Origin of the sequence: Streptomyces sp. NBC_01465 (assembly GCF_036227325.1) — a bacterium.
GTDB lineage: Bacteria > Actinomycetota > Actinomycetes > Streptomycetales > Streptomycetaceae > Streptomyces.
Genome location: NZ_CP109467.1, coordinates 8908963 through 8966633, shown reverse-complemented (window position 1 = coordinate 8966633; position 57671 = coordinate 8908963). Strand labels below are relative to the sequence as shown.

The following is a 57671-nucleotide window of genomic DNA, read 5'->3' as shown; positions in this document are numbered from 1 at the left end:
TCCCACGCCCCGCACGCGGCGAAGAAGCGCCGGCTGGAAGCGCTGGAGGCCTTGTTCAAGTCGCTGACCGGGGAGCCGATGCTGCTCTCCCTGTGCCCGCAGGTCGACCCGGTCACCGTGGTGCGCGCCATGGTCGCCGACGTCGACCTGGCCCGCAGCCCGCGCTACGAGCAGCTCGGCCACACGGTCTTGGACCAGCTGGAGACGATGGAGCTCACCGGGCGCACCGACTGGCTGGCGATCCCCCTGCCCAACCTTTCCTTCAAGGACGGGCTGCTGAGCGTGCTGGCCTCGGCTCGGGCCGAACTGGCGCTGCAGTTGGGGCTGTTGCCCGCCGCGGTGGGCACCCGCGAGGTGGAGCAGCGCACCGCGCAGGCGGCCCGGATGCAGGCGCAGTGGCCCAGCGGGGTGGTGATGCGGCCTGCGGGCGAGGCGGAAATCTTGTGGATCTACGGGCACAGTGCCCGGCGTGGTGTTGTCGAGCCGCTGCTCCCCGACGACGCCGCACACAAGGCGTCGCGGCGGGGCCGTACAGCGGCGGGGGTTGGCCAGACGCTGCTCGCCGAGGGCGGAGCCGACACCAGGCGCACCGCGCTGCCCGCGAATCCGTTCAACCGCCGCTACCTGCAGGTCACCACCGAAGCGGGGTCCTCCTTCCAGGCGCTGCTCGCGCTGTCGGAGATGCCCGCCGCATTCGCCCTGCCCGGGGCCGCGTATCTGCAGCAACTCGATGACCTCGACTACCCGGTGGACTGGTCGGTGCGCCTGCACATCACGCCGGGGGTGAAGGCCGAACCGAAGATCCGGCGGCGTACCCGAGTCCTGGAGGCGCAGGCAGCAGAGTACGAAGGCGACCCGGCAGGGCCCCCGGCGGCGATCGAGGAGAACAAGCAGGACAACCAGGAGCTCGGCGAGCGCCTCAGCACATCGCAGCGGGAGGTGGAGCTCCGCGCCATGGTCACCCTCGCCGTCTGGGGAACCAGCGCGGACGAAGCCCAGGAGCGGGCGCAGTCCCTCGCGGCGGACTTCGGGGCGACCGGCTACACCTTCAACCGGCCGGTGGGCGAGCAGTCGGCGCTGTGGCACGGGATGCTGCCGGGCTGCCGCACGCCGCGGGTACTGCTCGGCTACGCCCAGTACCTCCTCGCGAAGGACTTCGCGATGTCGATGCCCTGGTCCGGTCAGGTACTGGGAGACGAGCGGGGCGGGTTGTACGGGTGGCAGGTCGTCTCCGGTGGGATCCGCCCGGTCCTGCTGGACGCATCAAGGGGGCCACGCGAGGACGCCTCGGGGTCGATGGCGTTCATCGGCGAACTCGGCGCGGGCAAGTCGACGGGTGAGAAGGCGGCGGTCTACAACGTGCTGGCCCGCGGCCATCAGCCGGGCCGGCCCGCCTCGCGGGGGCGGGTGGTCATCGTCGACCGCACCAAGGACGAGGAGTGGGTGCGCTTCGCGCAGGCCTGCCCCGGCACCACCCAGATCATCCGCATAGACCAGAGCGCGGAGGTCTCCCTGGACCCGCTGCGCATGTACGCCCACTCCCCCAAGGTCGCCTCCCGCTACTGCGAATCGTTCCTGACCCTGTTCCTCGGGGTGCGGCCCATGGACCTGGAGGGCGTCGCCCTCTCCGAGGCCGTCGAAGCCGTCCTGGAGCGCCCGAACCCCTCCATGCAGGCGCTCATGGAGGAGCTGTCTGTCCGCGGCGCCAACGACAGTGCCTCGCACACCCTGGCCCGCAAGCTCAAGGCCGTCGCGCGCAAGGACCTCACCGCGGTCGTCTTCGATCCCACCCTGCCGGTCGTCGACACCCAGAGCGCCGCTTCGGTGGTGTTCGCTGTGAACGCGCTGGCGCTGCCGAAGAAGGCGGAGCTGGCCTCCGCGCACCGCATCGAGCGCCTGGAGTTCGAGAAGGTGCTGGGGCGGGCGGTGATGTACCTGATCGCCGCCGTCGCGAGGGAAACGGTCCTGGCCTCCAAGGACGAGTTCGCGGTCGCGGTCTTCGACGAGTGCTGGTGGCTGACGAGTTCGGACGAGGGCCTGGACCTGCTGCTGGAACTCCTGCGGGACGGTCGCAAGAGGAACGGGGCCGCGTACGTCGGCAGTCACGACCCGGACGACATCGGGCCGGCCGACAGCGAGAAGGGCGTCATCATCCGGGGGCTGATCCCGCACCGGCTGATGTTCCGCCAGACCACCCGCACCCTGGCGATGCGCGGGCTGGAGTTCCTCGGTGTGGACGCCGACGACCAGGACCTCCTCGAGCTGGTGACGACCGGGCTGTCGCCCATCAACGTCTCCGAGCAGGAGAAGTCCGCCCGCGCCGGCGAGTGCCTCTACCGCGACCTGTCGGGGCGGATCGGGTTGATGAAGGTCGTCATCCCCGACGACCCACAGATCACCCCCGCCATCCACACCACGCCCAGCGACTACCGGAGCGCGGCATGAGGGCCGGGCGCGGCCGAACCGGGCTGAACTTGCGGGTCTTGGGGGGTGCGCGGCTGCGCTGGGCGCTGGTCGTCGCCGCCCTGGTGGCCACCGCGTTCACCTGGCTGTCCGTACTGCCCGCCCAGGCCGCGCCCACCCCGACACCGTCACCGTCTTCCACCGCGCCGGCGACCACCCCGGCGGCAGGGGCGCAGCGTGCGCCGAGTGCCGAGGAGATGGCGCAGATCGAGGAAGTCCTGCGGGAACAGGGCGAGCGGTTCTCCAAGGCGGCGCAGGAGACGTTGTTGCAGCAGCGCACCGATGCGCTGCGTAAGCGGTTGCCCCAGGAGGGCGGGATCCTGTCGGTGTTCAATGTCGTCGACTCCGGCGGCATGCCGATTTCCGCGTACACCGTGAAGTCGGATACCGGGGGCGTGCTGGACTGGAGCAAGGGGGTTCAGAACTTCCTGACCGAGCTGTGCTTCCTGATCACCAAGTGGGTGATCGCGTTCTGCTGCTGGCTCATCACCTGGGCGCTGTCCTTCGGTCTGGCGAAGCTCTTGATGACCCCGGTGCTGTCCGTGACGGGGAGTCTGCACGCGCGGGTGATCCTGGAGATGGGCCTGCCGGGGCTGTTTCTTTCGGTGTGCGCCCTGGTGTGTGTGGCCCGGATTTTCTTCGGTGACCGGACCCGCGGCTGGGGTGACGCCGCACTGTCCCTGCTGATCGCCGCCCTGACCTCGACGATGCTGGTCTCTACCCCGCAGACGTTGATGGGTGATCAGGACGGGGCCCTGGCCATGGCCCGCGGCCTGGCCCTGGAGGTCGCCGACGTCATCCTGGACGCCCACCCCAACGACACGTCCACCTCCCGTAGTTCACCCACCCAGGTCGACCCGGCCGCTCTGGCCCGCCCGCTGACCAACGCGCTGACCGACGCGTTCGTCGTCAAGCCGGCCATGCTCCTGCAGTACGGACAAGTCTTCGACGGGGACTGCGCGAAGCTGTACTCCGACACCAAGCTCTCCCAGCTCAGCTACGACCGCCAGGTGTCGGGCCGCATGTCGGTGCTGAAGAAGCTGACTGGGCTGGCCGACTACATCACCCCCAGCGGAACCGTCTCCACGTGGTACGACACGCAGATCGACATGTCGGTGCAGTGGGCCGTCGACCACTTCGGGAATCCGCCAGACGATGCCTTCGAAGCCAAGTGCGTGCCCGACGCGGCCAGTGCGAAGGAGGCGTCCCTCGACAAGATCGGCGGGGCCCTGTTCCTGCTGCTCGCCGCCCTCATCGTCACCGTGCTGATCGTCGCCCTCACCGGCCGCTTCCTCATCGCCCAGGCACGCATCGCGTGGGACGCGGTCCGCGGCGAGGCCGCCCTCGTCGCCGGCACCCTGCCCGGCTTCGGGCGCGGCATCCTGTGGGACTGGTGCGCCTCCGTGCTGCGCTCCCTGACCGAGATGATCTGGTCCGTCGTCGCGCTCGCCGTGTTCATCGTGTTCATCCAGGCCGTCCTCGACCCCGTGCAGAACCAGGGCACCGAGCTGACCCTGCGGTTTTTGACCGTCGACTTCCTGTGCATCGGTGCCCTCATCAAACGCAAGAAGATCACGACCAGTTCGCAGCGGATCGCGGGCAACTTCCGCTCCAAGATGAGCAGCGGGCGGATCGGCGGCACGCACGGAAGCATCTTCGCCCCGCCCGCCTCCACGCCGATCGCCAAGAAACCTCACCCCGCGCGGACTGTCGCTCGCGGCATGGTCCGCGGCGCGCTGGTCGCCACCTCCCTCGCCCAGGGCAACCCGGTCGCGGCCGCCGCGTACGCGCTGCCCAGCTCGGTCGGCGCAACCATGCTGATGTCGCGCCTCGGCTACGGCGGCCGCCACCGGCCCCGCGGGCGGACCACCGGTCCCGGCCGCGGCCCCACGCAACGGCCCCGGCCTCTGCCGAATCCGGGGCAGACGCCCGTGCCGCAGCCGACTCCGGGCGGCCACGGCCCCGGCATGGTTGCTGGCCCCGGCCTCCAGCTCATCATGGCGGGGCCGCAGCAGCCCAGTGGCCCCAATGTTCCGCAGTCGAACGGGCCTCCCGCCCGCGCGCCCGGCGTGGTCGGCGCGCGGGCCGGGCAGCGGCACACCCCCAACCATCCAGTGCCGACGCAGCCCGCGGCTTCCCCGCGACAGCAGCAGCTGCGTCAGCGCCTCAACCGTCGCCCCGCCGGGGGCCGTCCATGACCAAGACGGTCAAGGCCTGGGCGGTGGCAGGCTCTGCAGTCGTCACCCTTGCTCTGGTCCTGCTGACCGCGATCGCCGCGAACGTGGCTGGCGTCGGCAACGACCAGGCCCAGGCCGCCGCCCGCAACCGATCCCAGTGCACCACCACCGGCGGCGCCGGCGGTGAGGAAGTTGATGCCGCGCAGGTCGCTGCACAAGTGCGCGCCGTCCTCGCCGGGAGTACCAGCACGGTCACGGTCTCCGGGCTCTCCGCTCCTGCCGAGCAGATCCCCAACGCGAGGGTGATCGTCGCGACCGGAGTCCAGCTGAAGGTCTCCGCCCGCGGGCAGGTGATCGCGCTCGCCACCGCCCTGCAGGAATCGGGGCTGCGCAACCTGTCGGGTGGGGATCGCGACAGCCTCGGCCTGTTCCAGCAGCGGCCCTCGCAGGGCTGGGGCACCCGGGCGCAGATCCTCGACCCCGTGTACGCGGCGACGAAGTTCTACCGGGCGCTGAAGTCCGTGAAGCATTGGGAGCAGTTGCGACTCACCGACGCCGCCCAGAAGGTCCAGAAGTCCGCATTCCCCGGCGCGTACGCCCGCCACGAAGCGCTCGCCACCGCGCTGCAACAGGCCATCGCCCCCACCCTCGGCTCCCCCATCGCCAGTACGTACACGACGAGCTCCGCAACGCGGCGTTGCGGGCATGAGGTCAGCATCGATCCGGGGACGTCTGGTCAACTTCCGGCCGGCTACCAGATCCCCGCCGCTCCCGTGGCGGTGCGCACCGCGATCCGGTGGGCTCTCGACCAACTCGGCACCCCCTACCAATGGGGCGGCACCTGCACCAACCCGCACGGCAGCGAGCCCCGCGACCGGTGCGACTGCTCCTCGCTGATGCAGCGCGCGTACGGTGTCGCCGGCATCGAGCTCCCCCGCGTCACCTACGACCAGGTGAAGGTGGGACGCCCCGTCGCTGTCTCCGCGATCCGCCCGGGCGACCTGATCTTCACCGTGGGCGCCGCGTCACGGCCCGAGCACGTGGCCATGGCGATCGGAAATGGACTGCTCGTGCAGGCGCCCCGGCCGGGGCGGTCGGTGGACGTGGTCAAGATCGACCTGGAGTCGGTGCTCGCCGTACGCAGAATCACCGGGTGAACCCGAAGAGCACCGAGCGCCGGGCGGGCCTCCTCGGCCAACAGACTCCGGCATCCCTCAGTCCTCTCCGGTCCCGCCAGCAACTCGCGCCCGGTATGACAAACAACTAGATAGAGGGAATGCCGGTTCAGCCGCCTACTCCACAAATCTGCACATGTCACATTCCATGACATGAAGAAGGTCTCCGCACTCGTGTCCCCTGTCGCCGCGGCGACCATGCTCCTCGTCTGCTTCGCCGCCCCGGCCCAGGCAGGTCCGTACTGAACAAGAGCGTCAAGTGCAGCACAACCGACTCTGATGGCCGCCACATCCCCACCCGCGTCGGCAACGGCGAACTGGGCTGGAACCACTTCTCCGGGAAGTACAACCTCAAGAAGTGCGCCATCGCCAACATCCCGATCCAGGGCCACGTAGACAAGGTGCGGGGCGCCAACATCCAGTACTGGGGCTGGCCACGAACCGGGTCTAAGGGCGCGTGAAGCTCATCGTCAAGGTGCGGTACGCGCGCAAGACGGACGACGGAAGGTACCGACGCCGGACGCGGCCATGTGGTCGGCGTAATCACCGCGTACTGCAATGGCATGCAGAAGTGTCCAAAATGGGTGAATGAGTAACTTCGTGAGCGAGGACGACCGAGAGATCGAAGAGCTTCAGGTGAAACAGCCGGCCTCCTGCTGAACTTCGTCTACGCACCAGTGCTGGAGGACCAGTACGTACGCGGAATTCTGCCCGCACCGTCACATGCGCCGGCGGTGCGGGCCGTCCTCGGAGACAGAGGTGAGTGCGCACCGGACCAACTGACCGCGTACGAGATCCCGCTCCGCGACGGTGAGGGACTGCGCACCGCGCACGACGTCGTCGCGCTGCTTCGCGCAGTGCACACCGGCACACACATCTACCCGGCACACAGGGTCACTTCCACCATGGGGATGGACCTGTATCTGGTCGATCCGGAACAGGTGAAAGAGGCCCCGTTCACCACGGACGACTGGTCCGCCACTCTGCTGCGGTGCCTGGCCCACCCGTCAGAAGAGTCGGCCGGTCCGCATCTGCGCGGGTTCCTCTTCCTCGAAGGAGGCCTGCTGCGCCTGTACATGGACAGCGACGAGTTCCCCGGCGTGGTCGCCGCAGACGTGCGGCCGGGTGGTGCGCTGACCGCGCTGCTGGCAGCACTGCCCTCGTTGCTCGGAGAGGAGTGGCGAACTTCCGAGGCTTCCGAGGACCCGCACTGCCGCCGCCTGGTGGATCTCACCGACTGGTAGGCGACCTCCACCAAACGCTGAGCTGCTCAGAAGATCGGAGGGCGGCCCAGCCGGGTCATACGCCACACCGTGCGCCACTTCATCGCCTTGCGCGGTGGACATGACGTCCGCAGACCCTCAACGAAGCCGCCGCACCACGCTCTCAGTCCGGCCACGGATCGGATACGCGCCACGGTGAGGAGGATCCACACTCCGAGGTAGACGGGAATCAGCGGCCACGGCAGCCTCCGGCGCGCCAGCCACACCCGGTTTCGCGCCGTGAAGCGGTAGTAGACCGCATGCCTAGCTGGGGACGTCGCCGGGTGCTGCAGGACAAGCTCGGGTTCGTAAAGGATCTTCCAGCCCTCGTCCAGCGCTCGCCACGCCAGGTCGGACTCCTCATGCCCGAAGAAGAACTCCCCCGCCCACAGCCCGGTTTCCTTGAGCATCCGCATGGAAAAGGCGTGGCCTCCACCGAGGAACGCGGTCACCGGGCCGCGGCGCATCGGATCGTCGGCGCGCAGGCGGGGCACCCAGCGTCGCTCGGTGTGTCCGTGTTCGTCAGCCACCCTGAATCCGACAATCCCGAGCCGCGGTTCGGACGCGAACAGCTGCTGGACCCTTGCGAATACGTCCGCGTCGATGAGCAGACCGTCGTCGTCCAACTCGATGACGACATCGACCTCGCCGGAGTCGCGCAGCAGCTTCAGGCCGACGTTGCGGCCTCCTGGACAGCCGAGGTTTTCCTCGAGCGGGACCTTGGTCACGTTCTCCGCCACGTTCACGTCCGTGAGGGGCGTTGAGTTGCCGATCAGCATCACTCGAGCCGCCGGCGCATCCTGCTTCTCCACCGAAGTGAGTAGAGCCTCCAGTTCCCGCGGGCGTGTGCCCATGGTCACGATGACAACTCCGATACGCGGCAACGACACAGCGGCAAACTCCCAAGGGCGGTGGAGTGCCGATGCTAGCGCCGCGCGAGGTGCCCGCCGCACCACCTCGTACCAAGCAGCAACAGCCTTAAAGCGGGATGCCCCGTCGAAGTCAGATGCTCCAGGACCGGAGCCGGTCGGCGATGTCGTAGACGTCGAGGCGCAGGGCTCGGATGTCGGTGATGAGGTCGCGCCACAGTTCGTAGGCGGCCTCGATGGGTTGGGCCGAGGCTTCGAGGTATGCGGTGGCGACACCGTAGGCGAAGTACTCGTTGCGGGCCGGCAGCGGCCGTAGCAGGACGAGTTCTTCCACGAGCACTGCGGCGCGCCAGGAGGCGTCGGGTTCCTCGCCCAGGCGCGGGGTGTTCACCCGGTGGCGTGCGCCCATCCCGACGAAGATCGAGTAGTCGTGCACGGTGAGGTCTTTGCCGAGCAGTACTTCCTGCTGAGCCAGAAGCCATCGGTGGTCGATGAGCAGTTCCACAACTCAGGCCGCCTGGCCCGTGGTGTGGTCGGCTGTGGGCAGTCCGCCGAAGTCGCGGTCGAAGTTCTCAGCGATGCCGGGGCGCTCGACGGCCCGCTTGAAGGCGGCCGTCGCGGAGTCGAGGAACCTCTCGTGTTCTTCGCGTTCGGCGAGTTCGGCGAGGTAGTCGCGCATCGTGAGGCCTCGCCCCTTGGCGAGGGCCTTGAAGCGGTCCCTTGTGCTCGTGTCGATCTTCACGCTGGTGTCTTTGTCGTCCACCCTTCAAGTATGCCCCTCAGTATGCTGCTGGGCATACCGATTGGTGAAGTTGTGACCGGGCATCACAGTTGGCGGATGAGCGCTTGAGTTAGCGGGGCTGTGCGTCGGAGGTGGCGACAGCAGGCCCGTCGCGCTCCTGAGCGGGGAAAACTACCTTAGGGCGCCCGGTGAGCGTGGCAGGCTTGGGCGGTGATCGTTGAATTGGCTCCTCACCTCCTGAACTGGGACGACGTGGACCCCGCCCGTCATGCCTTCGACGGCGCGTCCGTAGCGCAGACGGTGCGCTCGCTCGGCCCGGCCCAGTGTGTACCTATCCGCCCGGACGTCCCTTTCGGGGACCCCGCGATGAGCACCTGGAGCCATGGCGAGGCCGAGCGCTGGGCCGACGCCATGTCGTACGCCCTTGTCCAGTACTACGGCGGATGGACCGTCGGGTGGCGCTGGTCGCACGACGAGGGGGATTTCGACGGTGGACCGGTAGGAAGCTGGTGCTGTCCGCGGGACTCGATCACGACGTCGGAAGAGACACTGGTCCGGGTCGAGGCGGCCCTGCGTGAGTGGCGCGAGTGGCTGGAGTACCTCGCCGACTGGTTCGAGGCGTACCCCCTGGACCTGACCGACATCGAGGATCAGCGGATCTTGTGGGAGCGCGCGGCGAGGAACTTGATCCTGCAGGTCGTCGACCGCACCGGGTGCGGCAGTGGCTGGCACGGCCACTGCCGCCAAGTGCTCACCTGGTTCCTCCATCGCTGGGGAGTCGCGCCCGACGTGGCCCGAGGCCTGGTGGACGAGGCGATCGGTGGACGGTTCCACAGCTGGACCGGTCCTGACACGGTGGTGGTCGACGACGTCGCGGAGCAGCTTGCGCTGTCTCTGCAGCCAGCCGACGGCCGTACCCGCGCAGACGCGCCGACTCAAGACCACTTGCAGCGCTGGCTCGCGGTGCGTGAATCGGTGCCGTGGCACGAGATCTCGGACAGTGGTACGGACGGACCGGTAGTGCCCCTTCGCGACGGCGCGGCGGAGGACATTCGGGCCTTTGACGGCGCCATCGACCCTGCCCGAGCCCAAGGCCTGCTCAGCGCCCTGGAATTGCTACGAGCCGATGCGGCACGCGGAGCGCGGCTCGACTTCGCACTGCTCAGCAGCTGGCATCAGCACCTCCTGGGTACTCCGCAGCCGCCACGGTTCCGCAACTCGCCCGCGTTCGCCAAGGGAAGCCGGGAGCGCTACGGCATCGGACCGAACATACCTGCCCGCTTCGACACGTGCCTGGCCGAGAGTGCATCCGACGTCGAGCGGCCTCTCGGCCTGACCGCCCGCGCCGCCCGCGCCTATCTCGACGTCTGCTTCTTTCATCCCTTCGGCGACGGTAACGCCCGGTCCGCGTTCCTCACTCTCGTCTTCATCCTCGCCCGCGAGGGCGTCGCACTCGACGGAGTCAGCCTGCTGCGCCGCATCACCTTCGAGGCCCACACCCCCCAGGACCCACTGATCCTCGGCCGCTACATCAACACCCATCTTGCGGAGACCCGGCGCCGCACCGCCAACTCGACCGGCTTGGCATCGAGGTGAGCGCTTCAGTTGGCGAACGCGGCCAACTCTGGCGCCCAGTCACAGAAGTCCGATGCACCAGCACCTGCGCCCTGCCCCAAGGGAGTTAGTCCTCCGCGCGAGGCTGACCTGCATGGACTGGATGGGATCAAACAGAGGGTTGCTGCTGTTGGGCGCGCCTGCGCGTCCAACTCACCGTTGCACGGCCAGCGTCGTTAACCGCGCAAAGCGACTGCCGGTGCGTCGTCGGAGCCAGGAGGTCGGCTATCGGAGGGCCTGGATGATCGCTGCTACCAGGCTGGCAAGGGCGGCCGTGATGGCTCCGGCCAGCAGCCACCGAATCGATTGGGTGTGTAAACGGGTATCCCGCTCGGCCCTTGCGCGTTCGGTCACGTAGTCGAGGAGCGCGCGGAGCGTTTCAGCATCCAATTCCTCTCCCGCCCCATCCTGAGTGGGTTCGGGGTCGCTGAGGGATGCCGCGTTGGGTGCACCAACTGGTTGGTTGGGGGTGGAGTTCTCCTCCCGAGGTCGGCGCCGCGCATAGCGCGCATGCAGGGTGAAGGAGTGTTGGGGCCCAGCGTCAGTCGGATAGAAGTCCGCACTCTTGCGGAACAAACCAGGAAACCCGTTCAACGCGCGAGTGACAACGTCCTCAGCTAGTCCAAGATCCTTTGAGAGGCCGTTGGGGGAGCGACTACGCCATCTCGTAAGAGCCATGTAGGTAATGAGCGCAATCAGCGTGTCGAGTTGCGCCTCATAGCGTGCCCTGTCATCCACGGATGCAGTGTTGCACCGTGTAGCTGGCCTTGGGAGGTGGTCTCTGTCCGCTCCAGGATCCACCGCCGCCAGTACCGCCAGCCAGCACCCCAGCGCATGTCCCATCGGAAACTCCCCGACCCCGCAGCGGCAGCTGCGACACAATTGCCGGATGATCGGCAACAAGACAACTCACCGCACGGTGGACGGTGTTCGCATACCCGGCACCTGGCGCCACGCCTTCATCCGCAACGGCGGCACGCACTTCCTCACCGACCTGTTCATCTACGCCGACGGGCTCATCGACTGCTGGGAACTGGTCACCCTTGAGGAGTTCCAGAACAAGCTCGACAGCGGCTGGGTAGCCACCACCCTGCCCGACGGCGCCAAGGCATCCGCGTTCGAACTGGCCAGCTGGACCTTCAGCGAGCCCCACAGCCACCTCACCCCCGACCTGCTGGTCGCCGAGATACGCGACACCATCGACCAACTGAACGGGCGCCCGGATTCAACAGGTCGGTGCCTCGCCGCAGTCGACACCTTCCTCGCCGACCGGACCGAGGCAAACCGCGCCGCAGCCCGCAACGCCTTCCTGGCCATCCCGATCTCGCAGCGCCGCTACGCACTGGGCGACATGGACAGCAAAGACTGGCCGCTGCGGGTGCTGGTGGCGGGACCCGGCGGCGAAACGTACATCCCGGCCGAGGGGCCGATCATGCAGGAGGACTACGACAGGGCCGTCGCCTACTTCGAGGAACGGGCACGATGGGTTGCTGAACGGGCCACACACGTCCCGGCAGACGGACCAGTGACCTCCTTCGCCCCGGCGATCAAGCTGTACCACACGTATCCGAGCAAACCGGTCGATGCCCCGGGATTCCGGGGCCTGCGCAACGACTACCCGGCCCCGATCGTCGTCGGCGAGGTCAGCTACCCATCTGCCGCCCACGCCTACTGGGCGCTGTCAGTCGCTGACCCCGAGGTCCGGACCGCGATCGCCACGGCAGAGACCCATGCCGCCGCACGCAAGTCCGCGACCGCGGCAGCACAGCGTGAGGGCTGGCAGCAAGCCCGCGCCGCGGTGATGACGGACCTCTTGCGCGCGAAGTATCACCAGCACCCCGACCTGGCCGAGATCCTGCTGACCACGAACGACGCCACCGTGATCTACGACGACGCCGACTCGGGCTTCTGGGGGGGACAACGCCGGACGCGGCCGCAACTGGGCAGGCCGACTCCTCGAACTCGTCCGCTCGGAGCTACAGGCACAGCGGGCCGGCATCACAGGCCTGTAAAAGGCCGCCCGCCGCTCGAATCCGAGCAGCCCGAGTACCTCGCCGCCCGGACCGAGGACCAACAGGAGAGCAGACGATGACCGACTCGACCGGCCACAACGGTGAGCGCTCCGTCCAAGTAGTGCTCGATTACCTGGTCAGGCACTTGAACAGCGCCTTGCGTCGCCCGGGAATGTATGGCGGCGAGATGGGGATCAGGCTCTACCTCGACGCAGTGGCGTTCGCAGACAGCGCCGAGGAGGCATGTCAGGAGGAACTGGAGGGTCTCCGAACCCGGAAGGCGTTCTTCTCCACTGGCGTGAGCGGCGCCTTCAAGGATCTCTGGAGTGATACGCACGAAGGCTCCATGGCCTCGGTATACGCCGAGATCGCACATCGTCAGGGATGGCTGGCCCTCGATCGAACCCTCACCGCGGCTGAGTACGCCATGCTCCGCCACAGCGGCGAGACCTGGTGCCGCGAGGATCGTCACCTCAGCGACGTTGTCACGGCGTTCGGCGAGCCCTCGGTCCTCTTCGGGGGCACCAACCCCAGATACCCCAAGACGCTGGCCTATGCGACCGACCGGCGTGACGATGCCCTCGTCTGCTTCCACCTCTGGAATGGTCTCTCCCCGAGTCCAACTTCACCGACGGCCTGCCTCCGCACCGAACCCGTCCTCTGGGCGATCCGAGCCGGGGGCACTCTGTTCACAGACGGCTTCACCTTCACGCCCGAGGGAGCGGCCCGCCTCTCGCCAGGCCCAGACCCGACCGAACCCGAGATCAACCGAGGGAATACTGCACGGTCGGAATAACCCCTCCCGCCAGTAGCCGAGCGCTTGGTCAACCACCACTCGCAGTTTGATCAAGCCCGGAAGGACTTCCGGAGCCGACCGCTTAGCTGTGCGGGACCCGAGCTCTCTCCTGCTGCGGCGTAGTAACCATTCCCAGCAGACGGCTTCCCTTCCTATGCTGGGCTTCCAGTTGGAACGCTCATGGGACTCCGGGGGTTGTGTGCCAGGAACAGCGGGGCCGCGCATGGCCGATCACAGGCCCTATTTCTATCTGAGCTATGCGCACACACCCCGTGGCGGGGCTGGAGCGATGGACCCCGACATGTGGGTGGAGCGGCTCTACGGCGATCTCTGCGCCCACGTGCTGGCGATGACCAACCTGCCGGCAGGCGCGCCTGCCGGGTTCATGGACCGGCAGCTGCGCGCGGGTGAGGACTGGTCCGAACAGCTGGGTGAAGTTCTGGCCACCTGTCGGGTGTTCGTGCCGTTGTTCTCGCCGCGTTATTTCGACAGTGAGTTATGCGGCAAGGAATGGCATGCCTTTGAGCAGCGGGCCATCCGTCATCGCGCGACGACCGCCGGGCCCGCCGAGGCAATTGTCCCGGCCCTGTGGGTTCCGGTCCCCTCTCACCTACTCCCCACTCCTGCGGAGCGGTTGCAGTTCAATCACCGTGACTTCGGGGACCGCTACGTCTCCGACGGCTTGTACGGGCTGATCAAGCTCCGTGCCTTCGCGGAAGAGTACGAGCGCGCAGTCTACGAGCTGGCTAAGCGCATCGTGAGCGTCGCCGAGGACACCGAGATCGCGCCGGGTCGCGCCTTGGACTATCGCAAGGCGCCCAGCGCCTTCGGGAGGGGTATGAGTCCCCGGGCGATGCACGTCACCGTGGCTGCGCCGACCGTGGACGACCTGCCGGAGGGTAGAGATTCCTCCTACTACGGCCACAGTTCCCTCGACTGGAACCCCTATTACCCGTCCACCGCACGGCCGTTGGCGTTCGTCGCCCAGGACATCGGGCATTCGCTGAACTATCAGGTCACGGTTTCCTCTCTCGATGAGGAGGCGCCGTACGAGGGTGGGAAACAGCAGGGTCCCACCCGGCCTGGGGTGCTCCTGGTGGACCGTTGGGCTCTCCAGGACCCTGCCCGGCGTGCCCGGGTTGCCGATTTCGGGGTTCATCGACCCTGGGTGAGTGTCGTTGTTCCGCGAAATCCTCACGACCTGCAGAGCGCGGCCGTGGAGGAGTCGCTCAGCAGGCAGTTGGCGGTGGCCCTGCCGTCGACGCTGCAGGTGCGCCCTGGCGCCGAGCAGGCTGCGGTCGAAGGCGTGTCCAGTCTCGAAGACTTCGCGCAGGTGCTACCGCAGATCGCCGAGGCGGCTGCCCAGCAGTACCTGAGGACTGCGCCGGTCTACCCGCCCCTCAGCGCTCGCATCGCCGAACGGCCACGTCTGAACGGTCCGTTAGGGCGCTGGTCGGCACCTGTCGCACTGCCGTTTGAAGCAGGTCCTGCTGCCCTGGCGGCTGCGGCCTCGCTTGGCGGCCAAAGTCGGGAGGAGCCCGAGGAGGTGTCGGCCGCGCGTGTTCGGGCCCATGTGATGCTCGTGGACGACGATCCCCGTACGGGGACTCCGGTGCGCTTGGCCGTGGAGCTGGTGGCGGAGCCCGCGCATCTGTGGGTGCGTCCGGACGTGCGGCCTGTGCTGGACGTCGTGGCCGTGCCGTTGAGCCGGGCGGACGTTGCTCCCGCCACGGCGTCCTACGGCCCCGGGGCCGCGGAGTTGGCGCAGTTCGCTCTCCTGGCTAAAGAGCCCGGCCGGCATCGGATTCGGTTCACGTTCGTGCACCACGACACCGGCGTCGTGCTGCAGCAGGTGGAAACGTACGTGGATGTCGCTGGGTCCGAGGGGACCCGGGCTGGGCGGGGGAGGTCCTGACCCGATGCCCCGTACGTTGACCACGCGTGTGGTCCAGGATCCCAGTGACGGTTTCCGTTTCCTGCCGCACCTGGAGACGGAACCTCCTGACCTGAGGGTGAGTTTCGATGTCCTGGGTGGAGGCAGGATTCGGGCGCGCATGTCGGGGACCTCCCTACCCTCGCTCCAGGGCACCGAGCACAAGGCCGACCTGAGCGCGCGGCCCGAGGAGGTCCACGGTGCGGCTGCCCGGCTGTGCGCACGTTGGAAGGAGAGGTTCGTCGACTTCCAGCCGGTTGACGAACAAGGCCGGGCGCTGCGAGTCCGGAACCGTCCCTATGCATCGTCCGCCGATCTGAGCACCGAACCGGAGGACCCTCTGCGCCAGGCGGTGAGCGATCTGGCCCGCAGCGGTGAGTCTCTGCTCTTCGACACCCTGCTGCGTGGAGATGACGTCCAGACCGAGGCTTTCCGCTCCTATCTGCGTTCTGCGCTGTTGCGCGATGGGCTTCGGGTGCGGTTCGATTCTGATCTGCATCTGCCCTGGTCCATGCTCTGTATCTCTGGTGATTCTCCTGAGCCTGCCGCGGGCTTGGATACTGTGTTCTCGCGGTTTCTTGGCTACCGGCACCAGATCGAGCACACCGGAGCCGCTTATGCGTGGCTCGGTCCGCGCCGTGCCCCGCTGCTCCAGCCGGTCGTGAGCCTGAATCACGACCCCCGGGTGGGTCGTGCGACGCGGGCGGATGACGTCGCCAAGGCGCTGGCCGCGGATGCCAAGTGCACGATCCGCACGACGTATGACGAGCTTGTTCGTGACTTTGGGGATGCGGACTTCGACGAGCAGTTGACGTACTTCTGGTGCCATGGCGAGTTTTTGAGTAATGAGCCCGAACCGCCTGTGCTGGTGATCAGGCTGGAGGACGGGGTCTCCTTCGACGGACACAGCGTCCGTGAGCTGCGTGCGGCGCACCGTCATAGTTCTTTCCGGCCGCTGGTCCTGCTCAACGCGTGCCATGCCGGCATCATCAGGGCGAACGCGGACCCTTCGTTTTTGGGGCGGATGCTCATCGACCACGGCGCGGAGGGGGTGCTGGGACCTCAGATTGCCATGCCGCAGGCGTTCGCCGCGGAGTACGCCCTGGAGTTCGTTACCCGGTACCTGCGCGGCGGGGTCACCGCAGGCAGCATCACCAACGATCTGGCCCGGCACTTCGCTACCCGCTACCGCAACCCGCTTGGTTTCGCGTACGGGTTGCACAGTGGGATGGACGCCCGTCTCGTCCGGGCGAGGGAAGGCACCACATGAACCACCCCCCTGTGGTCGATACTCTCGATCTGGATGAGACGGGCTGGCTGCTCGACGCCGACTCGGGAGTGCCTGTGCCCGGCCACAGGCTGCGCGCGCACTTCGCGGAGCACGTGGCCCCGCCCGCGTGGGCAACAGACATCTTCGTCTACGTGCACGGGTGGCAGACCTCGCCCGCCTCCGCCGTGCGCACAGCTACACGGCTGTTGGCCCTGGCGCAGAGCAACCTCGCTGCGGCACCGGACCAGTACCCGGCCCTCACAGCCAAGGGGTACAACCCGTGGTGTGTTGTGGTGCGCTGGCCCTCCTCAAGCCGGGCCACGCCCGCCGGCTATCGCCGGATCCGGGACCGGGCACATGCGATGGGGTCCCGCGACGGAAACGGGCACGCCGCCCACATTCTGGGCCGGATCCTCGGCTACCTGGATGGCGAGCGCGCCGATCCCGCGGCCTCGCCCGTCCTGGCCAACCGCGACGGCCAATATCTCCATCTGATCGGGCACTCCTTCGGCTGCCGGTTCCTGTGCGAGGCGGTGCAGTGGGCGGCCGACGCCCACCTCGAGGACACCCTTGGCTGGAGCACAGCAACCCACCCGACCAACCGCCCCTTCACCGCGGACAGCATGTTGCTCTTTCAAATGGCGGCCCGGCGCGACGCGTTCCTCTCGCTGTTTCCCCACGTCCTGCCGAGCGAGGCACACGACGGCGCTCCCCTGAGCGGCCCGGTGGTGGCCACATTTTCCCGCCACGACCGGGCGACCGGATTCTGGCACCTGCGTGCTGAACAGCAGCCCGGCATCGGGCACTCGGGGGTCGGACCTGCCCCGGCGCCCCCGTTCTCTACGCGTCTCCTGCCGGCCGACGAGCGGTACCCACTCTCCTGGCTCGACCACCGTTTCGTGAATGTCGACGCCTCCGACGTGTTTGCCCGGGGCCGTCGTCTCAATCCTGCGGGAGCCCACTCGGACTTCGTGCGTGTGGAGTCGGCGCACCTGCTCCTCACGCTTGCGGACTACTCCCGCTGAGCGGCACCGGTATTTGCAGGCCGACACGACAGGGCCCGGGCATCGTCTGCGCGCCGGGGCAACTGACTTCCTCCTTGTCGGCGCGTCACAGCAGTCGCGTCACTGAGTCTTCCAACCTCACGTTGACGCGTTGTGAAAGACGAGGACGGCCTCCCTGGTGTCGGAGATGCGATGGGTGCTGCAGCGGAGCTTCCGCAGAAGATGCCAGCCCTTGAGCGCGGACATCCGTCTATCGACGATGCCGCGGACGAGAGCGAATCGTCGATAGACGGATGTCAGCCGCCCCTGCACTACAGGCGCAACCGAAGTGGGCGATCAAGCCCCGGCCTCCCGGCCGGGGATTCGAGCCGTGGATCAGACCGACTCGGTAGGCGAGACCACACCCTCGCAGTCCCAGCCGAAAGGCACGTGGCAATCCCTGTCCGCCGGGCCGTGCGGAGCACCCGGCGGGAAGCGGTCAGGGTCGAAGATCCGTTCTCAGCTGGCCCTGGACTGGCTGTCTTTGCCATTCAGGCCGGTTGAGGTGCTGCGCTCGTGCTCACTCTGCGCGGTTTGGAGCAGGCGCTGCCAGGACGTCACCAGGGGGCGGCGGCGCAGGAGGGCCCGCCGTTCGCGTTCGGTCATGCCGCCCCAGATTCCGTGCTCGATCCGGTTGTCCAGGGCGTGGGCGAGGCATTGCGTGCGCACCGGGCACCCAGTGCAGAGGGCTTTCGCCCGGTTCTGGGCGGCGCCCTCGACGAACAGGTCCTCCGGATCGGCCGTCAGGCACTTCGCCTGCTCACCCCAGCCGTTGTCTTCGGATACCGCCATGGTGCCCCTCCCCCGGTCCGGCCTGCCACGACCCCCGTGCAGGCGGCACGTCACGCGACGGTACGACAGGTAGTACGCGGCAGGGAATGCCCTGGGTTTACGGCGGTCAGATCGGGTGCCTGCCCGGACTCCAGTGCGAGGCACACAGGTGGAGCCACTCCACCTGTGCAGGAATGAGGGAGTGGCCCGGCGCTCTGCGGAACCCGCTTGGTAGTCGGCTCGGGCCATGGTCCTCTGCGATGGCAGGCTCGACACAAGGCGGTCGACGCTGAGCGGTAGGGAACGTGCTGCGTGGTGCCTCAGCTGGCTCCGTAGGGCACAAGGAAGAGCGGATGTTGACGGATCTCAGCAGCGGTCCGGGTCCTGAGAGGCTGTAAATGGCGCTGAGAAGTAGGAGCACCTGATGTCACTCACGCTGTCGACCTCGTGTGGAAGCAGTCGTCATCTGAGCCGTCGTTTCCGCCAAGGCTCGGGATCAGACGTGAAGGGATCTTGCAGTGTCCGCGCCAGGACTCAGGCGTCCAGAGGGGCGACCGTTGCGGGGAGTTCGCGATGCGCCTTCCGTATGGTCTTGCAGCCGATCTCATGCTGATCGTGCGCGGGGCTCGGGAGGCTGGTGCGGGTGTCGTGCGTCGGTCGCGTCGATGACGACACCGGTTCAGCGCTCGGTGGGGATCTCGACGATGCCTGTGCAGTAGGTGCCGTATTCCAGCATGTTCGCGGTCAGGTGGACGCCGGTGAGCTCTTCCGCGAGTGCGATGTAGTTCTCCAGGTCGTAGGTGCCGGTTTCGAGGTCGAACCCCGTCTGGCCCATGAGGTCGAGGAGGTGGTCGGGTGTGCTGCCTTCTCGATGGAGGGGACCTTCGAAGCGAGTGCGCAGCTCACCGTCCTCCCACCAGGAGAACAGGGACATGGCGTTCGGGCTGAGGAAGTGCGAGACGCCGCGGGTGCCGCGAGTGGCGTGCTTCATCGCATCGGTGTGGATCTCGATGCCGCCGTTGATCTCGAGAGCCAGGACCCAGTCGGCGTCTTCGTGGTGGACCACAGCAGCGCCGACAAACATGCGGTCGCCCCAGTCGTCCTGATCGTCCTGGAATTCGCTGTCCCGGGCGATGAACTTGTCGAAGCCGTCACAGTCTTCTTGCGGCTGGGCGCCGATGCGGTCGAGGTACTCACGCGGAGTGAGCCCGCGAACCAGAGTCAGGGTGTAGCCCTCCAGCAGGAAGCCGCAGTGGAAGTCGCGGAGCCAGGAGCGTTCGGCCAATTCAGCGTTCATGGGTGGCCATGGTGCCAGGCGCCACTGACAGGCCACCGTCCAGCCACCGCAGCTCGTCACGGCCGGCTATCGGCCCCGCTTGTTCTCCCGACTGTTCAAAGGGCTCGGGGCGGTTGACGGTGATGCCGACGTTGTGGCGGGGTGTGGGTTCTTGGTGCCGGGTGGGCGTTCGGGGCTGGTGCCGCGGGCAGCACTGCGAGGTGTAGGCCAGAGCTACTTCCATCAACGCGCCCCCGGCCCGGCGTGCTTTGTAGGCGAGGGGCCGCGGTCGTTGCCCGGGTCCATCAGCACGGGGTTGCCCAGCCGCTTTCCGAGGCCGACTTGCGGGCGATCAGGGCTGCCGCTTCCGGCCGTAGGGGATCTTAGCCCTGGCCGTTGACAGTGTTTTCTGTCAGCGTGGGGACGAGGGTGGTCCTCTGGGGCTCCTGGCGAGGGGGAGTTGATGGACGACGTTCGCGGGCGGGTCGGCGAACTGGCGGAACTCGAAGCGTTCGCGTGCTCCCACGAGTCCTACCGCTGGGTTATCGGGCCGCCCGGGTCCGGCAAGACTGCTCTGGCCGAGCGGCTCGCCGCTCACCCGCCGGGGAATGTCGACGTCGTCGCTTTTTTCGCGTCGGGCGCCTCCGGCGGGCAGACAAGGCGGTTTCGACAGGAAGTCCACGACCAGCTCACGGCGATATTGGGCGAGGTGGCTGCGCCGCTCTCCAGAGCGAGCACGCTTGACGGCCTCTGGGCCCGTGCTTGCGCGCGGGCCGAGGCGGGCGGCCGACACCTGCTGCTGCTCGTGGACGGCCTCGACGGGGACCATGAGTCGCCCCCGATCGCGGCCCTGCTGCCTGCCGCGACGGGCTCCCACGGTCACGTTTTGCTCTTCAGTCGCGCCCTGCCCGAGATTCCGGGGGCCGTGCCCCGGTCGCACCCGCTGCGAGACGAACAACGCTGCCCTCGTGTCCTGTTGTCTGCGAGCCCCCTCGCCACCGTGCTGGCGGATGGTGATGCCCGGACGGTGCTGGGGGCTCTGGCCGTCGCCGGCCCCCTGAGCGCGGATGACCTCGAAGCGGTCATCGCCGCGCGAGGCGGCGGCATGGATGCGCACGACGTGCGGGCTGTGCTGCGGAGGGCCCCCTCTGGCGTACTGGCGTCGCGTGGCGACCCGGACTCGTCTCAGGAGCGGTTCGACCTCGCCGACGACGTGCGCCGAGAGACCCTCGCCGCGATCGGTCACGCCGAGACCGAGCGGCATCGTGGCGCTCTGCACGCCTGGGCCGAACAGTTCGCCCGTCGGGGCTGGCCGGACGACACCCCGGCGTATCTCCTGGACCATTACCCCGCGGTGCTCGTCGCGGGCGCGGATATCGCCGCGCTGGCCGCCCTCCCCTCGCCCGAGCGGATCGCGTTATGGCAACGCCGGGCTGGTCACCCCGCCGCTGCCTGGCAGGAAATCACTGATGTCCTGAACGTCCTGGCGGCGACGGAGGCGGACAGCCTGGGTGAGTCGTGTGTCCTGGCCATGCGCCGCTATCGGCTGACCGAACGTCCGGGGCATGTGAGCTTCGGCTTCCCGGCGGCTCTCCCGGTGGCTTGGGCCGAGCAGGGGCAGTGGTCCTGGGCCGAGTGCCTGGCATCGGTGATCTGGCACTCTGTCCGGGCGTACACGGGCATGGCCGAGGTGGCCGCACGCCGGGGGGACACCGAGCGTGCCCGCCGTTACGTCGCTCGAGCCCGGGCCATCGCCCTCGACGATCCGGGCGGCGGAGTTTGGAGCGCTCCATCCTTGGCCGGCCTGGCCCGCACCGCGCACGCGTGCGGTGCGCGGACGACGGCCTTGGAGCTGCTGCGGGAGGCGGAGCACCTCGCGTGTGTCGCACCGCCCAGCCCCGGGACGGATCTCATGGCTGTGGCCCTGGCCGCAGTGGCCGAGGCCCACTTGGAGATCGGCGACCGCGCCGACGCCCTGCGGATTCTCGGGATGGCCGAGGGCCTTGCCCACAGCACCAGCGGGCGAAGCGACGACGCCCTCGTCGGCATAGCCGCCCGCTCGGCCCAGGTGCGCGGGGCGAAGGAGTGCGTTGTTGCCTTTCCCCGGCCCCAGGGTGCGGGTGCGCAGATTCGTGTGTACGCCGAGTTCGCGCGGGGGGTCGCCCACCAGGAGGGGCTCAAGGCCGGTGGCGCGCTGTTGCGGGTCGCGGAGCGGATGCTGGCCAGGCTGCCCGCTCCTGTGGCGGAGGCGACGGACGCTGGCGTGCTGCGAGCGGTCCGGGAACGGTTCTTGGCCGTGCTTGGCCTCGCCGAGGCCGCGGCGCGTGTGCCCGATCGAGATCTGTGCCTGCGTCTGGTGGAAGAGGCGGCCGGGCAGGGCGGGCAGGGGGCCGCCCGCGTGGCGCATCTGTACCAGTTGCTCGACCTCCCCGCTCAGGCTTGGCATCTGCTCGACGGCCTCGTGGAGCCGCAGGTGCGGTTGTCCGCGCTGATACGTTGCGCCGAGGCGGCTCACGAGGGCGGCAACTCCGATGCCGCGTCGGTGTATCTGGAGAACGCCGTGCGGGCGGCCGCCTCGATCGAGGGTCCGCGCCATCATTCGGACAGCCGGGTCGATCTCGCCGTGGCCCTGGCCCAATGCGGGAGTCCGGGCCGCGCCGAACGGATCCTGCGGGATCTCGACACACCCGGCACGGGCCATTTCTGGGAGACCCTGGCCGTGGCCGAGGCCGTGGCCCACCACGGTCGGTTCGACCAGGCAGGAGCGCTGTTCGCGCTGGCCAACTCGAACGGTGACGCCGATGCGGTGCACCGCATCGCGGCGATCCTGGGGCGGGGTGCCGGACGCGCCGGAGACCACGCCCTCGCCCGGGAGTTTGCCTCGCACGCCGGAGAGAAAAGCTACGTCTTCGCCCTCGAACAGGCCACGATCGGAGCCGCCGAGGCGGGCCATTTCGCCCTGGCCGAGCGGTTGCTGACCGTGGCCCGGTCCGTGTCCAAGACCTCGGTCTCCAGGTCCCGGAGGGGCCTGGAGCAGGATCCCGCCACCGTTGCGGCGTCGGCGGCCCTGCGCAGCGGGGATCTGGAGTGGGCCGGGAGGTTCGCCGACCGGATCCAGATGCCCGACATGTTCAGCGACCAGTCGGGACCGGCGGTGAAGCACGCGGTCGGGGGAGATCTCGCCGCCGCCGAGTATGAGGCGCTGTCGGTGACGGTGCCGAACAGGGCGCAGGCATTGCTCAGAGTCGCGGAGATCGCGGCCGCCCTGGGGAGGAACGACCATGTCGAGCGCCTCCTCGATCTGGCCCGGCGGGCCGCCGAGGGATGGACGGACGCGACGAAGGGCGCCCGGGCGCAGCAAGGGGCGGCCGTGGCGGAGGTGGCCGCGCGCATAGGCCGTCCGGATCGCGCCGATGCGATGCTTCATCGCGCGGACGATGCGCTGGCAAACTCGCGGATCCCGGTGCTCGCCGCCCGTGCCGAGGCGCTGGCCCGTAACGGCGAGCAGGAGGCGGCCGTCGCCTTGTTGGAGGAAGCCTTTGGCAGCCTCGGTTCGCGGAGCTTGGCTAATAAGGAGCGCGAGGTGCGGGCGCTGGTGCTTGCGGCTGTGGCCATCGATCCTGCGCTCTGCCGCCGCCACATCGCGGGCCTGCTGGCGACGCGGACGAGAACCCCGGAATGGCTCGCGGCCGTGGTGTTTTGCCGGGCCGAGCTCGCTGCGCTGGTGGTCGCCCTGCTCGACGGCGAGGTGGCGTCTCATGGTGGGGTTGCGCGGTGAGGGGAGGGCGCGGCGGGGGACAACTTACAGTGGGTGGCGATACGTTGCGTGGCCGCGGGAGCGGGATCCGATTGAGGATGGCGAGGGAGCGTCGTGTTCGATGAGGTGGCTGCTTTGGCCATGAGCGGGGCGACAACGGTGGTGGCTGCTATGGCCACCGACGGCTGGTCGACGGCGCGCGCACGGATGGCCGGACTGTTCCGCCGCGCCGATGACGTTCAACGAGCTGCCATTGATGGGCAGTTGGATGGGCATGCCGCGTTGGTGGCGAGCTCCGACGATGCGGAGGCGGTCCGCCAAGACCTGGTTCCGGTCTGGCGGCTTCAGCTCGCGGCCCTGCTGCGGCAGCATCCCGATGCGGCGGAGGAACTTCAGCTTTTGGTGCGCGAGGTCCAGGAGCAACTGCCGTCGGCGCAACAGGTATGGCAGCAGCGACAGACGAATATCGCCCGTGATCGCGGGCGGGTGTTCGCCTCGCTCGGCGGGAATGTGATCGTCCATCACGGGCCGGAGCAGCCGCCGACCGCGCCTTCGGTCGTCGTCGGTGACGAGCCCGAGGCGGCTGAATGACCCAGGTGCCGTCCGGGGATTCGGCCGGTGTCCAGCAGGTCGTGCACGTCGAGAACGGCTTCGGCTATGGGTGCATCGGCGCGGACATCCACGTCTTCGGCGACGGCAGGCCGGTGTACCTGTTGTTCGGCCACCGTCGGCGCACGGGCCTGGAGTCGCCGTGGCTGCGGGCCCAGCCCAGCCGGATGCTCGATGCACGCGCGGAGATCGTCGACTTCACGGGCCGCGCAGCCGAGTTGGAGGGGCTGCTCACGTGGCGGGACACCGGGCCGCGGCTCTCGGTGCGGTGGTTGCACGGGAAGGGCGGCCAGGGAAAGACGCGTCTGGCGAACCTGCTGGCCGCCGAGTCCCTGGGCGCGGGTTGGAAGGTGGTCGATGCGACGCACGGCACCGACGCCCACCCGCCGGCGGAAGCCGGCGAGGACCTGCGTCTCGACGGGCACACCGGGGTCCTGTTGCTGGTCGACTATGCGGACCGTTGGCCCCTGGCGGACCTGAGCTGGCTGCTCCACAACCGCATCCTGCGCCACTCCGTCCCGGCGAGGGTGCTGCTGATCGGACGGTCGGCAACCGGATGGCCGGCACTGCGGGGAAAGCTCGGCCAGTTCCGGGAGAGCATCGACACGTCCGATCAGTTTCTGCCGCCGCTGCCCGACGATGGCAGCGCGCGCCAGCGCATGTTCACAGCGGCGTGCGAGTGCTTTGCCCGGCACTACCCGCAGATCGACAACCCTCGGGCGATCACACCTGCGGATGCGTTGGACGATCCGGACTTCGGGGTGACGCTGGTGGTGCACATGGCCGCCCTGGTGGCGGTGGACGCGGCGGCTCACGGTCGCCGTGCCCCCGCCGACATGGTCGGCCGGACGGTCTATCTGCTGGATCGGGAGCACGAGAATTGGCGCCAGTTGTATGAGAACGCCCGGCACGGCCTCGACTTTAGGACCTCCGACGAGGACATGGCGCGCGCGGTGTTCGCCGCCACGTTGATCGGACCCGCTGACCGGCGGACCGCCAGGAGCGTCATTGAACGGCTGATGCCGCACGCACCCGCCGAGCGGATCCTCCTGGACCACGGCGTCTGCTACCCGCCCGCAGACCCTGCTCGCGTCGACTCCTTCGAACCGCTGCTGCCCGATCGCCTGGCAGAGGACTTCGTCGCTCTCATGCTGCCCGGCAGCCCGATCACCGGGTACCCGTCGGACGCCTGGGCGGCTTCCGTTCCCGCCGCGGTCCTGCGCCGCGGGATGGATGGCGCGGCGCCGGCCTGGACGCCCCGGACCGTCGCCCACCTCGCGGCAGCGGCGGACCGCTGGCCGCATGTCGGGGAGGGGTACCTGTACCCGGTGGTGAAGGCCGATCCTCAAATCGCGCTGGACGCGGGCTCGGCCGGGCTCGGCGCCCTGGCCAAAATCGCGGACGGTGAGGTGCTGGACGGCAGCCTGCTCGGGGTCCTCGAATCGATCGACACGGTCCTGCCCGCAGGCCGGCACATCGACCTCGACGCGGGCATCGCCGCAGTGGCCGAGCGCCTCACCCACCGCCGCCTGGCGGACACCGAATCTGCCGTTGACCGGGCGATCCTGCACAGCCATCTCTCCGCGCGCTACGCCCATGCCGGTCTGGCCGACAAAGCGGTGGCCTCTGCGGAGCGTGCCACCACTATGTTCCGCTCGCTGGCAGAGGCCGATCCCGGGGCCCACCGGGCAGGCCTGGCAGGAGCTTTGGTCAACCTGAGCGCTTACCTGCCCGGCGTGGGCAGGGAGGTCGAGGAATTGGCGGTGGCGCAAGAGGCCGCGGCGATCTCGCGGGAGCTGACGGCGGCCGATCCGCAGAGCGACCCCAGCATTCTCTCCGGAGCCTTGATCAACGTGGGCTCCGCCCTCCTTCGGCGCCGACGGCCACAAGAGGCTCTGCAGGTCACGATGGAGGCGGCAGCCATCCTGCTCCAGGGCGACGATGCCACCCGGCAGCGTTACATCGTCCCGGTCGCCACCGCGTCGGACAATCTCGGGATGATCTTCTCCGCCCTGGAGCGGCCAACGGACGCGCTGGCGGCAGCCGACAGTGCCATCGAGCTTCTCCAGCTGGTCGCGGAGCGGAACCTCTCCGCCTACCTGCCCGATCTCGCCCGGGCGCTGCGCCACCGGGCGCTGTGGTTGCGGGAACTCGGACTGCCGCAGGAGGCGGCCCTGACTCTGGAGGAGGTCGTCACCACCGCAAGACGACTGGTCACTGCCAACTCCGATGCCCATGAACCCGGCCTCGCCACGGCCCTGGACAATCTCGGAAGCTACCAGGTCGATGCCGGATGGCTGGATGAGGCGGTGCCGACGCTTGAGGAGGCCGTGGCGCTCTTTCGCCGGCTGGCCACGGTCAACCCCGACGCCCACGAGCCCGACCTCGCCAAGTCGTTGAACAACCTCAGTGCCGTCTTCGCCCGCCGGGGACGTCTGGACGAGGCGTCGCAGGTGATACGAGAAGCGGTCGACGTGGGCCGCCGACTGGCCGAGGTGGAGCCCGCCGCCCACCTGCCCGACTTCGCGCTGGCCCTGGACAACCTGTGCGCCCTGCTGGGGGGCATGCGGCGCCCCAAGGTGCTGGCCGCCCTGCGGGAGGCGATCGACGTGCGCAGGCGACTGGCCGAAGCCGACCCGGACACCCACCTCGAGCGTCTCATCGCCTTGTTGGAGGAATCAGCCACCCAGCTGCGGGCCGCTGGGCGCTTGCGGGAGGCGCTGGTGCCCCTGCACGAGACGGTCGCCATCCACCGGCGGCTGGCCGCAAGCGGCTCCGAGGCCCACCAGGCGGACCTCGCCAGGAGCCTGGTCAACCTGAGCAGTCTGCTGGCCGACACTGAGGAGGACGGGGCACTGGCGGCAGCGCGCGAGGCACTGGCCCTCTATTGGCGCCTGGTCGCAGCCAATCCCGCGACCCATCTGCCGCATCTCGCCGTGTCCGTGAACAGGCTCAACAGCCTGCAGGTCAAAGGCGAGCGGTATGAGGAGGCACTCACCGCGGCCGACGAGGTCGTAGAGAACCTGCGCCGCCTCTCCCCCGCCGACCCGGCCCTCTACCGCCCCTTCATCGCTAAAGCGCTGTCGGGAGCGGGCCGACTGAGGACCGCCCGGGGCAGCGGGCTTCCGCAGGCCGAGGCCGCGCTGAAGGAAGCGGTCGCCTTGTTCGTGCAGTTGGCCGCGTACGCGCCGCACGAGTACGCGGACGACCTGAGAGACGCACTGATCACTTACGCCGCCGTGCTCGAGGAGCTCGGCTCCACGGCCAGGGCTGATCGCATCAGGAGGGTCACCCAGACAGAAGCCACCATGGATGCCGTATACGAAGTACTGGGGATGTGAGAGTGCGAGACGTGGGGGTCAGTGAGCTGGAAGAAGTTGCGGCGCTTGACGGCCAGGCGGACGGCATCGTTTCCGGCTAACAGCCCGGGCAGAGTGAGCGCCTCCCGACGGTCCAACGCGGCGGCGATCTGCGCCCCGTTGGAGTACGCGCCAGCGTCAGGATGCGCGTTCGAGTGCAGGTGTCAGAGGTGACGGCATCAGAGGACTCCCATCCGGCCCAGTCCCCACGCGCCCATTCGATGAGCAACCGCAGCATCGCCCTGGCGAGCTCCTGCGGCTGCCCATCCAGTAGATCATGGCGGGCCAGCACGGCCCGCTCCAGTTCGCTGCCGTCGATCGCCTCCAGGAACGCGGCCGCTGCCGGTCCAGGATCGGGCGCCTGACCGACAACCACCCTCGCCAGCCTGACGAAGTCCCCACCGGCGCGAGGGCTCAAGTGCAGGACCGCAGTGGGCGGTTCTCCGGCAACCTGCTGGAGGGAGCACGCGGCAACATACTGCGAGACGTCCACCCCACCGAGCTCGATCACAGAGCCAGTTGTGGACGGCGTGATCTGCAGCCGGTGGAGCTCCGCGTCTTCGGCCACGCGGGCCGGTCACAGCGTCACCCCATCGCTGCCACCCTGCTCGTCGAGCCGGGTGACGCGCACAACTTCCCATGTGGACGCCCGAGTTCGGGCCTCGGCGTACCGATCGCTGAGCCCGGCGACCAGGTCGAGGTCACCACCTCAGCGGATGGAACCTCCGTTGCTGTGGGCCGCCTGTGGGGCGCAGTCAGTGGGGTCAGGAACTGGTACCAGGCCGCGGACTCCCCCGCCCAGTCCACACCGGTCATCTGGGTCGCCATGATCTGCCCGTGGGTGGACAGCAGCGCACCGCGCCCCTCGTAGATGACCTCCCTTACGGGCTCTCCGGTGTCGGGTCGACGGGGGCGCCGGAGAGGCGGCTGATCCGGACCGTGTCGACGAGCAGCCCCTCCAGTTCGGCCTTCGTCGCGGCTATGTCGAGTATGGTCAACTCCCGTTGTTCAAGGTCGTGTCGTACTTCAGCCAGCTCACCCGGACTACCGGGGTGCTGGTGCGCTCACGCTGTCCAGGGTCCAGATGCGGCCCGCTGCGTCAGGGTCCTTGGGCTCGGTCAAGGTGATGCGGTGCTCGGCGGTGGGGGTCGGCGCACTGATCGGGGTGAGCATCCGGTACCGGCCGCTCGTGCCGACCGGTGTGCCCTGCCCGTCGGTGAGCCGTACGGTCACGTCCGCCCCGTGGTCGGGCAGGATCGCGCCGGGGCCTTCCCAGATGATCGTGTCCGGGGTCTGCTCGAACGTGTCGGGGTCGAAGACGCCAGGGATGAAGATCTGCACCGTGTCGGTGAGGACACGTTGCTCCACCACCCGGCGGGCGCTCTCAAGCGGCAGTCCCCCGACTGGTGTTGTCATGCAATCCAGCGTAGGGCGGCGCGCTGACACACCCTTCTGCGACTTGCCCCATTCTCATCCAACCCGGCCGATGCCTATCCGAACCGAACCGACAGGGATGAGAATCCGAAGATGGAGTTGGACCACCTGCTGATAGGTCACTGGAGCAGCCTCCCGTTCGCCTACGGAGCCATGGAGGCATCCGAGTTGGGTCTTCTCCCAGACCGTCGGGGATGGAGCACGTGGTTCAACTTTGGGGCGTTGTGGGTCACGCGCTTGAGCTGGGCGTGTCCCGAGCCGGGGGTTGTGGAGCTGCACACGAAGTGGATCGTGGAGGGAACTCCCAGACACGGCATCTCGCCGACGGCGTCGGTTGAGGAGATGCATGGGGTGACGCGTCATCACTACGTCGTGGGGCCGGTGGTGCCGATGCCTGGTGCAGAGGCGTTGTTGTCGATCTCGTTCGAAGAGCCGGTGGAGTTCAGTCACCGGTACGCCAGAGGGCGGAAGGAGATCCGGATCGAGGAGGATCCCGCCTACCTCGTACATGCAGGTCAAGAGCCCAACCCGACTGCTCGGCCCAGCTGAGCCGCAGTCGGTCGTCGCTCTGAGGGAGCGAGAAGTGCGGCCGCCATCATCTGCAGGAGGGACGGCATCACTGTTGTGGTGCAGAGAGGAACCCTCCGGGTCGCGATGACCTCACGTAGCTGCGCGGCGCTGATGCTGGAGACAGGGATGTCGGCTGCGTCGTAGTCGAGTGGCCAAGCTCCGGTCACCGCCCACCACACCCCAGCTGCGAGGGCGTACACGTCGTCGGCAGGCATCGGGGCGACGGGTCGGGTGCCTGCTTCGACGGAGGCGGCCAGCTCGGGAGAGAGGAGATGCGGCAGACCACCCCGGAAGACGTACGAGGGTTCGAAGCCGCGTCTCCAGGCCCAGGAGCAGTCGATGAGCCGCACACCGTCCTTGGTGTGGATGGAGTGCTGGGGTTGAAGGTCGCCGTGCACCCAGCCGGCCGCGTGCAGTTGGGTAACGGCTTCACATAGCTGGATGACACAGGCGAGCGCGGCCGATTCATCGCCTCTGCCCTCCCGCACCCCTCTGAGCGCATCCCAGGTCGATGGACCTTCGAACCAGGGCGTCACCATCCATGCCAGGCCCTGCCTGCGGTCCATCACCACGTCCCGGCCGGGCTCGCCCATGGCCTTGAGGACGTGAGCCTCGCGCAAGGTGATGGCCGCTCCCTCGCCGGTCCCCGCCTTGATCTCCACCGTTCCGGACGGCCCGGTCGCCTTCCACACGGCTGCCCCTCGGCGGTCGCTGATCACCTCCAGTTGTGCCCTCCCGCCACACCACCTGTTGGCCACAGCACGGGCCTCCACAGGACAGGGTGTTTCTTCCATCTTGGTGCGCCTCGCCTTCCTCAGTGCCCTATCGTGTCTCACGTTCCCGGCATCCGAATGCCGGGAATCAGTGCTTTCCGGGCCGGGAGTGATCTTGGGATACGTGACGCTTCTGCGCCGTCGCCGTGTGCTCACCCTGTGGGCCGCACAGGCCCTGTCGGTGTTCGGTGACCGCCTGTACGCCATGGCGATCATGTGGATTGCCTGGGAGCAGTCCGGGGCAGGCGCGATGGGCCTGGTCGCGATCGCCGAGTCCGTTCCGTACATCGTCATGGGCACCCTCGGCCGCCGCATCATGGACCGCTTCGCGTCCCTGCGCGCCCTGGCCCGCGTCGACGTCACCCGGGTCGTTCTCGTCGCCGTGCTGCCGTGGGCCTGGAGCGCCTTCGGCACCCCCGGCATGCTCGCCGTCGCCGCGCTCCTCGGTCTGGCCGGGGCCGTCTTCGACCCCAACCTCGGCGCCCTGGTCCCCGACCTTGTCGAGCCGGGTGAGGTCCAGGCGGTGAACGGCCTCATGGACCTGACCGGTCGGATCGCGCGTGTCGCCGGGCCCGGTGCGGCCGGCGCGCTCCTGGCCCTTGTCCCGCAGGGGGCCCTGTTCCTGATCGACGCCGTCACGTTCGCTGTGTCGGCCCTCGCGCTCGCCGCCCTTGGCCGCACGGTCGCCACTGCGGCACATGAGGGGCCCGTCCCGGCGAAGCCCGCCGTGTCGTTGAAGGCGCGGGCTCTGCTGCGCACGCACCCCGCGACGGCCGCTGCGCTCACGGTCCACGGCGCTGGGATCTTCGCCCAGGCGGTGGCCATGGCACTGCCCGCGCTCCTGGCCAGTCGGCTGGACGCCGGTGCGGGTGCGTACGGGCTGGCGCTCGCGGCCACCGGCGCGGGCGCGCTGGGCGGCAACCTCGTCGCGGGCAACGTGCGGCTGCCCGCCCGGCTCCCCGTCGCGTACTGCCTGCTGTGGGCGCTCTCTGGCCTGCTCCTGGCTGTCACCGGCGCCGTCACGAGCATGCCGATGCTGCTGGCGATCTCAGCGGCCTCCGGGGTGGTCGCCCCGTTCCTCGGCATCTCCTTGCAAACCCACCTGGCCGGGTTCCCGCCTGCTGCCCGCCGACGGCTCATGGCCTGCGACCTGACCCTAATCCGGACCGCCGGAACCACGTCGATGCTCGCCATCCCCGTGCTCGCGGCCTCCTCCCCGACCGCCGCCTTCTGGGCGGGAGGCCTGGCCACCGTCGCCGTCTCTCTGGCTGGGGCGGGCGCAGCATGGTGGTGGACACGGGACCGGCAGCCGCTACCCCTCACCGAGACCGCCGCCGAGTTGTCCCGGGACTGAGTAGACGCTGATGTGCCGCTCCTGCCCATCCTCGTACGGGGTGCGATCCCACCCGTTGTAGCGGGCCTCCAGCGTGAAACCGGCGAAGGCGGCCATCTGGTCCAGCTCGTCCAGGTGCACGTAGCGGCGGGTCACCTTCCGCAAGCTCGTCCCGTCCGCCGACAACCGGACCTCCTGCGAGTGCAGCAGCTGTGTCTGCGCCTCGTGCAGAACGATCGAGAGCTTCGCGACGCCCTCGTCCACGGCTCGGGGAATCACCCCGGACTCCAGCGGCAGCGCGGCGCTCCCGGGCACGGACGCCTCGACCACCAGGCGGCCCCCGGCCATCAACGCGCGGCCGCAACAGTTCAGGCACCCCTGCTGCCGCTCAGCAGACGCCAGCAGGTAGAAGGTGGACGCGACCACGTAGACCAGCGTGTGACGGCCGGGCAGCGTGAACGACGCCATGTCGGCCAGGCGGTAGTCGACGGGCAGGTCCCCGGTCCGTTCGGCCAGGTGCCGGACCATCTTCGTGGAGACGTCCAGGCCCGTCACCGGTACTCCGTGTCTAGCAAGCGGCAACGCCACTCTGCCCATGCCAATACCGAGTTCCAGGGCCGGGCCGCCCGCCGCCAGCTCTGCCAGCACGGCAGCGACCGGCGCGGCCGGCCCAAGGCTCTTTTCGTTGTAGGTGTCCGCCCACTCGTCCCACAGCATGGCGTCCTGGTCGAACATGTCCACAGCAGTCCCGTCCGTTCCGCGAGTAAGAGGAGCGGTCGGGCCCGCTCCCCAGGAGTGGACCCGACCGCGTTCATCGATGGGGCGTCAGGTCACGCAGTGAGGCGCGTCCAGTGTTCGACGGTGATGTTCTCCAACGGGATGCCGAGCTGCTTGTAGATCCGCGTGTGCATCGCCCCGAACCAGGCGTCGCGGCGGTCGTCGAAGAACTCCTGGTCGTACCAGGCCACTCCGAGGATCACGGTGCCGCCCCCGTTGGGGTTGTCCTGTTCGGCCTCCCAGTAGGTGGCCTGCCAGTCCCACAACATCAGCTCTTCGGGGCGCTCGCGCAGTCGCCTGTCCGACTCCTCCAGCGCGCTGATGCACCGGCGGGCCGTGGCCTCGTCGGGGCAGTAGTACGTGCACTCGCTTCGGGCGACGGCCTTCTTGTCGCCGCGCCGCTCGGCGTCGGTGTCCTCGCCGTTCAGCACCCGAATACGCGTCGGCGCATCCTGGTCGAGGAACTCCTTGAGGATGGTCATGGTGCACTCCTCTGCTTCCGTCCGGATGGGACTACCAGCCACTCCCGCTGACCGGGACGAGGCTGGGGCTTGAGCCGTCGCGCATCTGGACGCCGTCCGGCGCGACGAAGCGAATGTTCAGGCCGAGCCGAGCGCCCTCGCCCTGGTTCGAGCCCGACCTGTGCAGCAACTGGGGATCCATCAACAGCCCGGACCCGGCCATCACCGGAACGGGAACGCCCCGCACCCCAGCCGGGACAACCGCACCCAGCGCCCGCCCGCGCACCGCACCGGAGTCGTCCTCAGCGCCGTACGGGAGGTACCCGGCCCGCTGGGACCCTGGCATCACGTGCAGGCACCCGGAGTCCTGGCGGGCATCGGTCAGCGCCAGCCACGCGGCCACCGACCTCTTCGGGTCGAGTTCGATCCGGTCATTGATCCCGTCCTGGTGCCACGGAACCTCGAAGATCGACCCAGGCCACTTGATGACGAGGAACGTGTTCTCCACGGCAACGTCCGGACCGATCACGGCGCTCACCGCGGCAAGCAGCCGGGGCGAGCGCACAACAGCGCGAGCCCACTCCTCGCTCTGGTGCGGATTGCGCAGCACCTCGGTACGAGACGTCCGGTGCTCCACGACCAGGGCCGCGGCACGGGCGCGCGCAGCCGCAGCCGTGGCCCAGTCGGCCACGAAGCGGCTCCCGCCGGCACCCAGCAGTCCGTCCCCGCTCATCCCTCGTCCTCCTATCAGGCGGCCGGTGGTCGACCGGTCCGAACTCCGGCGCATCGTCGAGATGTTGAAGGAACGGGCTCTCCATGTCCGGCTGCGAGGGCCGGGAGACAGCAAGCCCCCGCAGCAGGTCGTGCAGAGCCCGCCCCTCAGGCCAACGGACGCAAATGGGCGCGCACTGTCTTGCCGCCCTCGCCTTGTCTCAGGAACCACCACAGGTCCCCGCCGACCGCGCGCACCAGGCGAAGACCGCGGCCCTGCTCATCACCATCACTCGGAGCAACCGACTGCCCGAAGTTGGAGAAGTCAGCCACCGGGTCGGAGACGTCGACGAGGAGACTGCCGTCCTCAAGTACCGCCAGACGTAGAGAGAGGAGCTCCCCGACCACGCGGGCATGGTTGATCGAATTCGTTACGAGTTCGCTGACTACCAAGACGGCGTCCTCGATGTCCCCGCACCAGTTCCACATCGTGAGGGTCCGACGGGCCTGTATCCGACTGAGCCCTACAGAGCGGTAGATCATCGGCACCGCCATCGCCTGCTCCCGCACAACGATCGCGGTCATGACCGCGGAGGCATCCACTCGCTGGTCCACGAGTGACGCAGTCTGCTGAACCTGCAAGTTCACGTCTGACTCCCTGATTCACGGTGCTCGTCCGTACGCGCTCAGTGAGGGCTGAATCGAGCGTGACAACCAGGGCCTTTCAGCTCTACCCCCACTTCCCCCTCGACTTGCGACCCTCGGATTGACGCGACCCTCGCACCAACCTCGGAATCTCCCCGGACTGTTCAAGTTCCTTCTACACAGGGCAAATTGACAGGGCGTTGGTCGTACCGTCGGTGATGACGCGCTAGACATACGGGATGGGGGGCACGATGCGTACGCTCTTCCGCTATCTCCTCGAAGAACGCGAGTGGCGCAGCCACGAGGCGTTCCTGCCGCAGTTCCGACAAGCCGCGAACAGGATCAATCTCCCTGGGATCGAACCGGCCCAAACAACGTTCGAGGCCTGGTTCTACGGAGCACGCCGGCCGCAGCGGGACGCCCGCCGAGTACTGGTGGAGCTCCTGGGATACAGCATCGACGCCCTCTGGTCGGAGATTCCTGACGGCACCGCTCCTGCCATCCCCGCTCTGAATAGCGCGCCGCCTGCAACACCCGCCGAACTCGGCGGGGATCTGACCGAGATGAAAAGGATGGGCGTCATGGCAGCGCGACGAGCAAAGGACTTCGTCCTCGGAACGGAAAGGGAGCGCGTGGGCGCTGAAGCGATCGGCTTCGTGAACGACGAGGTGACCCGCCTCGTCGCCGAGTACCCCCGCGTGCCCCTCGCAACGATCTGGGACGACCTCGCATCCGCTCAGGACGACGTATTCCGGCTGCTCGAAGGCGGGCGCCTGCGCCCGTCGCAGTTGCGCGACCTGAACTTTCAGGCCACGGTTCTGTCGTTCCTGATGGCCAAGGGCAGCAACGACATGGGCGACCCGAAGACAGCCATGGTTCAAGCGCGGGTGGCGCTCTCCTGCGCCGACGACGCCGAACACCCCGGCCTCATCGCCCTGGTGAACGGTCTCAAATCGCTCATCGCCTACTGGGCGAACCAGCCTGAGGACGCCCTGCACTTCGCCCGCCAGGGCGCAGCACACGCCAACCCGCAGCGCGGGACAGTAGGTCTGTGGATGCTCGGTCTCGAAGCAAGGGCCGCAGCCCTGTTGGGCGACGAGGCCACTGTTCGCACGGCCAACCGGGCGGCTACGGAACGACGTGACCGCGTCACGCCCGACGACCTCGACGCCCTCGGCGGCCTGCTCACCTACCCGGATGCCAAGCAGCACTACTACACCGTCGAAGCAGAAGTTCTCCTCGGGCACGGAGGCGAACCGCTCGCCACACAAGCAGCGAAGGCCGTACAAGGGTTCAGCGATCCGAACGCACCCGAGTGGGCCTTCGGCGATCTCGCGGGCGCGCAGTGCAACCAGGCCCTGACCTATCTGTACGGCGGCGACCTAGACGGAGCTGCGTCCGCGATTAGGCCCGTCCTCGACCTACCGGCCTCGCTGCGCAACCAGGGCATCGTCGTCTCCGCCGCACGTGTTCGCCAGGCCCTCACCGCCGGCACCGCCCGCGACGCCATCATCGCCCGCGACCTGGCCGAGGAAATCGCCGCGTACAAACCGCAGCGGCTGGCCCTCCCTCGGTAGAACCGGCGGCGATAGAGTCCCGGCATGTATCCGGTCAGCCGTCACAGCTCCCGCCTCGCCCTACGCGAACTCACCGTCGATGACGTGGCGGCTGTCCTCGCGATCTACGGGAGCCGCGAAGCCACGGAACACCTTTCGTTCGAGCCCCGGACCCGCGAGGAAACGGCGGCGATCGTGGCCCGGTCCATCGCCTCCGCAACCGCAACTCCCCGCAGCGAGTTCGCCCTTGCTGTAGTCGAGCGCGACGGCTCGGAACTGGTCGGCTTCGCCCGTCTCGCACTCGACCCTCATCAACAGCGCGCCGCCACGATGGGATTCGCACTGCGACCGGACTCCTGGGGGGTCGGTTACGGCGTCGAGGCTGTGCAGCTCGTCCTCGGCCTCGCCTTCGAGGAGATCGGACTCCACCGGGTGTGGGGGGCGCGATCCCCGCTCAACGAGGCTTCAGCGAAGACGATGATCGCCGCAGGGATGCAAGAAGAGGGCATCATCCGCGAGCACATCCAGAAGGCAGGGCGGTGGCGGGACTCCGTCGTTCATGCCGTCCTCGAACACGAGTGGGCAGCAGCTCCCACGCGATGACCGCTTGAGTCAGCCCACTGCGGCCGCATCGGGGCGCGGCCCGAAGGCCCTGCGACACCGGGGGTGGGAGATCGGCCAGGACGCCGCGTCGTCCACGGTGCGCAGGGTGCCGGTGGCGAGGTCGGGGTCCTGGTGGCTGGTCCATCCGCAGCCGATCCCGTCGAAGACCTCGACCATCGTGACGCTGGCCTCCCTGGCCACGTTCAGGGTGCCCGCGTTGTACGCCACCGCTGACTTCGCGAGCGTCGCCGCCTCCGCCCACACCCTCACCGGAACGCGGGCGCCGTTGCGGTAGATGACGTGCGTCAGCGACTGCGCGGCCAGCCGGTCCGCGAGGGACTTCGCGGCCTGGCGGGCCGTGGTGTTCCCCGCAGCCAGGAGCGGCACCTCCTCGCGCGCAGCGGCGCGCGCCATCCGGTACCAGCGTTCCGCCATGCGCTCAGCCTCCTGCGACCGGCGCAGAAAGTCTCCGTACGAGTCGGAGGCAAGGGCCTGGAGGGCATCGGCGTGCGGCTGCGTCCAGACGAACGAGCCCTCGCCGACCGTGCGTGCTGCGGCCTGGGCGCCCTGCTCGTAGAGGTGTGGCAGCTGCCTTCGTACGAACGCTTGCGCTTCGTTGTCCACACGGCTGTGGAAATCCGAGACGGCGGCCTTGAACTCCTCCAGCGTCGTCAGCACGTACGGGAGTCGCCACCGAGCGACGATCGACGCGACGACGGCAGTCTGCTTGTCGGCGAGGCGCTGCCAGGCGTCCTCCAGAACTGCGGCAACCCGGCGGGCCACGACATCGGGATCGCCGGGGGTCAGGGGCGGCCAGTCGTACGGCACCCGGTCACCGCCTGCGCCGTGCGGGAACCAGCGGGACCGCCACGAGCTCGGGCACGTCGTCACCGGCCACGGTGGTTGTCTCGTCCGGGCCCACCAGGTTGGCGAGTCCTGCAATCTGGCGCTCGGTGCCGGTGAGGTTGTTGGTCTGGTCGACGGTCACGACCCCGTCCACGGTGACGCGCAGCGGCTCGGCGAGCATCTGGGCCCGACGCTCGGCCAGTACCTCGAGCGCGACCGCCCGCGCGGTGCCGAGTCTGGCGTACCGGGTGTCGAGCTCACTGATCTTTAACTCGTGGTGTTCTGCGGGGTGATGACGTGGTCCGGCTGGTGGGCTATGCCCGTGGGTATGAGGTATGCGCAGGGCGGTGGGATGAGCGATGCGGAGCGGGCTCGGCGTGAGCGGGTGCGTTTGCGGGCGGCCGAGTTGTTCGCGTTGGGCCGCAGCGATCAGGACGTGGCCGGTGAGTTGCGGGTGACGCGGATGTCGGCGAACCGCTGGCGGCGGGCCTGGCGGAGCGGTGGCAGCCGCGCACTGGTGTCGAGGGGACCGGCCTGTCGGCCGCGGCTGGGTGATGCGCAGTTCGCAAAGCTGGAAGCCTATTTGCGGCAGGGTCCGGGAGCACACGGCTGGAGTGATCAGCGGTGGACGCTGGTGCGGGTGAAGACGGTGATCGGGCGGAAGTTCCATGTGAGCTATTCGCTGGCGGGGGTGTGGAAGCTGCTGCGGCGTCATGGCTGGTCGTGTCAGATGCCCGCCCGTCGGGCGGTGGAGCGGGATGATGCGGCCGTCGAGGTGTTCAAGAGCGAGGTGTGGCCGGCGGCGGAAAGAGGGCGGCAGACCTGGATGCCTGGGTCTGCTTCGAGGACGAGTGCGGCCGCACGATGATCCCGCCGCGGGCCAGGACCTGGGCGCCGCGCGGGCACACTCCGGTAGTGGCGGTGCCGGGCAGCCGCGGCGGTCGCATCTCGGTGGCCGACCTGGTCTGTTACCGGCACGGACACCGCTCCCGGCTGATCTACCGGCTGCACGTCTACCGCCGCCGGAGGGAGGAGGCCCCCAGCTTCACCTGGCGCGACTACCGGGATCTGCTGATCGCCGCCCACACCCAGCTGGGCGCACCACTGGTGGTCGTCTGGGACAACCTCAACCGCCACACCTGCGCACCGATACGCACGTTCATCGCCGACCACCAGGACTGGCTGACGGTGATCCAACTGCCGTCGTACGCACCGGATCTGAACCCGGCCGAGGGAATCTGGGCCGAACTGAACCGCAGCACCCTGGCCAACCTTGCCGTGCCCAGCCTCGACCATCTCATCACCGCGATGAAGCACGGCCTCAAGCGGCTTCAGTACCGGCCGGACCTGATCGACGGTTGCCTCACCGGGACCGGCCTGACCCGCCAACCACCGTAACTTCACGCATTAAAGATCAGTGAGCTGCGCAGCTGCGCCTCGTGCTGTTTGAGGAGAACCCTGCACACCCGCGCCAGGGCTCGAAGGTGCACCCAGTGCGCCATACGGATGCGGGCGCCAACCTCACCGTCAGCAGAGTCCCGCGGCAGCAGCAGATGCTCCGCATCGCTCAGCGCACCAATCAGCTGCGGGGAACGCTTCTCTGCAGGTATGCGCTCGGTACAGGGAATGAGCAGGCGAATGTCCGCCGTCACACGGTCCGTAGCAGCCCGCAACTCCTGCTCGGAAGGCACCGTCCTGCGCGTCCGCAGGGCGCTCTCGTAATGCGCCTCTATGGCCCTGCCGTCGACCAACCGCCCATTGGCGGCTTCAGCCCCGGCGATCCCCCCGGGAGGGTGTTCCATGTCGGCCTGATTCATACCAACGACGTTAGGGAGCACACCACTTGAGCCTCAACGAAGTTCTACGAAGTTGCGCAGATTCACCCGAGCGCGTCGATAGCCGCTGTGATCAACGCCCGCGCCTGCGGACCATACACAGCCATCCGCAGCACTGCCGCGAAGGCTTTGACGTACACACCCACCTCGTCAGGCACAGTGATGTTGATTTCCGCAGACAGGTTCTCCACCTGCACGCGTTCGTCGTCGAAGACCATGAACGTCTCCAGCGGCCACATCCTGCGCTGTGCCGCGAAGGGGATCACTCCGAAGGCCACGGAAGGAAGCGACATGACCTCCAGGAGATAGCCCAACTGCCCGGCCATCACGGACGCGCCGCCGATTCGGTAGCGCAGCACCGCTTCCTCGACCAGCAGAACAAACCGGTGATCCCCATCCCGGATGACATGCGACCGTGCGAGGCGAGCCGCAGCTGCCGCCGGCGCATCGTTCGGCGTTCCCTGGAAATTGCTGATGGTCGTGAGCAGCGACTCTGCGTACCCCTGCGTCTGGAGCAGACCGGGCACGACGTTCGAGCAGTACACCCGGAACAGGTGGGTGCGCTCGTAGAGCGGCACGTCGACTTCCTGACGGCGCTTGATGCCCGTCTGGTGGATCCGCTTCCACTCGACATACATCTGGTCAGCGACACGGGTCTGAGCGATCAACTCCGCCGTATGCTCCTGGGCCGCGCACACGGCCAGGTACTTCCGAATGTCTTCGTCAGTCGGCAGCGTCACGGCGTTCTCCAGCCGGGACACCTTCGACTTGTGCCACCCGCACCGGGCAGCCACCTCATACCCCTTCAGCCCAGCCGTCCTACGCAGGTCCACCAGGCGTGCAGCAACACCCTCACGGGCGGCCTGCGCAGCAGACGAGGGCGAAGCGTTCATCAGGTAGCTGTCCCGGTGGGCGCGTGCGACGTCTCAGACCTTGTACTCGTCGTGCGGAATGCCGAGCTCCCAGACAGCCGCGAACGCCTCAGCACACAGGCGTACGACCGCCTCCTCATGGGAGACAAGCGGGTCAACGGCATGGCCGTCACCAGTGAACAGGTTGAACCGGACGATACGCCGGTCGATCAACCAGAAGTCGTTGCCAGGAAGCGCCACACCTGAGGCCTCGCTGCGCGGCAGCCACCGAACACCCTCCCCCGCCTGGAGGTTGACACCAGTGATCGCGTGCTCGAAGCGAATGTATTCGGTGACCGGCTCGGACACGATGCGGGCACGGCGAACCACGACACCACGAGCCACGGTCCGCTCCACCAATGACACCCACGGGCGCCAGAACTCAGAGTCGTAAGCCGGAACCGTCCCGTCAGCCCGCCACGCCTCGACGACTTCCTTCTCCTCGTCGACACCGTAGTGGTCACGCATCTCCAGGTGGACCGCGGAGTGCCGTGCCGAATCAAGCAGTTGATCGAAGCTGGGCACGCTCGGCGGCATCGCACGCCTCCCTGATCAGCGGCACCATACGTGCCGGAACTCGGATTACCGCTTCAGTGTCCGGTCGAGGGCCATCCTGCTCACACTCGGCAAGCGTCGCCGCGTCGGCTACGTAGCCCTGAAAGATCAGGTCGGGCTCCACCGAAGTGGTGGTGTCCACCCAGACAGCAGGACAGTTGCCCCCACCCGTCTCCGGATCGATCCCAATGAAAGTTAGTGCCATGACTGCCTCCCGCGTCTAGATGGTTGCGCGATGTTGCAGAACGAACACTCCGGCGATCCCTCAACCAACAACCAACCTTGGCACGCAACTTGGTTCAGCGGCTACGCATAGGAACACTTCCAGCCATGTAGGTTCGCATTTAGCGTGTCCCTTTCTCACTCACCGTGGCCCTTGTCCGGCCCAAAGGACGCCGCGGTGAGACGAACTCCTGTCCTGTCGCATTGAAGCTGGTCGGATTCTCACGCAGCCTCAAGCGGTGTGTCGGATTCTCAATGGCACGCGGCCGGGGCGGAGGTTTTGCCTTCGATCGTGGGGTTCGATCTCACTGTGCTGGCCTCGTTCTCACCGCACCTGTCACCTTCGGTTTCTGTGGCGGCGGACTGGTGGTTCGTGTTGCGACCACCGACGGCCGAGGCGTCAGGGAACCACTCGGCGGGCGCGAAAGTCGTAGCCGTCCTGCTGGAAACCAGGGGCCTCCCATTCGAGCTGAACCTGCTGACCCGGGTCGAGGGTGCGGAAGCCGGCCATCTTGATGTCGCTGAAGTGCGCGAAACAACCCCCAGGCGTTTCAGCTGAGTCGAGCACTCCCCAGCCTTCTTCTTCGTGCCACTCGCGTACGGTCGCCGTGATCATGGACGCACCCCCTGGCAGGATGTTGGGCTGAACGAGGGTAGGTCCCCCGTGAGGGCCTCCGACGCACGCGAGTGAGCATAATTCGCCGCAGCAAGGCGCCGCGACCGAGTACGCGGGGGAAGCGCGGCTACGGCAACGGAAGGCCGGGCCTCGCCGCGGGTCGCACCGTCGTCGTTGAACCGGCAGCAGACTTCCGCGAGAGCCATGTCGTTTGAGAACGCCGGGGGCGATGTTCTCAAACGACGTGGCACCTCAGCAGGTCAGCAGCCCTCTGCCCGTGTCAGTGGCCACCGGATCTTCCCGGCTGGTGGCCAGCTTGGTGCGGGCGGGTGGCCACGTCGGCTCCAGGTGGACGGCCATCAGGTGACAGTGTGTGGTCAGCGTCGGTTGCTTCCGGGGCACTGAGGCAAGGAACATCCGAGCCTCGTCGGTTCGTCGGGCTCCCGGAATCAGATCGGTGGATTCGTCCTGGCCAGGACCGTTACCGACCCAGACTGCAGTCGTTCTGGATCATGGCCATCTGGCCGAATCCCTGAACGAAGGCACGATCCTCCGATGCCGGCAACGCCGAAGACCAGCCGCACGCCCCGCCCGCAGTCGGCCCAACTGCAGTCCGGTGGCGGCACCGGGCCGCTGGCAGTGCACCCGAAGGTGTTTCGCGACGAGTTGGCAGCGGCAGCGAGCTGGGTCGCCGATTACCTCGCCCAGATCACACTGCATCCGGTAGCCCGGCCCATCCCACCGGCGCACCGGCAGGCACTGGCAACCGGGGCGCTGCCGCAGGAGGGCCAGGACCTCGGCGCCCTGCTGGAGTTCGTCGAGCAGGCGATCGCCCCGTACCCGACCGGCAACGGCCATCCCGCCTTCTTCGCCTGGATCAACTCGCCGCCGTCCCCGGCCGGGGTGATCGCCGAACTGCTGGCCACTGCGATCAACGCGACCTGCGGCATGGGCGAGCACGCCCTGATGGACCTCGAACGCGGAGTGGTCCGCGACCTTGCCTCGCTGGCCGGCATGGCACCGACCACCGGCGGAGTGCTGACCAGCGGCGGCTCGATGGCTAACCTGCTCTGCCTGGGCGCCGCCCGCACCTGGTTCCTGCACCGCCACGGCGCCACCGACGGCCCCGAATTCGACCAGGCCCACGCGCGCCTGACCGCCTACCACAGCGACCAGGCCCACATGTCGGTCGCCAAGGCCGCCGCCGTGATCGGCATCCCACCGTGGCGGCTGCGCGCGGTACCCACCACGGCCGATCGGCGCATGGACGTCGAAGCCCTGCAGACCATGGTCGAAGCCGACCGCGCGAACGGCCTGCTGCCGTTCTGCGTCGTGTCCAACCTCGGCAGCACCGCCAGCGGCGCCGTCGACCCGATCGAGGCAATCACCCAGGTGTGCCGCCGTGAGGGCCTGTGGCACCACGCCGACGGCGCATGGGGCGGGCTCGGCGGCCTCGTCCCCGAACTGGCCCCCCTCTACCGAGGCGTCGCCGACCTCGACTCACTCACCGTCGATCCCCACAAGACCCTGTCGGTACCGGTCGGCTGCGGCGCCGCCCTCGTCACCGACCCCACCCGGCTGCGCGACGCGTTCACCTTCCGCGCCTCCTACCTGGAGGGTGACCAGGACTGGCCCTGGATGTCCGACTACACGATCGAACTCACCCGGCCAGGCACCCGCGCCCTCACCCTCTGGGCCACCCTGCGCCAGCTCGGCCGCTCCGGCGCGATCGCCCTCCTCCAGCACTACCAGGACCTCGCCCGGTACCTGCGCCAACGCGTCCAGGAGCACCCCGGACTCGAACTGTGCACCGACGGCCCCCTGCCCGTGGTCTGCTTCCGCCTGGCCGACAGCCCCGATACCGGCCGTCCGGACGCGCGAGCGAACCTGCACACGACAGTGGCCGCACGCGTCCAGGCCCGCGGCCACGCCTATCTCGCCACCGTCTGCCACGACGGCGAAACGGTCCTCCGCGCCTGCGTCTGCAACTACCTGACGACCACCGACGACGTGGACACCTTGCTCAAGGAGGTTCAGGCCGCCGCCGACCACCTCCGGAACAACTGACCCGCCGACACCCCACATCCGAGCACCAGATTCAGTCACGCTGCGTTATGCAATTCCAGGAACCCCCTGGTAACCACCGACCTGGACTTTCTCATGGCCACCAACAGCCCGCCAGATGTACTGCGACAGGACAACGCTCTCTATCAATGGGTCAGCCTAAGAAGGCCAGATGTTACGTCTCACATTGTCTCTGGCATGTTGGGCACGTGCCTGGGCAGACCGGCTGGGCCGATCGGTGCGAGGCCGCCGCAGCGCAGTCAAGTGCCCTTCCGAAGGGGCGGCTCCGCGATGAGTCGGGCCCGCCTTCAGCTGATGGCGAAGGGGCGTGGCATCGAGCTGCAGGCGGGCCCCGTATCGGGGAGGCGCCTATGTGGTGGCTACTTGGCCGGGAGCTGGTCGATGAGCCACGCGCAGAGATCGCGGGTGATCTCGGTGTGGCCGGTGTTGTCGGGCGACGTCTTGTAGACGTCGAAGGGGAGGCGGTCCGGGGTGAGGGCGTCGATATTCAGATCGAGGTCCTGCTGATTGCTGATGTCGGCGCCGTCGACGGCGAGGGCGCTGATACTGGGCACGAAGGTGATGGTCGGATACGGCGCCTCGGCGGCCTGCCCGGTGAGGGCGTTCAGCGTCTCGGCGGCGATTCCGAACGAGTCGAGGGTGCCGCCCGCGGCGCTGTCGAGCTCCGGGTAGCCGGAAGTGCGCTTGTAGACCGGGAAGCCGAGCAGCCTGCAGAGCTTGGCGACAGTTTCCGCTTCTCCGCTGGGCTGCAGGTACAGCTCGGTGTTGGTGTACAGCCCGGCGGTGACTTTGAAAGCGGCGCTGCCGGCCGGGTTGCCGTTGCCCTGGCCGTCGCCGCGGCCGTTCGCCAGGCCGATCTTCATCGGGCGCATCGGCCAGTCGCCCATGCGCTTCAACTGCGCCACGAACTCCGTGCGGTCCGGGTGCTCGACGGGTTCCGCGGCCAGGTTTGTCTTGTGCCGCCACAGCATCTGCCGGGCGGCGGGGCTGTCGATCATGTCGGCCAGCCCGGAGTACGCGGGCTGGATGTGGTACGCGAAGGACTGCAGGCTGACCGGGATCCAGGCGCCCGAGTGCGGGGTGTCGAAGGAGAAGTAGACCGAGACCCGGTGGTCCATCCTCATCATTTCGAGGCGCAGCAGCGCGTAGCGAAGGATCAGCCCGCCCATGCTGAAGCCCCCGACGACCAACGGCGTGTCCGTGAGGTTCTCGGCGTTCGCCCGCATGATCGCGGTGGTCGCCGTCCTGGTGTTGTCGTAGATCGAGGCGGTGCAGTCCTGGTAGCCGAGGATGATGACGTCGTAGCCCCGCTGGTTCAGTTCGTTGATCAGCGGGTAGCCGCTCGGGTCGTTGAACCCCAGGTAGAGCGTGTTGCGGTCGGACTCACCGGGGTGGAAGCCGTCGGAGAGGATGATCGGCTGCTGGATGGCGTCGTGGCCCTGGGCGAAGTACACCCAGCCCCAGCCGCCGTCGAGCTGCCACGTCGCCTCGGGTACGCGGATTCCGCCGCGTGGTTCCGTGGGGGCTTGCGTCGCACCGAGGGGATGGACTGCGAAACCGGACATGTGGAACCCCTTCCGTTCACCAGGGATGGTGCTTCCACGGGATGAACGTAGTCCCGCCGTGGAGGAAGGCAATGGGCGACGAGTGGGCGTCGTCAATTTGGCTGGAAAGCAAGATATTTGATGACTCATCGCTCAATGAGCATTTTCAGAGTGGCCACCGATGGGGTGACGGCGGGGTGGGCGCAACGCACGAGGCACCCGTGCCGTTGAGGGAGGTGTTCGACGTCTCAACTCATCAGCGCAGGTGCCTCGTTGGTCTCCTATCCTGCCGCACTTGACCTGCCTCATGCGCTGGTCGAGTGGGTCACGATGCTCATCGTCACCCGCGAGGGTGACCGCCGCTGCAAGCTCCCGCCGCACCAACGCGCGCTCGTCGGCCTGGTGTACCTGCGCAAGCACGACACCCTGGCCCAGATCGCGGCCGGCTTCGGCATCTCGGTCGGCACCGCCCACGCCTACGCCACTGCGGTGATCGACCTCCTGGCCGCCCGGGCACCGGGACTGCTCAAAGTCCTGCGGAGGCACGAACCGGAGTACGTACTGCTCGACGGGACGCTCGCCGAGTGCGACCGCGTGGGCGACGGAAAGGCCGACTACTCGCACAAGCACCGCCGCCATGGGGTGAACGTGCAGGTCGTGACCGACCCGACCGGGCAGATGCTGTGGATCTCGCCGGCCTTGCCAGGCCGGTGCCACGACCTGACCGCGGCCCGCACCCACCGGATCATCCGGATCTGCGAACGCCAAGGTGTCCCTGTCCTGGCCGACCGCGCCTACCAGGGCGCCGGCCCCTGGGTCACCACCGGGCGCAGACGGCCGCCCGGCGGGCAGCTGTCCCCTACACAGCAGACGGCCAACCGGGCGTTGGCCACGGCCCGAGCGCCCGTCGAACGGGGCATGGCACTGCTGAAGTCCTGGCGGATCTTCCGAAGATCCCGAATCAGCCCGAACCGCATGACGTCAGTCGCCAAGGCCGTCCTCACCCTGGAGAGGCAACGCTGAAAATGCTCAATGTCCGCGCGAAAAAGGGGGTTCCGCGACCGGTCCGTCGCCGGTCGACCGGCGGAAGACGGGCAGCAAGCACCATCTGATCTGCGACGGCAAGGGCACCCCGCTCAAGGTGATCACCACCGCGGCCAACGTCAACGACATCACCCAGACCCTCGCCCTCATCGACGGCATCCCGCCGGTGGCCGGACGCCCCGGCCATCCACGCCGACGCCCCAAGGCCGTACTCGGCGACAAGACACCCCATGCAGTTATCGGGTCAAGCAGCTGCTGTGAGAGGGGGCGGTGCGGGTGGGGCGAAGGCGATCGTTTCGTCGAACTTCTGGCGGGTCGTCAGGCAGTGGTGCAGTTGGCCGAGCATGCGGTTGAACAGTCGGCGGAGGGCTGCGTGGTAGCGATCGCCGGTGTCTCGTCGGCGGTTGTAGTGAGCATGGGCGCCGGGTGAGGCGGTGAGTGCGGCGAACGCCCAGTGCCGTCCGGTCGCGGCCAGGCGGCTGTTCTTGATCCGGCGGTGGCTGACGCGTCTGCTCTTGCCGGATTCGCGGGTCACCGGGGCGCTTCCGGCGTAAGCCTTGAGATCCCGGCCCGTTTCGAATCTGGTGCGGTCGTCACCGATCTCGGCGAGCATCCGGGCGCCGGTGAGCACGGCAAGACCGGGAAAGCTCGTGATGATCTCCGCGTCGGGGTGCTGGAGGAAGAGCTCCTCAGTGTCACGCGCGAGGTCCTCGCAGGCCCGGCATGCGGCGTCGAGCTGGGCGCGTCTGGCGCCCCATCGCGGTTTCCACCAGGGCCGGTTGGGAGAACCGAACCTGGCGGAATACTTCGAGGAGCCGGTCGGTCTCGGCCTCGATCCGGCGCTGGCGGCCGGCCTTCGTGACGGCGCTCTTCAGCCGGCTGCGGGTGAGACGGGCAGCCGTGGCCGGAGTCGGCGCGATCGCCAGAATCGCGCGGGCCTCGCGGGCAAGCAGCCGCTCACGCTTGTCTGTGAACGCCTCGAGGATCGCCGGGTAGTACTCCCGCAGATGCGACCGGAGCCGGTTGTGGGCTCGGGTGCGGTCCCAGACCGCGTCCTGCTGAGCTCGTGCCAGGACCGCGATTGCTCTGGCCAGATCGGAATCGTCTGGCAGCGGCCGGTGTTGCTCGGCGTCGGTCCGCAGGATGTTCGCCAGGACCAGTGCGTCCTGGTGGTCGGACTTCTTGCGGGAGACGACATGGCGGTCGCGATAGCGGGCGACAGCCATCGGATTGATGGCATAAACCCGGCGACCGGTGGCCCGCAGGCAGGCCACCAGGAGTCCGCGGGAGGTCTCGATCGCTATCGGGATCGGAGTGTCCGGGCTGTCGCCGTGCTCGGCGAGCATGTGCAGCAGATCCTGCAAGCCCGCCGCGTCGTCGCTGATCCTGAGCTTGCCGAGCAGCCTGGCATCGGAGTCGACCACTGCGACGTCGTGGTGGTCCTCTGCCCAGTCGATTCCGCAGGTCACGTACAACGTGCGCTCCTCTCGAGCCCTTCGCCGTCCTTGGTGTCGAGCCAAGGCGGGACCACCCGGCGACCTAATAGAAGCGCTCGTCGGCGCACCACCCCATCAGCCGTCCGTGGCCCCAGCTGAGCCCAGGGTCCTCGCTCTTGTGAAGAGCTCCACGGCTCCGGCTGATCGGGAGGTGGCCCTGGGGACGGCTCGAACCACGGCACGGTACGCCGACCGAATCCGAAACGGCAGGGGCCGGTCTGCGTCCCTCTTGTCGAAGCGCTCCAGGCGCTGCATACAGACCAGACGTCTCACCCGGCCCCTGCCAGGACCGGCCCAACGGCCAACCCACAGTGCCTATTAGGCGTACGACTCGAAGGCCGTGCGGCATGAACTGCAGCGCCGCCGGATCATGCCGGTGATCTCCCGCAAGGGCAGCCCGAACATCAAGGGCCTGGGCAAGCTCCGCTACGTCGTCGAGCAGACCTTCGCACTCCTCCACCAGTTCAAACGCCTGGCCGTGCGCTGGGAACGACGCCCCGAACTCCACGACACCTTCATCTCATTGGCCTGCAGCCTCATCTGCTGGAGGCGCCTCAAGAAGGCTCATCCATGATCCTGTTACGAGCTTTTAGTAGTCGAGGTTGGTTACGCCATGTACTGCCGAGTCGAAACATTGGACGAACGCGGATGCCACCCGCAGGGCATTTCGGGCCGAGTCAACCGAAAATGATACCTCCGTCCCATGCACCCTGACGTTTAGAACGGATTCCATCTGCTTTCTCAATTGTATGAACTTGCCGAAGCTGCTCCGCTGCCTCTTGGTTAGATTTCCAGACCCGTGGACGATCGCGTTCCTGCACTCAATGACCGCGTGGAAGTCTTGCTGAAACTTGGCGCCTTTTACCTTTACTCCGAAACCGTCAGAGAGCCATTCGTATCGAGCATCCCAACTTCTGCTCATATCCTCGCCGTAGCGAGAAAGGAAGGTAGCACCAATGGGGAGGCCAGATACCCCTGAATCGTTGATCAAGGATTCAAGGGAGCGGTCAACATGAACCTCGACGGCCGCCACAGCGTCTACTACTATCCACTCGGGACTCACTGCAGTCTGTTCCGACAGAGTGGACAAGCGCGCCAAGTCATGTAGGCACGACTCACCAGAGCTTGTTAGGCTATCGAAACTTACACGCCCTGAGCCCATTCGAATGCCTTCCTATTCAACGGGCCGTCTTGCCTAATAGCCTGGACGATCCCATTCCCCATTCCCCCTTGCTTCCCCATACAGGCCGCCAATGCATGCTGACTCAACGGTGATGCGTGAGTGTAGGCGCCCGTTAGAGCACTTTCGGATAGACGACCGTGACAACTGGCTGCCCAGGCGGCCTGGGCACGGACAACCTCGTGGCGATCCTCTACTTGAGCATCAACCCAATTCATTACGGGCGAGTAATTACAGGAATCCATTTTCCGAGTGTGCGTGCGCGCAATTGTGTCGAGCATCCAGATTTTAGCCCAAGGACTTTGCCTCCCCATGTTGGAGAGTATCCGCATGCTCTCCCATGGGTCCTCGCGGGATTCATGCGTATGCGCCCGAGTTGCTACGTATTCGCAGACTGAATCCAAAAATAGAGGATGCTTGAAAACAATCTCTTCGAGTATTGAGTCAGGTATGCGCTCGTCATGCCCACGGAGTCGGTCGACCGCAACTCCGAGGAAAGTTCGAAAATGCCCCTCAACACGGAACGAGTCCTCCGGTGCAGCCCTTTCCATAACCTCATACCAATCACGGACTAGTGACCACATGGTCCCTTCGGCGGCTTCCTTTTCACTGAAGGTTTCTAGCTCCTCTATGAATTCGCCATAGCGCCCAGTAGTGAATATGCGTGTCACTAGTTTATTCTCGGCCGTTTCAGAGTACCTGTTTATGAATCGCGCTTCCGATTCTTCAGTAGCGATAATTGTGGCGCGTTTTCTGATGTTGGTTTTTTCGCTAGATAGAACTAGACCCAAATCTCGCGCGTACTCGGCGGCCCTTTCAATAATTACATTCGCTGCCTCCCAGTCGGGACACGCCACGGTGAAGTCGTCGGCATATCGGACGACTGAGTACCCGTTACGAACAAGGCGGCGCTCAAGTGCGCTAATGTATGAATCTGAAAGGTGATCGCTTGCCGACAAAAGCTGCGGCAGGCCCCTAGCGCCTTTCGTCAAGGATTTCAAAATACGCATGAACTTTTCCACGACCTCTGAGTTCAGAGTGCGCGTCAAAAGTTGCTGGGCCAGGATGCCATGATCTATGTACTCATAGAATGAGGCAATGTCGAAATCCACAAAATAATTACTCTCATTCCTAACCGTAAAGGACTTATGTATCGCCAGATTCCCATCTTCCCTACTCTTGGGTCCCAAGGAATCGCTAACGCTATTAACCAAGGCCGCGTACGCCACTCGCGCAGGGGTGCTGGCCACTGTCACAGGGCGTGGCTCAAATTTCTTCTTCGGCATTGCGAGTGTTTCATAAGGCAAGTGAAAGTCTCCCAAGAGAATCATATCTGCGGTGGCAGATATCTCTTTTGCGCAATCCTGAAGACATTCATCAATTATGAGATTAGGTAGACGATCTAGCTGTACAGAACTTAGATCCTTAGCGACTGAAAATGTATCAATCTGGGAGCTCATTGCGTACCCTTCTCGCCGGTCACGCCTGCGCGGCTAACTGGCCAGCCACGCTGCTGACTACACAAGCATGAGCCACCGCAGCAGGGAGCGCACCGGGATAAGGGAAAATGGGTGATATCCGCGTTGCCTCGCTCAGTGAGTGTCCCCGTTGGGGCCCGACCCGTCAGCCCTCTGTGGATCCGCCAGCTCGCAGGTCCGCGCAGCCATGGTCTCGATGACTACTCGTCCCACCGCCATCCGTTGTCGTTGACGGCCGAGTGCCGAAGACTCGATCCTTCCGTACGAGTGGACGCTGCGGGCAGACTCGGGGGGCGTCTCGATCCTGGCCGTCCGTGGCAACCCACGGGGAGAGGTCTCCCGAAACGGGCGTCACGACGAAGGTGTTCGATGCATCGTGGCGCTGAGCTTCCAATGCAAGCCAGTTCAGAAGTCACCCGATCGTGCGGCAGACCCGAACGTGGATGAACGCAGGTAACTGGGCCTGTGCCACTCTCTGTAGCCAGTCACCAGACTTGGAAAGCGTGTTGGCTGTCCCGACCTTCAGCAGGCGTCTGGTCGTGGCGGGACAGGGCGAGCGTCTGCGTGATCCAGCGTGCAGGCACCTTGGCAGGAGTGAAGCTCCAGTGCTGGTGGCGGGTCTCCTCGCCACGCGCGTCGCGCAGCACGCCAAGAGTCGAAGACTCCCGGTAGTTGATCAAGCAAGCCTTTGGCAGCGAACAATGCCACGCTCGCCACGCCCGAGCCGGCCAGAACCCAGAGCGTGATGGTCACATCCACTGATTCCATGCTCCTCTCACTGTCTGACAACGCGCCCGTTGTTGGGGACACGCTCCAAGGGAAGCTGTGCGTCGCAGCTGTCCACCAGTACCTCGGACGTTCCTGCTGAACTCCGGACAGTCGGCTCATCACGCCCTAGTCTGAACGGAACTGAGCTGGACAGTTGTGGCCGATGCTGGACGACTCTGGACAGGCGGCAGCAATGGACCATGAGACGGGGCGGGACGATGGCTGATGACTCTCTGGCGAAACAGCTGGCTCGCTTGCGTGTCCGGGCTGGCAACCCCTCGCTGCGAGAACTAGAAAAGCTCACCGATCGCCAAGGCAGAAGGATGAGTCGGGCCTCCATCCAGGATAAGCTCTCCGGAACTAGTGGTCTGAAATTAGTCCAGGTGCTAGCTCTGGTTCGAGCTTGCGCCGAGTACGCACATTCGATCGGTGCTCCGCTTCCGCCTGAAGATACCGATGAGCAAATTTGGCAAGAAAAGGCATCGCGCCCCAATGAGCCCAAAAAGCGGAATGTCGTTGAACCGCCACGCGAGACTGACCATAAGGCATCTCAGGATCAAAAGCCCGGCGACCCATCTGATCTAGAGGCACTGATCCCGCCCCTCATCAACGCTGGAATGGACGATATTTTAAATCTCGTAAGACAGGGGGTAGGCCAACCCCTTGAAACCTGGCTGCCAGCTGTCGTTGTCGCACTCGGCTACGCACATATGGATTACCAAGGTTTCCTCAACATTGCAGCCCATGCACCCCCTGGCCAGATAGTGAAGATCCTCGAATCGATAGCTGATGACGGTCCCGAAAATATCGGCAATCGATACTTCCAGACCTGCCTGCTGGCTCAGCACCCCTCGGAGATACCCAAGCTCCTGGTGGCACTTCGACGGGCTGAAGGAGAGCTGACCTTCTGGTATGCGCATAATTTTGTTGACGCCATTCTCGGCAAAGGCGACTGGCTAGGGGGAACCAGGTCAGATCTAGCCGACGTCCTGCGAGCGCTGCGCGCGGCTACCTTGAAGGATGACGCCGATAAACTCGCAGAGAATATCGGGCTGCACGCATGGCCAAGAATAACATTGGCGACTGCCGGCGCTATCCCTGAAGCCTTTATGGGGGATCGAGAGCTCATCCTGCATGCAGGATCACAGGGTGGACCGCATCGACTCTTGAAGTTGATCGACTGCCTGAAAAAGGAGAAAATCCAGGGACTCGAATCGCACAGGGCGTTGGAATATCTACTGACAGCGGTACCTACAGGAAAGCATGCGGATTTTTCTCGCATACTCAACGGCGCCGGAATGAAGTCCGAGGCTCATCGCCTGCTGGAACTGGAAAAAGAAATCCCATTCTGAAACTCTGGCACCTGCGAAATGCAAAGAAGTTCGCCCGGGGGTGTGCGCGTAGATTTTCTTTTGGAGTTCTTAGCTATCGCCGAAGCCCAACCGTTGGTTAAATCCCTGGTCGTACCCGGGCCCCCAGGCAGAGTCGGAGATGCAGCTGCTCTACAGAGCTGAGACCTAGCCACGCCCACTGCCAACGCGCAACGCGAACGTGACATCTGACGTCTTGCCGCCTGGACACCGGCTGCACCACAAGCGCACCAGATAGAACGGGGAACAGCGGGGAATCACGGTGAAAGCCTGCGGACCCAACGAGGCTCCAGCCCAGCCGTTCGCCCAGGTCAGCAACGGATCCGCACCCAAATGCCCCCAGCTTCCCAAGCTGATGGCCCGCTGCCGGCCTTGACCCAATCGGCATGTCCTGATCGGCTGAGCCGATGGCCACGGACCCCAGCGAGTACGACAAGGCAATGCCGATCGTGGCAGCCCACCTCGCGAAGATCGAGCGGGCCGTTGACCGGACCCGCGCCTCACATGCCGGACAACCGTATGCGGCAGTCCATCAAGTACTTGTCGAAGCGCTACAGCATGAGGACGCTCAGCGTGTCGTCCCCCAAGTCGTCGAGGAGTTGGCGCGCCAAATCTCTGGGACACCGACCATGCAGCGAGGGGCAGCGGGGTGAGTGTCTAACTGCGTGACAACACCGGCGGACGCCCACGCACACCCACGGACCATCGCCGCGTCTCAGAGCCACGCCACCCCAAGGCAGCGCCCCCATCCAAGTTGCTTCGGGACGAAGAGGTCGTGGGTTCAAATCCCGCCACCCCGACAGCCATAACAGCAGGTCAGACCCGGTACTGAGCAATGAGCATTTTCAGAGTGGCCACCGATGGGGTGACGGCGGCGAGGGCGCAACGCACGAGGCACCCGTGCCGTTGAGGGAGGTGTTCGACGTCTCAACTCATCAGCGCAGGTGCCTCGTTGGTCTCCTATCCTGCCGCACTTGACCTGCCTCATGCGCTGGTCGAGTGGGTCACGATGCTCATCGTCACCCGCGAGGGTGACCGCCGCTGCAAGCTCCCGCCGCACCAACGCGCGCTCGTCGCTCTGGTGTACCTGCGCAAGCACGACACCCTGGCCCAGATCGCGGCCGGCTTCGGCATCTCGGTCGGCACCGCCCACGCCTACGCCACTGCGGTGATCGACCTCCTGGCCGCCCGGGCACCGGGACTGCTCAAAGTCCTGCGGAGGCACGAACCGGAGTACGTACTGCTCGACGGGACGCTCGCCGAGTGCGACCGCGTGGGCGACGGAAAGGCCGACTACTCGCACAAGCACCGCCGCCATGGGGTGAACGTGCAGGTCGTGACCGACCCGACCGGGCAGATGCTGTGGATCTCGCCGGCCTTGCCAGGCCGGTGCCACGACCTGACCGCGGCCCGCACCCACCGGATCATCCGGATCTGCGAACGCCAAGGTGTCCCTGTCCTGGCCGACCGCGCCTACCAGGGCGCCGGCCCCTGGGTCACCACCGGGCGCAGACGGCCGCCCGGCGGGCAGCTGTCCCCTACACAGCAGACGGCCAACCGGGCGTTGGCCACGGCCCGAGCGCCCGTCGAACGGGGCATGGCACTGCTGAAGTCCTGGCGGATCTTCCGAAGATCCCGAATCAGCCCGAACCGCATGACGTCAGTCGCCAAGGCCGTCCTCACCCTGGAGAGGCAACGCTGAAAATGCTCAATGGTCGGCGCAGCCAGGGCCGCCCCCTACCGCCCCCTACCAACCACCGAGCTGTGGGACGGCCGGGGCGCCACTGGGTTGTCGACGGCGGGTCGAAGGTGTAGCCAACGGAGTCGGCGCGGGTCAGGTCATCCTTGCCGCCCATTAGTGCGGAATAAGGACAGGGCGTGAGACGAACTGGCGGGGACACCGCGTGAGACAAGCGGTGTCACTGCTGGTCACCGACGCGTCGGAGGACATCGGAAACGGGAACCTACAAGCCAGGCGCTCGTCCCGGAGAAACAGCATCAGGGCGAGGCCCGAACGCCCTGCGGCACCTCGGGTGGGAGATCGGCCACGACGCCGCATCGTCCACCGTGGGCAGTGTGCCGGTGGCGAGGTCGGGGTCCTGGTGGCTGATCCACCCACAGCCGATCCCGTCGAAGACCTCGACCATCATGACGCCGACCTAACAGCCTGCGATCTGCCCGTCCTGTACCAGCCGGGCCCCGGGCTGAACGAAATGCTCGCCGCCACGGGCCTGGCCACCGATTTCACGAACCCGACCGCAGTCGCCCGCGACCTGGGCCGCCTCCGCATAGCACCTGGCCTACTGCCAGCCCTTCAGGCAGAAGGCCGAACTAACGCCGCCCGCTACCCACTGAGCAGCACCGCAGCCGCTCTGTCCGGCCTCTCGGGGTCTTCGACTGCCGAGCAGGTGAAGACGACGTTCGTGCCGTCGGGCAGGTGCGGGATCAGGGCCTGGGAGAAGGCGAACGGGCCGAGGTGGTTGGTGATGAAGGCCAGATCCCATCCCTGGTTGGTGCTGCTGGTCGCGGTGGCCATGACTGCGCCGCAGACTGAAGCTAACTCCAGTCATGAGCACGGCAGTTGATATGGCACGCTGACCTCAGCCGCTCACGCGCAACAGGCCGAGGCGGCCGTCGAGAGGAGCAACGTTGAGACAGGACGGCTTCCGCGCCGAGAACATAGACACCAGTAGGCCGCACCCTGCCCGGATCTACGACTACTTGCTGGGCGGCAAGGACAACTACGAGGTGGACCAGAAGGCTGCCGCCGAACTGGCCGCCGCCGCACCCGAGGTACGGATCGGCCTACAGGCCAACCGCGCCTTTCTGCAGCGCGCTGTCCGCTGCGTCGTCGGCAGTGGCATCCGCCAGATCCTCGACATCGGCACCGGCCTGCCCACCGCACCGAACGTGCACGAGACCGCTCAGCAGGTGGCCCCCGACGTGCGCGTCGCGTACGTCGACAACGATCCGATCGTGAAGACACACGCCGACGCGCTGCTCAGCAGCTCCGGCGCGACCAGCATCGTGCTCGGCGATCTGCGCAACCCGCAGGCCATCGTGGAGCACCCAGACGTCCGCCGGGTCATTGACTTCGATCAGCCGGTCGCCCTACTTCTCGTCGCCGTTCTCCACTTCCTCACCGACGCAGAGAAGCCCGAACAGATCGTTGCCACCCTGCGAGACGCCCTGCCAGCCGGCAGCTTCTTGGTGCTCTCGCACGCCACCGGTGATTTTGCTGATCGCAGCGCCGCGCAGGCCATCTACAACAAGGCCACCGCCACGCTGAACTTGCGCTCCCGCGCCGAAGTCGAGCACCTCTTTGACGGCTTCGAACTGATCGAGCCGGGCCTAGCCCAAGTCCCGTTCTGGCGCCCCGAAGCGCCGCCGCCGGAGCGATCCGGCGAGATCGGGTTCTTCGGCGGCGTAGCCCGCAAGACCGGGTGAGCGACCCGCCTCCACGAGCGTTTAGAGGGAGCGTTGGACGCAAGAACCCTCGGCATCAGTTGGAGACTGTCGGGTGCGCTAAGGGTGGCCTCGACGGGAGACTGTCACATGGTGGGCGGTTTGATGGCGAAGATCGTGCCGCGCTGGGACACCCCGTAGATGCGGTCATTGGTTGGCGTCGGAGACAGCGCGGACGGGGGATGGCTTCCGTCGCTGCGGGAGGCGCTCTGCCACAACACGTTGCCCTGTCGGCGGTCGAGGCAGAGGATGCGGGAACTCGTGGTCATGAAGTAGGCCCGGTCACCTGCAACGAGGATACGGCTGCTCCCGCCAGTGTCGGTGCGGCTGTCGGTGCGTGTTTCGGTTGACCACTGCTGGGTGCCGGTGGCGGAGTCGATGGAGGTGACCGTTCCGTTCGGCTCCAATCCGAGGAAGCGCTCGCCGTCGTAGGCATAGCTCGCCGGTCCAGGCGGCGCATGGGCGGTCTTGCGCTTGTGGGTCTTCGCGTCCAGCACGATGGCCTGGCCGCCGGATGACTCCCCGGTGCTGTCGACGGGCTGGAGCAGCAGGGTGTCATCCCCGGCAGCCAGGAGCTTGAAACCGGACAGGGGCAGCTGCCACAGCAGGTCCCCGGTGCGCGGGTTGATCCGGGCGATCTGGGTTTTGTCGCCTTCGGAACGGGCGTAGAGGGCGCCGCGTGATTCCAGCAGGCTCGAGATGGCATCCCCTGTTGGGTAGGGGCGATTCCACAGTCGCTTCCCCGAAGCCGGATCCCAGGCCGTAATCCCCTTTCCATGGGAGATGACGACGATGGCCTGAGGAAGATACACGGGTGCGGAGCCGTCGTACCCGTACGAGAGGGTGAAGCGCTTCTTGCCCGTGATCATATCGATTGCGGTGATTACTCCTGACTCGTTGGTCGCGTAGTAGCCGAGTCCTGTCACTTCATCGATGCCGACGGCTTCGGTACTTTCACCTGGTTCGTAGCGCGGTTCCCACAGGGGCCTGCCGGTGGCCGCGTTGTACCCGGAGACCAGCCCGGGCGCGCCCCCACGGTTACCGCACAGCAGAGCGAGATGGGACGCCACGCAGTGGTCTATTCCTTGCTGGCCCGAGCTGCTTAGTGCCCTCGTGGAGGCGATCTTCGTCTCCCAGATGCCCCAGCCTTTTGGTTGTTGCGCGGCAGTCGGCTCCAGTTGCAGCTTCGGGGGCCATGACGGGCCCAGCGTCGTGGGGTGGATGTCTTTCGGTCCCGCTTGTGGGTTACCGCTGAACTGAGGGATGGCCCAGGGCAGTGCGGCCAGGACTACCGCGCACACAGCGCCAGCCAGCACCAGCCGTGGCCGGGGCATGGCCAGGCTCCATCTGGCAGGCGGGCGGGAGGCCGCGATCAGGCGGTGCCGCGACGGTTCCAGCGTGTCGGGGCGCGGGCCCCAGTCGCAGGCCGGAACCCGGTCGAAGGCGGCGAACAGATCGGCGGGGGTGGGGCGCTCATGGGGTTCTTTGGCCAGGCACCACTGGACGATTTCGCGGACGGTGCCCGACAGGGCGGCGATTTTAGGAGGGTCATGAACAACGTTGTAGGCAGTTAGGTAGTGGTTGTCCGCGTCGAATGGGCCGTGGCCGAGGGCGGCGAAGACGATCACACTGCCCAGGGCGAAGATGTCGGATGCTGGGGTGACCTTGCGCGCCGACGACAGCTGTTCCGGTGACATGTACGGCGGGGTGCCCAGGATTCTGCCCGTCACAGTCAGCGTTTGCTGGTCCGTGACGCGGGATATCCCGAAGTCAATGACGCGAGGCCCGTCATCAGTGAGCAGTACGTTGTCGGGTTTGAGGTCCCGGTGGACAACGCCGGCCCGGTGCAGGTCACGTAGAGCCTCGACCAGGCCAACTGCCAGCTGGCGAAGTTCGGTCGGGGACAGTGGACCGTCCTGCTGCACGCGCTGGCGCAGGCTGACGCCTGGCGTGAACACGGTGGCCATCCACGGACGGTCCGCGTCCGGGTCGGCATCGACTACGGGCGTGGTGAAGGCGCCGGATACGCGGCGGGCTGCGGCAACCTCCAGGCGGAACCGCAGACGGAACTCGCGATCGTCAGCGATCTGCGGATGTACCACCTTCACCGCGACCAACCTGCCGGACTCGGCCTGCGCGAGATACACGGTGCCCATGCCACCTGCGCCCAACCGGTCAAGCAGGCGGTAAGCGGCGATGGACTCGGGATCCCCGTCGAGCAGCGCCACTGCTACCCCCATCTCGTTCAGCCGCCCCTAGCGTTGG

At 67.0% G+C, this 57671-nt stretch carries 49 protein-coding genes and 3 pseudogenes (1 of these 52 running past the window's edge); 27 read left to right on the top strand and 25 right to left on the bottom strand.

Features of this window, described 5'->3' with window-relative positions; all coding sequences use genetic code 11:
• The 4 genes from OG707_RS41600 to OG707_RS41585 form a co-directional block, all read left to right on the top strand.
• On the top strand, positions 1-2445 hold the 3' portion of the coding sequence (locus OG707_RS41600; RefSeq protein ID WP_329127391.1) for an ATP-binding protein. Its footprint begins 93 nt before the window's first position; 2445 of the gene's 2538 nt are visible here — the last part of the coding sequence; the start codon falls outside the window, past its left edge; the stop codon is at positions 2443-2445.
• Between the two features lie 38 nt (positions 2446-2483).
• The gene (locus OG707_RS41595) at positions 2484-4661 is read left to right on the top strand and encodes a hypothetical protein (protein ID WP_329127388.1); all 2178 of its coding nucleotides are present in this window, start codon (positions 2484-2486) and stop codon (positions 4659-4661) included.
• A complete protein-coding gene (locus OG707_RS41590; protein WP_329127386.1) occupies positions 4658-5797 on the top strand; it encodes a C40 family peptidase in 1140 nt (379 codons plus the stop codon). The genes OG707_RS41595 and OG707_RS41590 overlap by 4 nt, the downstream gene beginning before the upstream one ends.
• A 695-nt stretch (positions 5798-6492) precedes the next feature.
• Positions 6493-7059: a hypothetical protein gene (locus OG707_RS41585; RefSeq protein ID WP_329127385.1), complete on the top strand. Its 567-nt coding sequence runs from the start codon at positions 6493-6495 to the stop codon at positions 7057-7059.
• Between the two features lie 26 nt (positions 7060-7085).
• On the opposite strand, the gene OG707_RS41580 is transcribed toward OG707_RS41585, so the two are convergent.
• The 3 genes from OG707_RS41580 to OG707_RS41570 all read right to left on the bottom strand — a co-directional run bounded on the left by OG707_RS41580 (position 7086) and on the right by OG707_RS41570 (position 8709).
• Positions 7086-7967 carry a glycosyltransferase family 2 protein gene (locus OG707_RS41580; protein WP_329127383.1) on the bottom strand — a complete coding sequence of 294 codons (882 nt, stop codon included), beginning with the start codon at positions 7965-7967 and terminating at the stop codon, positions 7086-7088.
• Positions 7968-8079: 112 nt separating this feature from the next.
• Positions 8080-8451, bottom strand: a complete 372-nt coding sequence (locus OG707_RS41575) for a toxin Doc (protein ID WP_329127381.1) — start codon at positions 8449-8451, stop codon at positions 8080-8082.
• Positions 8452-8454: 3 nt separating this feature from the next.
• Positions 8455-8709 carry an antitoxin MazE7 gene (locus tag OG707_RS41570; RefSeq protein WP_329127379.1) on the bottom strand — a complete coding sequence of 85 codons (255 nt, stop codon included), beginning with the start codon at positions 8707-8709 and terminating at the stop codon, positions 8455-8457.
• 189 nt (positions 8710-8898) lie between these two features.
• Between OG707_RS41570 and OG707_RS41565 the strand changes: the two genes are divergently transcribed.
• Entirely contained in the window at positions 8899-10284 is a 1386-nt protein-coding gene (locus OG707_RS41565; protein ID WP_329127377.1) for a Fic family protein, read from the top strand.
• A gap of 243 nt (positions 10285-10527) precedes the next feature.
• On the opposite strand, the gene OG707_RS41560 is transcribed toward OG707_RS41565, so the two are convergent.
• Positions 10528-11040, bottom strand: coding sequence for a hypothetical protein (locus OG707_RS41560; RefSeq protein WP_329127376.1), 513 nt, complete (start codon positions 11038-11040; stop codon positions 10528-10530).
• A gap of 151 nt (positions 11041-11191) precedes the next feature.
• Between OG707_RS41560 and OG707_RS41555 the strand changes: the two genes are divergently transcribed.
• From OG707_RS41555 to OG707_RS41535, 5 genes are all read left to right on the top strand, one after another.
• On the top strand, positions 11192-12394 hold the full coding sequence (locus OG707_RS41555; protein WP_329127375.1) for an NADAR family protein: 1203 nt from the start codon (positions 11192-11194) through the stop codon (positions 12392-12394).
• A complete protein-coding gene (locus OG707_RS41550; RefSeq protein ID WP_329127374.1) occupies positions 12391-13110 on the top strand; it encodes a hypothetical protein in 720 nt (239 codons plus the stop codon). Before OG707_RS41555 ends, OG707_RS41550 begins: the two co-directional genes overlap by 4 nt.
• Before the next feature lie 223 nt (positions 13111-13333).
• Positions 13334-15025, top strand: a complete 1692-nt coding sequence (locus tag OG707_RS41545; protein ID WP_329127372.1) for a TIR-like protein FxsC — start codon at positions 13334-13336, stop codon at positions 15023-15025.
• Between the two features lie 139 nt (positions 15026-15164).
• Positions 15165-16313 (top strand): hypothetical protein, encoded by a 1149-nt coding sequence (locus OG707_RS41540; protein WP_329127371.1) that lies wholly within the window; start codon positions 15165-15167, stop codon positions 16311-16313.
• Positions 16310-17338 carry a hypothetical protein gene (locus OG707_RS41535; protein ID WP_329127370.1) on the top strand — a complete coding sequence of 343 codons (1029 nt, stop codon included), beginning with the start codon at positions 16310-16312 and terminating at the stop codon, positions 17336-17338. Before OG707_RS41540 ends, OG707_RS41535 begins: the two co-directional genes overlap by 4 nt.
• Positions 17339-17815: 477 nt before the next feature.
• On the opposite strand, the gene OG707_RS41530 is transcribed toward OG707_RS41535, so the two are convergent.
• Together OG707_RS41530 and OG707_RS41525 are read right to left on the bottom strand one after the other, a co-directional pair.
• A complete protein-coding gene (locus OG707_RS41530; RefSeq protein ID WP_329127369.1) occupies positions 17816-18148 on the bottom strand; it encodes a WhiB family transcriptional regulator in 333 nt (110 codons plus the stop codon).
• Positions 18149-18806: 658 nt separating this feature from the next.
• The gene (locus OG707_RS41525) at positions 18807-19424 is read right to left on the bottom strand and encodes a DUF6461 domain-containing protein (RefSeq protein ID WP_329127367.1); all 618 of its coding nucleotides are present in this window, start codon (positions 19422-19424) and stop codon (positions 18807-18809) included.
• Positions 19425-19866: 442 nt separating this feature from the next.
• On the opposite strand from OG707_RS41525, the gene OG707_RS41520 reads away from it, so the two are divergent.
• The 4 genes from OG707_RS41520 (at position 19867) to OG707_RS41505 (ending at position 27999) form a co-directional block, all read left to right on the top strand.
• A complete protein-coding gene (locus OG707_RS41520; protein ID WP_329127366.1) occupies positions 19867-23181 on the top strand; it encodes a hypothetical protein in 3315 nt (1104 codons plus the stop codon).
• Positions 23182-23274: 93 nt separating this feature from the next.
• On the top strand, positions 23275-23751 hold the full coding sequence (locus OG707_RS41515; protein WP_329127365.1) for a hypothetical protein: 477 nt from the start codon (positions 23275-23277) through the stop codon (positions 23749-23751).
• Positions 23748-27110: a tetratricopeptide repeat protein gene (locus tag OG707_RS41510; RefSeq protein WP_329127364.1), complete on the top strand. Its 3363-nt coding sequence runs from the start codon at positions 23748-23750 to the stop codon at positions 27108-27110. Before OG707_RS41515 ends, OG707_RS41510 begins: the two co-directional genes overlap by 4 nt.
• Positions 27111-27405: 295 nt before the next feature.
• On the top strand, positions 27406-27999 hold the full coding sequence (locus OG707_RS41505) for a hypothetical protein (protein ID WP_329127363.1): 594 nt from the start codon (positions 27406-27408) through the stop codon (positions 27997-27999).
• Positions 28000-28172: 173 nt separating this feature from the next.
• On the opposite strand, the gene OG707_RS41500 is transcribed toward OG707_RS41505, so the two are convergent.
• Positions 28173-28544, bottom strand: a complete 372-nt coding sequence (locus tag OG707_RS41500; protein ID WP_329127362.1) for a DUF6093 family protein — start codon at positions 28542-28544, stop codon at positions 28173-28175.
• A 111-nt stretch (positions 28545-28655) separates the two neighbouring features.
• On the opposite strand from OG707_RS41500, the gene OG707_RS41495 reads away from it, so the two are divergent.
• Entirely contained in the window at positions 28656-29111 is a 456-nt protein-coding gene (locus tag OG707_RS41495) for a hypothetical protein (protein WP_329127361.1), read from the top strand.
• Here OG707_RS41495 and OG707_RS41490 read toward each other — a convergent pair.
• Entirely contained in the window at positions 29078-29824 is a 747-nt protein-coding gene (locus OG707_RS41490; protein WP_329127360.1) for a hypothetical protein, read from the bottom strand. The genes OG707_RS41495 and OG707_RS41490 overlap by 34 nt on opposite strands.
• Positions 29825-30029: 205 nt before the next feature.
• Between OG707_RS41490 and OG707_RS41485 the strand changes: the two genes are divergently transcribed.
• Positions 30030-31259: an MFS transporter gene (locus OG707_RS41485; RefSeq protein WP_329127359.1), complete on the top strand. Its 1230-nt coding sequence runs from the start codon at positions 30030-30032 to the stop codon at positions 31257-31259.
• Here OG707_RS41485 and OG707_RS41480 read toward each other — a convergent pair.
• From OG707_RS41480 to OG707_RS41465, 4 genes are all read right to left on the bottom strand, one after another.
• Complete coding sequence (locus OG707_RS41480; RefSeq protein WP_329127358.1) at positions 31218-31973, bottom strand: class I SAM-dependent methyltransferase; 756 nt, start codon at positions 31971-31973, stop codon at positions 31218-31220. The genes OG707_RS41485 and OG707_RS41480 overlap by 42 nt on opposite strands.
• 95 nt (positions 31974-32068) lie before the next feature.
• The gene (locus OG707_RS41475; protein ID WP_329127356.1) at positions 32069-32497 is read right to left on the bottom strand and encodes a hypothetical protein; all 429 of its coding nucleotides are present in this window, start codon (positions 32495-32497) and stop codon (positions 32069-32071) included.
• A 31-nt stretch (positions 32498-32528) separates the two neighbouring features.
• Complete coding sequence (locus OG707_RS41470) at positions 32529-33209, bottom strand: phytanoyl-CoA dioxygenase family protein (protein ID WP_329127355.1); 681 nt, start codon at positions 33207-33209, stop codon at positions 32529-32531.
• Positions 33210-33355: 146 nt separating this feature from the next.
• Positions 33356-33835: an ATP-binding protein gene (locus OG707_RS41465; protein ID WP_329127353.1), complete on the bottom strand. Its 480-nt coding sequence runs from the start codon at positions 33833-33835 to the stop codon at positions 33356-33358.
• Positions 33836-34083: 248 nt separating this feature from the next.
• Between OG707_RS41465 and OG707_RS41460 the strand changes: the two genes are divergently transcribed.
• The gene (locus OG707_RS41460) at positions 34084-35409 is read left to right on the top strand and encodes a hypothetical protein (RefSeq protein WP_329127352.1); all 1326 of its coding nucleotides are present in this window, start codon (positions 34084-34086) and stop codon (positions 35407-35409) included.
• Positions 35410-35433: 24 nt separating this feature from the next.
• Positions 35434-35991 (top strand): GNAT family N-acetyltransferase, encoded by a 558-nt coding sequence (locus OG707_RS41455; protein WP_329127350.1) that lies wholly within the window; start codon positions 35434-35436, stop codon positions 35989-35991.
• A 9-nt stretch (positions 35992-36000) separates the two neighbouring features.
• Here the strand turns inward: OG707_RS41455 and OG707_RS41450 are convergent, their stop codons facing one another.
• Positions 36001-36819 (bottom strand): hypothetical protein, encoded by an 819-nt coding sequence (locus OG707_RS41450; RefSeq protein WP_329127349.1) that lies wholly within the window; start codon positions 36817-36819, stop codon positions 36001-36003.
• Between the two features lie 4 nt (positions 36820-36823).
• Positions 36824-37018, bottom strand: coding sequence for a hypothetical protein (locus OG707_RS41445; protein ID WP_329127347.1), 195 nt, complete (start codon positions 37016-37018; stop codon positions 36824-36826).
• Between the two features lie 147 nt (positions 37019-37165).
• Here OG707_RS41445 and OG707_RS42540 point away from each other — a divergent pair.
• Positions 37166-38235 (top strand): IS630 family transposase gene (locus OG707_RS42540; protein ID WP_443071461.1). Its coding sequence is split into 2 segments (ribosomal slippage): positions 37166-37624 and positions 37627-38235, totalling 1068 coding nucleotides; the frame shifts between segments, so codons are not numbered across the junction.
• 2 nt (positions 38236-38237) lie between these two features.
• Here the strand turns inward: OG707_RS42540 and OG707_RS41430 are convergent.
• The 5 genes from OG707_RS41430 to OG707_RS41415 all read right to left on the bottom strand — a co-directional run bounded on the left by OG707_RS41430 (position 38238) and on the right by OG707_RS41415 (position 40976).
• Positions 38238-38654: a hypothetical protein gene (locus OG707_RS41430; protein ID WP_329127341.1), complete on the bottom strand. Its 417-nt coding sequence runs from the start codon at positions 38652-38654 to the stop codon at positions 38238-38240.
• 62 nt (positions 38655-38716) lie between these two features.
• Positions 38717-39565 carry a helix-turn-helix domain-containing protein gene (locus OG707_RS41425; protein WP_329127339.1) on the bottom strand — a complete coding sequence of 283 codons (849 nt, stop codon included), beginning with the start codon at positions 39563-39565 and terminating at the stop codon, positions 38717-38719.
• A 33-nt stretch (positions 39566-39598) separates the two neighbouring features.
• The gene (locus tag OG707_RS41420; RefSeq protein WP_329127337.1) at positions 39599-40120 is read right to left on the bottom strand and encodes a DUF6879 family protein; all 522 of its coding nucleotides are present in this window, start codon (positions 40118-40120) and stop codon (positions 39599-39601) included.
• A complete protein-coding gene (locus OG707_RS42535; RefSeq protein ID WP_443071460.1) occupies positions 40083-40343 on the bottom strand; it encodes a hypothetical protein in 261 nt (86 codons plus the stop codon). Before OG707_RS42535 ends, OG707_RS41420 begins: the two co-directional genes overlap by 38 nt.
• Positions 40344-40760: 417 nt before the next feature.
• Positions 40761-40976, bottom strand: coding sequence for a cold-shock protein (locus OG707_RS41415; protein ID WP_329127335.1), 216 nt, complete (start codon positions 40974-40976; stop codon positions 40761-40763).
• Positions 40977-41531: 555 nt separating this feature from the next.
• Here OG707_RS41415 and OG707_RS41410 point away from each other — a divergent pair.
• A complete protein-coding gene (locus tag OG707_RS41410) occupies positions 41532-43043 on the top strand; it encodes a pyridoxal phosphate-dependent decarboxylase family protein (RefSeq protein ID WP_329127334.1) in 1512 nt (503 codons plus the stop codon).
• A gap of 377 nt (positions 43044-43420) precedes the next feature.
• On the opposite strand, the gene OG707_RS41405 is transcribed toward OG707_RS41410, so the two are convergent.
• Complete coding sequence (locus tag OG707_RS41405) at positions 43421-44626, bottom strand: esterase/lipase family protein (RefSeq protein WP_329127332.1); 1206 nt, start codon at positions 44624-44626, stop codon at positions 43421-43423.
• 252 nt (positions 44627-44878) lie between these two features.
• Here OG707_RS41405 and OG707_RS41400 point away from each other — a divergent pair, with 252 nt between their 5' ends.
• The gene (locus OG707_RS41400; RefSeq protein WP_329127330.1) at positions 44879-45628 is read left to right on the top strand and encodes a transposase family protein; all 750 of its coding nucleotides are present in this window, start codon (positions 44879-44881) and stop codon (positions 45626-45628) included.
• Positions 45629-45677: 49 nt separating this feature from the next.
• Positions 45678-45860 (top strand): annotated as a pseudogene (locus OG707_RS41395) (transposase); the annotation flags it as partial.
• 33 nt (positions 45861-45893) lie between these two features.
• Here the strand turns inward: OG707_RS41395 and OG707_RS41390 are convergent.
• Positions 45894-47124: pseudogene (locus OG707_RS41390) on the bottom strand (IS110 family transposase).
• A 361-nt stretch (positions 47125-47485) separates the two neighbouring features.
• Between OG707_RS41390 and OG707_RS41385 the strand changes: the two are divergent.
• Positions 47486-47719 (top strand): hypothetical protein, encoded by a 234-nt coding sequence (locus tag OG707_RS41385; protein WP_329127329.1) that lies wholly within the window; start codon positions 47486-47488, stop codon positions 47717-47719.
• 15 nt (positions 47720-47734) lie between these two features.
• On the opposite strand, the gene OG707_RS41380 is transcribed toward OG707_RS41385, so the two are convergent.
• Both OG707_RS41380 and OG707_RS41375 read right to left on the bottom strand, forming a co-directional pair.
• Complete coding sequence (locus OG707_RS41380; protein ID WP_329127327.1) at positions 47735-48235, bottom strand: hypothetical protein; 501 nt, start codon at positions 48233-48235, stop codon at positions 47735-47737.
• A 53-nt stretch (positions 48236-48288) separates the two neighbouring features.
• A complete protein-coding gene (locus tag OG707_RS41375) occupies positions 48289-49785 on the bottom strand; it encodes a reverse transcriptase domain-containing protein (protein ID WP_329127325.1) in 1497 nt (498 codons plus the stop codon).
• A gap of 1004 nt (positions 49786-50789) precedes the next feature.
• Between OG707_RS41375 and OG707_RS41370 the strand changes: the two genes are divergently transcribed.
• The 3 genes and pseudogenes from OG707_RS41370 to OG707_RS41360 form a co-directional block, all read left to right on the top strand.
• On the top strand, positions 50790-51923 hold the full coding sequence (locus tag OG707_RS41370) for a hypothetical protein (RefSeq protein ID WP_329127324.1): 1134 nt from the start codon (positions 50790-50792) through the stop codon (positions 51921-51923).
• 970 nt (positions 51924-52893) lie between these two features.
• Positions 52894-53643: a transposase family protein gene (locus tag OG707_RS41365; protein WP_329127322.1), complete on the top strand. Its 750-nt coding sequence runs from the start codon at positions 52894-52896 to the stop codon at positions 53641-53643.
• A gap of 463 nt (positions 53644-54106) precedes the next feature.
• Positions 54107-54325, top strand: a pseudogene (locus tag OG707_RS41360) (glycosyltransferase); the annotation flags it as partial.
• Here OG707_RS41360 and OG707_RS41355 read toward each other — a convergent pair.
• Positions 54286-54477, bottom strand: coding sequence for a hypothetical protein (locus tag OG707_RS41355; protein WP_329128248.1), 192 nt, complete (start codon positions 54475-54477; stop codon positions 54286-54288). The pseudogene OG707_RS41360 and the gene OG707_RS41355 overlap by 40 nt on opposite strands.
• Before the next feature lie 113 nt (positions 54478-54590).
• Here OG707_RS41355 and OG707_RS41350 point away from each other — a divergent pair, with 113 nt between their 5' ends.
• Entirely contained in the window at positions 54591-55388 is a 798-nt protein-coding gene (locus OG707_RS41350; protein ID WP_329127317.1) for an SAM-dependent methyltransferase, read from the top strand.
• Between the two features lie 104 nt (positions 55389-55492).
• On the opposite strand, the gene OG707_RS41345 is transcribed toward OG707_RS41350, so the two are convergent.
• A complete protein-coding gene (locus OG707_RS41345; protein WP_329127316.1) occupies positions 55493-57634 on the bottom strand; it encodes a serine/threonine-protein kinase in 2142 nt (713 codons plus the stop codon).
• Positions 57635-57671: the final 37 nt, after the last annotated feature.

Bases quoted from the DNA above. Each gene is read 5' to 3' on its own strand.
- OG707_RS41590 (WP_329127386.1), top strand. From the start codon at position 4,658: ATGACCAAGACGGTCAAGGCCTGGGCGGTGGCAGGCTCTGCAGTCGTC.
- OG707_RS41555 (WP_329127375.1), top strand. From the start codon at position 11,192: ATGATCGGCAACAAGACAACTCACCGCACGGTGGACGGTGTTCGCATA.
- OG707_RS41550 (WP_329127374.1), top strand. From the start codon at position 12,391: ATGACCGACTCGACCGGCCACAACGGTGAGCGCTCCGTCCAAGTAGTG.
- OG707_RS41545 (WP_329127372.1), top strand. From the start codon at position 13,334: ATGGCCGATCACAGGCCCTATTTCTATCTGAGCTATGCGCACACACCC.
- OG707_RS41540 (WP_329127371.1), top strand. From the start codon at position 15,165: ATGTCGGGGACCTCCCTACCCTCGCTCCAGGGCACCGAGCACAAGGCC.
- OG707_RS41535 (WP_329127370.1), top strand. From the start codon at position 16,310: ATGAACCACCCCCCTGTGGTCGATACTCTCGATCTGGATGAGACGGGC.
- OG707_RS41530 (WP_329127369.1), bottom strand. From the start codon at position 18,148: ATGGCGGTATCCGAAGACAACGGCTGGGGTGAGCAGGCGAAGTGCCTG.
- OG707_RS41525 (WP_329127367.1), bottom strand. From the start codon at position 19,424: ATGAACGCTGAATTGGCCGAACGCTCCTGGCTCCGCGACTTCCACTGC.
- OG707_RS41520 (WP_329127366.1), top strand. From the start codon at position 19,867: ATGGACGACGTTCGCGGGCGGGTCGGCGAACTGGCGGAACTCGAAGCG.
- OG707_RS41510 (WP_329127364.1), top strand. From the start codon at position 23,748: ATGACCCAGGTGCCGTCCGGGGATTCGGCCGGTGTCCAGCAGGTCGTG.
- OG707_RS41505 (WP_329127363.1), top strand. From the start codon at position 27,406: ATGGCGGGCCAGCACGGCCCGCTCCAGTTCGCTGCCGTCGATCGCCTC.
- OG707_RS41500 (WP_329127362.1), bottom strand. From the start codon at position 28,544: ATGACAACACCAGTCGGGGGACTGCCGCTTGAGAGCGCCCGCCGGGTG.
- OG707_RS41495 (WP_329127361.1), top strand. From the start codon at position 28,656: ATGGAGTTGGACCACCTGCTGATAGGTCACTGGAGCAGCCTCCCGTTC.
- OG707_RS41480 (WP_329127358.1), bottom strand. From the start codon at position 31,973: ATGTTCGACCAGGACGCCATGCTGTGGGACGAGTGGGCGGACACCTAC.
- OG707_RS41475 (WP_329127356.1), bottom strand. From the start codon at position 32,497: ATGACCATCCTCAAGGAGTTCCTCGACCAGGATGCGCCGACGCGTATT.
- OG707_RS41470 (WP_329127355.1), bottom strand. From the start codon at position 33,209: ATGAGCGGGGACGGACTGCTGGGTGCCGGCGGGAGCCGCTTCGTGGCC.
- OG707_RS41460 (WP_329127352.1), top strand. From the start codon at position 34,084: ATGCGTACGCTCTTCCGCTATCTCCTCGAAGAACGCGAGTGGCGCAGC.
- OG707_RS41455 (WP_329127350.1), top strand. From the start codon at position 35,434: ATGTATCCGGTCAGCCGTCACAGCTCCCGCCTCGCCCTACGCGAACTC.
- OG707_RS41445 (WP_329127347.1), bottom strand. From the start codon at position 37,018: ATGCTCGCCGAGCCGCTGCGCGTCACCGTGGACGGGGTCGTGACCGTC.
- OG707_RS41430 (WP_329127341.1), bottom strand. From the start codon at position 38,654: ATGAATCAGGCCGACATGGAACACCCTCCCGGGGGGATCGCCGGGGCT.
- OG707_RS41425 (WP_329127339.1), bottom strand. From the start codon at position 39,565: ATGAACGCTTCGCCCTCGTCTGCTGCGCAGGCCGCCCGTGAGGGTGTT.
- OG707_RS41420 (WP_329127337.1), bottom strand. From the start codon at position 40,120: ATGCCGCCGAGCGTGCCCAGCTTCGATCAACTGCTTGATTCGGCACGG.
- OG707_RS42535 (WP_443071460.1), bottom strand. From the start codon at position 40,343: ATGGCACTAACTTTCATTGGGATCGATCCGGAGACGGGTGGGGGCAAC.
- OG707_RS41415 (WP_329127335.1), bottom strand. From the start codon at position 40,976: ATGATCACGGCGACCGTACGCGAGTGGCACGAAGAAGAAGGCTGGGGA.
- OG707_RS41410 (WP_329127334.1), top strand. From the start codon at position 41,532: ATGCCGGCAACGCCGAAGACCAGCCGCACGCCCCGCCCGCAGTCGGCC.
- OG707_RS41405 (WP_329127332.1), bottom strand. From the start codon at position 44,626: ATGTCCGGTTTCGCAGTCCATCCCCTCGGTGCGACGCAAGCCCCCACG.
- OG707_RS41375 (WP_329127325.1), bottom strand. From the start codon at position 49,785: ATGAGCTCCCAGATTGATACATTTTCAGTCGCTAAGGATCTAAGTTCT.
- OG707_RS41370 (WP_329127324.1), top strand. From the start codon at position 50,790: ATGGCTGATGACTCTCTGGCGAAACAGCTGGCTCGCTTGCGTGTCCGG.
- OG707_RS41355 (WP_329128248.1), bottom strand. From the start codon at position 54,477: ATGGCCACCGCGACCAGCAGCACCAACCAGGGATGGGATCTGGCCTTC.